This is a genomic window from Citrobacter amalonaticus (genome assembly GCF_037053465.1).
Lineage (GTDB): Bacteria > Pseudomonadota > Gammaproteobacteria > Enterobacterales > Enterobacteriaceae > Citrobacter_A > Citrobacter_A amalonaticus_H.
Genome location: NZ_JBALIF010000002.1, coordinates 498,502 through 556,172, shown reverse-complemented (window position 1 = coordinate 556,172; position 57,671 = coordinate 498,502). Strand labels below are relative to the sequence as shown.

The following is a 57,671-nucleotide window of genomic DNA, read 5'->3' as shown; positions in this document are numbered from 1 at the left end:
TCAAATAATCAGTTTTAGTTAATGGTTTACCGGACATAAAACTTACCTATGATTGTAATAATTTTTAACAAGACAAACTGACAGGATTAGCCCTGGTGGCATTTAGAAAGCAGCGGAACAAACGATTTCCGGATTTCCGCCATTTCTGCAGATCCTGCGCATTAATGCCATAACTGCTGAACAACATAAATGTGTCGTCCAGATATTCATCAATCTGTTCAATCAGCTTATTGTCCTCATTATACTTAATTTTATAATTAAGTGCGAAGGTAGCAATATGCTCTATCAGTTCGTTGAGTTGGAGGTTGATCGCCGAGGTTGGGTCGTTAACCCAGCCATGATTGCTTTCTTCAAGGTTTGCAAGACAGTCATGATAAAGCGTTTCACAGAGAAATTTAAGCTGCGCGATATCATGTCTTTTGGGTGAATATTCATCCATAACGCATCCCCTTCTTCGTGGCTTTAACTAACCGAACACCTTTCGGGATGGGTACAACAAACTGACCTGGAACTTGCCCTCTACTCCTGATGATTTAACTATAATCTACTCTAAAAAAGATTTCATCGCTATATTACGAAAAATTACAATTAACGTAATTGAAGAGAGCGTAACCCGGACGATCATTATAGCATGCTAACAACCCCGGTCGGAATAAGATAATTCCTTCGCTAATGAGCAATTGATCAGGTTATCTCATCTTTTCATCAGGTTAGTTGGCAAGCTTGTCGCTTAGCCGTGGCATCCTCGCCCAGAAATATCTTAATAATGAATTATTAAGTCAAAATAATGAACAGGATAAATTTGTTAAAAAATAGCCTTCACAGCATTGTGGATTATAACACTTATTATCTCTACAAAAAGTAAACAACGTTCAATAAGTGGATTTTATGATTTCAAACAAAAAAGGCCGCTTGCGCGGCCTTTTTGAAGTGAGGCATCAGTGATGCTCTACGGAATGGCTGTGCTCAATGTCTTCACTTTTCCGGCTAAAGCGGCGGCGAACCACCACAAAGAAGACCGGAACAAAGAAGATTGCCAGTATTGTCGCAGTGACCATCCCGCCCATTACGCCTGTCCCTACCGCGTTCTGCGCGCCTGAACCTGCGCCGGAGCTGATAACCAACGGCATTACGCCCAGAATAAACGCCAGAGAGGTCATCAGAATCGGGCGTAAACGCATACGTACAGCTTCAAGCGTTGCCTCAACCAGACCTTTACCCTCTTTATCCATTAAGTCTTTGGCGAACTCGACGATCAATATCGCGTTCTTCGCCGATAGCCCAATGGTTGTGAGCAGGCCCACCTGGAAGTAAACGTCGTTGGTCAATCCACGGAAGGTTGCAGCCAACAGCGCGCCGATAACCCCCAGCGGAACCACCAGCATAACGGAGAATGGAATTGACCAGCTCTCATATAATGCCGCCAGACACAGAAAGACGACGATAAGCGATATCGCATACAGGGCAGGGGCCTGGTTACCGGACAGACGTTCCTGATAGGACATTCCCGTCCAGTCATAGCCGATGCCGGAGGGGAGCTTACTTGCCAGCTCTTCCATCATCGCCATCGCTTCACCGGTACTCTTGCCTGGTGCCGCCTGACCTAAAATTTCCATCGAAGGCAGACCGTTATAGCGTTCCAGACGCGGTGAACCGTACTCCCAGCGTGATGATGAGAAGGCCGAGAATGGCACCATCTGGCCATCGCTGCCGCGCACATACCAGTTACCAATATCATCCGGTAGCATGCGGTATTTCGCTTCTGACATTACGTAAACTTTCTTCACGCGACCACGGTCGATAAAGTCATTCACGTAGCTTCCGCCCCATGCGGCACCCAGCGTGGTATTAATATCGCTGATGGAAACGCCCAGAGCCTGTGCTTTTTCCTGGTCGATATCAATCTTGAACTGCGGGGTATCTTCCAGCCCGTTAGGACGAACGCCAACTAACAGGTCGGGGTGTTTTGCAACCTCGCCGAACAGTTGGTTACGCGCCTGTGTGAGTTTGTCATGACCAAGGTTGGCCTGGTCAATTAACTGGAAGTCAAAACCGGTAGCGGTACCCAGCTCCACAATTGCGGGCAGGTTAAAGGCAAACACCATTGCATCTTTGATCGAGGCAAAGTGCGCGCTTGCGCGTGCCGCAATGGCCGGCACTTTATTTTCCTCGCCAGGACGATCTTCCCAATTTTTGAGGGAAATAAACGCAAGACCGGTGTTTTGACCACGACCCGAGAAGCCAAAGCCGTTTACAGTAAACACAGAATTGACGTTGGCTTTTTCATCCTTCAGGTAATAGTCCGTGACTTCATCAAGGACTTTTTGCGTACGTTCCTGCGTCGCGCCAGCAGGAAGCTGCGCCATGGTCAGGAATACACCCTGGTCTTCATCCGGCAGGAAAGAACTGGGCAGACGAACGAACAGATACGCCATGCCGACCACAATGATCAGATACAGCAGCAGGTAACGACCCGTACTGCGCAGGATGTTACCTACGCTGTCGGTGTAGTGGTGCGTGCTCTTATCGAACATGCGGTTAAACCAGCCGAAGAAGCCTTTTTTGCCTTCGCCATGATCACCTTTGGCCACAGGTTTAAGCATGGTGGCGCAAAGAGCAGGGGTCAGGATCATCGCCACCAGTACAGAAAGCACCATTGCCGAAACGATGGTAATGGAGAACTGGCGATAAATAGCCCCGGTTGATCCCCCAAAGAAAGCCATTGGAATGAATACCGCTGACAACACCATCGCGATACCGACCAGTGCGCCCTGAATCTGGCCCATCGATTTTCGCGTTGCTTCTTTAGGTGGTAATCCCTCTTCAACCATGACGCGTTCGACGTTCTCAACAACCACGATGGCATCATCAACCAGCAGGCCTATCGCGAGAACCATACCAAACATGGTTAACGTGTTTATCGAGAAACCAAATGCGGCAAGTATTGCAAATGTCCCTAACAGAACGACCGGAACGGCGATGGTAGGAATCAGCGTTGCGCGGAAGTTTTGCAGGAACAGGTACATAACAATAAATACCAGTACGATAGCTTCAACCAGAGTCTTAACTACTTCGTTAATCGAGATTTTAACGAAAGGGGTTGTATCGTAAGGGTAAACGACTTTCAAACCGTGCGGGAAGAAAGGCTCCAGTTTTGCAATTGTCGCGCGTACTGCGTTTGCTGTATCCAGCGCGTTTGCGCCTGTTGCCAGTTTGATCCCCAGACCGGATGCGGGCTGCCCATTGAATTTCGCGATGACATCATAGTTCTCGCCACCGAGTTCAATACGGGCGACATCACTCAGGCGAACCCGGGAACCATCCTGATTTACTTTCAGCAAAATTTTGCCGAACTCTTCGGTCGAGGTCAGACGTGTTTGAGCAATGATGGATGCGTTAAGCTGCTGACCTTTTACCGGTGGCGTACCACCGAGCTGACCCGCTGCAACCTGGGCGTTTTGCGCTTTGATTGCCGCAATAACGTCGACCGGCGTTAGCTGGTATTTATTCAGCTCGGTCGGATCCATCCAAATGCGCATAGCATATTGCGCACCGAACAACTGGACATCACCCACGCCGCTGGTACGGCTGACAGGATCTTTAATCGTTGCACCGACATAGTCCGCAATATCTTCCTGCGTCATAGAGCCGTCGGTACTGATCATCCCCATAACCATCAGGAAGCTGCTGGAGGATTTCTCAACACTTACGCCCTGCTGCTGTACTTCTTGCGGAAGTAACGGCATCGCCAGTTGCAGTTTGTTCTGCACCTGGACCTGAGCAATATCTGCATCCGTACCGGAGTCAAAGGTAATCGTAATCTGAACGGTACCTGAAGAGTCACTGGTTGAGGACATATAGAGCAAGTTATCGATACCGTTCATATTTTGTTCGATAACCTGCGTCACGGTATCCTGAACCGTTTTCGCATCAGCACCAGGATAGCTCGCAGAGATCGTGATTGCAGGTGGAGCAATCGTTGGATACTGCGCCACCGGCAATTTGAGGATCGCGAGACCCCCTGCCAGCATGATGATGATGGCGATAACCCATGCAAAGATAGGGCGATCGATAAAAAACTTAGCCATGTCTTAACGGCTCCTGTTTAAGTTAAGACTTTGTTTGCTCTGACTTGCCAGCGTTCGCGGCTTGTTGTTGATTGTCAGAGGTTACTTCCTGCGCTTTGACCTGCACGCCTGGACGTATTTTTTGCAAACCAGAAATAATGACGCGATCACCCGATTTAAGTCCGTCAGTAACGACCCATTTGTCGCCAATGGCCTGACTGGCGACAATCTGGCGGGTTTCCACTTTGTTGTCTGCGCCCACAATCAGCGCTGTCGCATCGCCACGCGGTGTACGGGTGACACCTTGTTGCGGAACCAGCAATGCCGTCGGGTTGGTCCCTTCATCCAGGCGTGCACGGACAAACATCCCCGGCAGCAATGTGTGATCCGGGTTGGGGAAAACAGCGCGTAGCGTAATAGAACCGGTGGTCTGGTCGACCGTCACATCTGAAAACTCAAGCGTACCGGACTGCGGGAACTTGATGCCGTCGCTGGTCACCAGCTCGACTTTCGCCTTGCCGTTTTCCTGTTTCAGCGTGCCGTTAGCCAGTTCTTGCTTCAGACGCAGGAAGTCATTGCTCGATTGCGTGACATCAACATAGATAGGATCGAGTTGCTGAACGGTTGCCAGCGCCGTTGCCTGACCGTTTTGTACCAATGCACCTTCCGTCACGGATGACTTACCAATACGGCCGCTAATCGGAGAAGTGACTTTGGTGTAGGCCAGATTAATGCGCGCCGTTTCAACCGCCGCTTTCGCCGCAGTCACGGCAGCATTGGCTTGTTGCGCATCGGCCAGCGCCTGATCGTAATCTTGTTTACTGATGTATTGAGTGCCCAACAGCTTTTTATAACGGTTAACCGTGACCTGAGCGATGCTGGCGGCAGCCTGGGCTTTCGCCAGGTCACCTTTCGCGCTTTCATAAGATGCTTGATAAGTCGCAGGATCAATCTGATAGAGAGACACACCCGCTTCGATATCGCTGCCTTCCTCGAAATTACGCTTCAGGATGATACCGCTCACCTGAGGGCGAACTTCCGCAATACGGAAAGCACTGGTGCGACCCGGTAGCTCAGTTGTGATCTGCAGAGGTTCGGTTTTGAGCGTCACAACCCCAACTTCTGGCATCTGCTGGCCCCCTTGTTGGGCCTGTTTGTCGTCACATCCTGTAAGCGCTAAGCTGCCTGAGAGCATCAGAACGACCGCCAGAGGCGTAAACCCTCTGTTTTTGTTCATATGTAAACCTCGAGTGTCCGATTTCAAATTGATCAATGGTCAAAAGTCCACAAACCCATTGCTGCGTTTATATTATCGTCGTGCTATGGTACATACATTCACAAATGTATGTAAATCTAACGCCTGTAAATTCACCGACATATGGCACGAAAAACCAAACAACAAGCGCAGGAAACACGTCAACACATCCTGGATGTTGCACTACGTTTGTTCTCGCAACGAGGGGTAGCTTCCACCTCGCTTGCGGAGATTGCACAAGCCGCTGGCGTTACTCGCGGTGCAATCTATTGGCATTTCAAAAACAAGTCGGATTTGTTTAGTGAAATCTGGGAGCTATCAGAATCCAGTATTGGTGAGCTTGAGACTGAGTATCAGGCAAAATTCCCCGACGATCCACTATCAGTATTAAGAGAAATTCTAGTTCATCTTCTTGAAACTACCGTGACTGAAAAACGGCGACGTTTATTGATGGAGATTATATTCCACAAATGTGAATTTGTGGGAGAAATGGTCGTCGTCCAGCAGGCACAACGAAACATTTGTCTTGAGAGCTACGATCGTATCGAACAAACGTTAACACATTGTATTCAGGCAAAAATGCTGCCGGCCAATCTGCTGACCCGTCGTGCGGCGGTGATCATGCGCGCCTACGTATCCGGCATTATGGAGAACTGGCTTTTTGCACCGCAATCCTTTGATCTTAAAAAAGAAGCGCGGGACTATGTTTCGGTGTTGCTGGAAACACTAATGTTGTGTCCCTCACTGCGGGCAAGCGAGCCCTCCTGACGGTCAGTCCAGGAAAATTCCTGGACGATTTCGTTGGCGCTATTCTGTGTGGCGGCGGCGTGATATTCTTGCGCGTTGACTATTTTCGGTCGTCTTTTCGGTTCAGAAACCTTCATTCACATGACTATGTTGCAGCTCTATAAACGTTCACAGCACGTCGTTTTTATCACGGTGGCTGTTTTCATCCTTATGCTCTTTTGCCAGTCATTGGCACTTGCTCGTGCGCCGTCGAACAGCGACCTGCTTTCAAAGGCTGAACTGCAAAGCCAACTGGACACACTCAATAAGCAAAAAGATCTCACGGCGCAGGATAAGTTGGTTCAGCAGGATCTCACTGAGACGATTGCCACGCTTGAAAAAATCGATCGGGTGAAGGACGAGACGACGCAGCTCCGGCAGAAAGTGCTGCAGGCACCAGAAAAAATGCGTCAGGCGACAGAGGACTTAAACGCCCTCGGCGATGTCGATAATGATGATGAAACGCGTAAGGTACTCAACACGCTGTCACTGCGTCAGTTAGAGGTCCGTGTGGCGCAGGTGCTGGATGATTTACAAAACGCGCAAAACGATCTCGCGACCTATAACAGCCAACTGGTGTCGCTGCAAACGCAACCTGAACGCGTACAGAATGCCATGTATAGCGCCTCACAGCAGCTTCAGCAAATTCGTAACCGACTGGATGGCACGAATGTGGGGGAGGCAGAGTTACGCCCTACGCAGCAGGTGTTGTTACAGGCACAACAAACGTTACTGAATGCCCAGATTGATCAACAGCGAAAAAGCCTTGAAGGTAATACGATACTGCAGGATACCCTGCAAAAGCAGCGGGATTACGTCACCGCCAACAGTAACCGGCTTGAGCATCAGTTACAGTTATTGCAGGAAGCGGTCAACAGTAAGCGCCTGACCTTAACCGAAAAAACGGCGCAGGAGGCGATGTCGCCGGATGAAGCCGCCCGCATTCAGGATAACCCGCTGGTGAAACAGGAGCTGGAAATCAACCACCAGCTCAGCCAGCGCCTGATCATGGCGACGGAAAATGGCAACTCATTAATGCAGCAAAACATCAAGGTTAAGAACTGGCTGGACCGGGCGCTGCAATCCGAACGTAATATCAAAGAACAGATCGCGGTGCTGAAAGGCAGTCTGTTGCTGTCGCGTATCCTCTATCAGCAACAGCAAACATTGCCCTCGGCGGATGAACTCTCTGACATGACAAACCGTATCGCGGATCTGCGGCTTGAACAGTTTGAGGTCAACCAGCAGCGTGACGCGTTGTTCCAGAACGATGCATTTGTGGCAAAACTGGAAGAAGGCCACAGCAACGAAGTGAATAGCGAAGTGCACGATGCGCTGTTGCAGGTCGTTGATATGCGCCGAGCGCTGCTGGACCAGCTCAACAAACAGCTCGGTAACCAGTTGATGATGGCTATTAACCTGCAAATTAATCAGCAGCAGTTAATGAGCGTCTCGAAAAACCTTAAAGCGATTCTGACGCAACAAATTTTCTGGGTTAACAGCAACCGTCCAATGGACTGGGACTGGATCAAAGCCTTCCCTAAATCGCTAAAAGATCAGTTCAAATCGATGAAAATCACGGTGAACTGGGAAAAAGCCTGGCCTGCGGTATTTATCGCCTTTCTCGCGGGTCTGCCGCTGTTACTGGTAGCCGGACTGATTCGCTGGCGTCTGAAATGGCTGAAAGAGTATCAACAGAAATTAGCCGCAGCGGTTGGTTCGTTACGTAACGACAGCCAGTTAAACACGCCAAAAGCGATTTTGATCGATCTGATTCGTGCGTTGCCGGTGTGTCTGGTGATACTTGCCGTCGGCCTGATTTTGCTCACCATGCAGTTGAACATCAGTGACCTGCTGTGGGCCTTCAGTAAAAAACTGGCTATCTTCTGGCTGGTCTTTGGTCTGTGCTGGAAAGTGCTCGAAAAAGAGGGCGTGGCGGTTCGCCATTTTGGTATGCCGGCGCATCTGACAAGCCACTGGCGTCGTCAGATTGTCCGCATCAGCCTGGCGCTGCTGCCGCTACACTTTTGGTCGGTGCTTGCAGAACTTTCCCCACTCAATCTGATGGACGATGTGCTGGGGCAGGCGATTATTTTCCTTAACCTGATGCTGATTGCGTTTCTGGTATGGCAGATGTGTCGCGATAGCTGGCGTGACAAAGAGTCACATGGACTGCGGCTGGTGACGATTACTATTTTGTCGATTATCCCGATCGCGCTGATGGTGCTGACGGCAACTGGCTACTTCTACACAACATTGCGTCTGTCGGGCCGCTGGATTGAGACGGTCTATCTGGTCATCATCTGGAACCTGCTCTACCAGACGGTGCTGCGCGGATTAAGCGTTGCGGCGCGGCGGATTGCCTGGCGTCGTGCGCTGGCGCGTCGCCAGAATCTGGTGAAAGAGGGGGCCGAAGGGGCTGAGCCGCAGGAAGAACCCACCATCGCACTGGAACAGGTTAACCAACAGACGCTGCGCATCACGATGCTGCTGATGGTTTCATTTTTCGCAGTGATGTTCTGGGCCATATGGTCAGATTTGATCACCGTGTTCAGCTATCTCGACAGCATCACGCTGTGGCACTATAACACCAGTGAAGCCGGGGCTGCGGTAGTGAAAAGCGTGACAATGGGCAGCTTGCTTTTCGCTATTATCACCTCAATGGTCGCCTGGGCGTTGATCCGCAACCTGCCGGGTCTGCTGGAAGTGCTGGTACTATCGCGACTGAAAATGCGCCAGGGCACGTCGTACGCGATTACCACAATCCTCAACTATATCATTATTGCCGTCGGAGCGATGACGGTCTTTGGTTCGCTGGGTGTCTCATGGGATAAACTGCAATGGCTGGCGGCGGCGTTATCGGTGGGTCTCGGTTTTGGCTTACAGGAGATCTTCGGTAACTTTGTCTCGGGTCTGATTATTCTGTTTGAACGCCCGGTGCGGATTGGCGATACGGTCACGATCGGCACCTTCTCCGGGACGGTCAGTAAGATCCGTATTCGCGCCACTACCATCACCGATTTCGATCGCAAAGAGGTGATCATCCCGAACAAGGCGTTTGTAACCGAGCGCTTGATCAACTGGTCGTTGTCCGATACCACCACGCGCCTGGTGATCCGCCTGGGCGTGGCGTACGGTTCTGATCTGGAGAAAGTGAAGAAAGTCCTGCTTAAGGCGGCGATGGAGCATCCGAAAGTGATGCATGATCCTGAGCCGGCGGTGTTCTTCACCACCTTTGGAGCCAGCACGCTGGATCACGAACTGCGTCTGTATGTCCGTGAACTTCGCGATCGCAGCCATACGGTGGATGAGCTAAACCGGGCCATCGATCGCCTGTGCCGTGAAAACAACATTGATATCGCTTTTAACCAGTTGGAAGTGCATCTGCGTAACGAGAAGGGCGATGAGGTGACGGAAGTCAAACGCGAGATCAAAGGCGACGATCCGACGCCGGCGGTTTAATCAAACCCTCGCATGCCTGATGGCGTTTGCGCGTCATCAGGCATAACTCAATCCGTTGTAGGCCGGATAAGGCGCGTGCGCCACTATCCGGCACAACTCAATCAGACTTGTCAGCCGTTTGAGCCGCTTTTTTTTCATAGTCGCGCTTAACAATCTCCAGCGCTTTCAATACGGTGTCAGGTTCAACCAGGTTTTCTTCCAGCAGGACAATTAAATCGACGGCCAGTTTGACCTCGTCCGGGGCGTTTTCAAGGGACATTAATTACTCCAGTATTATCGGGTTAGACGCGCCAGAACACGTTCAATATTGTCGAGCGCCTTGCGACAGCGCGCCAGACGACCCTCATAGAGCTCCACTTCGCGTTGCAGTGCCTGTTGTTCGTCCAGACGAGATGCCTGGGTAAGTTGTGCCTGCCGTTGCCGGGTCATTTCAACAAGACGGCGCTCAAACTCCTGATGCTGGATGCGTTTGCGCTGCCAGTTCGCCAGGCCCGGTGACGCGCTGTCCCACTCCCGGAGCGACCAGCTTGCTGTCTCGCGCGCAATAGCTTCCAGTTGCGACGCCAGATGTTCCGCCAGCCAGGCGACCTGAGGTACGTTTTGATTTTCAACCGCCTGGCGCAATGCCAGAAGGTGCGTTTCTGCTTCATCCAGACAGGCCTGTAACAGCGTACTGCGCGTGCGAAAAAGATGGCGATCGAAACGGGCGCTGAGGGTTGCATGCTGTGCCACCGGTGCGCAGCGTTGGCGCAGGAGGGTGAGTTGATCTTCCAGCTTTTGCAGCAGCATGGCGGTTTTCACTGTAACACTCCGATGAAAATGATAACTGTTATGCTAAAGTAGCGTTCTGGTTTGCGACATGCCTTTATTATGCAACGAATCCTGTTAATCATCACGGGCTGGCTGGCGGTTGGATTAGGAACGCTGGGCATCGTATTGCCTGTGCTTCCGACGACGCCGTTCATTTTACTTGCCGCCTGGTGTTTTGCCCGCTCATCGCCGCGTTTCCATGAATGGTTACTGTACCGCTCGTGGTTTGGCAGCTATTTGCGCTACTGGCAAAAATATAAGGCCATGCCCCCAGGTGCGAAACCGCGAGCCATTGTCGTTATCCTCATCACCTTCGGTGTATCACTCTGGCTGACGCCGATGTGGTGGGTGCGGATCCTGTTGCTGGTTATTCTGACCTGTTTGCTGATATTTATGTGGCGAATACCCGTGATTGATGAAAAGCAACAAAAGCACTGAAGCTCAATAATCGCGGTTGCAATTACGGGCCGTAGCCAGTAAATTCGACCGTTTTCGAGCACAGGCGCGCGAGGTCAAATTTATGTTGGCCTTCTTTATACACAATATCCTTCAAGGTGCATCGAGGCAGCAAACAAAGAGGCGGCTTGAAGGATGAAGTGTATACTGCGCCGTGAAGTAACACCGTATGAATCAGGCACACACTTATGACCGCAACTGCACAGCAGCTTGAGTTTCTCAAAAATAGCATTAAAAGCATTCAGGACTACCCGAAACCGGGCATTCTTTTCCGTGATGTCACCAGCTTACTGGAAGACCCGAAGGCTTACGCACTCAGCATCGAGTTACTGGTTGAGCGTTATAAAGATGCGGGCATTACCAAAGTTGTCGGCACTGAAGCGCGCGGCTTTCTGTTTGGCGCGCCGGTCGCGCTGGGTCTGGGCGTTGGCTTTGTGCCGGTGCGTAAACCGCGCAAACTGCCGCGTGAAACCATCGCCGAAAGTTATGAACTGGAATATGGCACCGATCAGCTGGAAATCCACGTTGATGCCATTCAGGCAGGCGACAAAGTGCTGGTGGTTGACGATCTGCTGGCAACCGGCGGGACCATCGAAGCGACCGTGAAACTGATTCGTCGTCTGGGTGGTGAAGTGACCGATGCGGCGTTCATCATCAATCTGTTTGACCTCGGCGGCGAACAGCGCCTGGCGCAACAGGGCATCAACTGTTACAGCCTGGTTTCCTTCCCGGGACACTGATCGGTTCAACCGTACCTGACGTATTACCCGAAGACATGACCTCGCTGAATTAGCGAGGTTGTGTTAGCATTCCCCCCTATGAATCCACCTTCCAGCGTTTCAGAGCCAGCCAATGAGTTATCAGGTTTTAGCCCGAAAATGGCGCCCACAAACCTTTGCTGACGTTGTCGGCCAGGAACATGTGCTGACCGCACTGGCGAACGGCTTGTCGCTAGGGCGTATTCACCACGCTTATCTTTTTTCCGGTACCCGCGGTGTCGGTAAAACCTCTATTGCCCGTCTGCTGGCAAAGGGACTGAATTGTGAAACCGGCATTACCGCCACGCCGTGTGGTGTGTGTGACAACTGCCGTGAAATCGAGCAGGGGCGGTTTGTCGATTTAATTGAAATCGATGCCGCGTCACGTACCAAAGTCGAAGATACCCGCGACCTGCTGGATAACGTCCAGTACGCGCCCGCGCGCGGTCGTTTCAAAGTCTATCTGATCGACGAAGTACACATGCTGTCGCGCCACAGTTTTAATGCGCTTCTCAAAACCCTTGAGGAGCCGCCGTCACACGTGAAGTTTTTGCTGGCAACAACCGATCCGCAAAAGTTGCCGGTGACGATTCTCTCCCGCTGTTTGCAGTTCCATCTTAAAGCGCTGGATGTTGACCAGATTCGCCACCAGCTCGAACACATTCTTAATGAAGAACACATCGCCCACGAGCCGCGCGCGCTGCAACTGCTTTCCCGTGCGGCGGATGGCAGTCTACGCGATGCGTTGAGTCTCACCGATCAGGCGATTGCCAGCGGCGACGGACAGGTTTCCACCCAGGCGGTGAGCGCGATGCTCGGTACGCTGGATGACGATCAGGCGCTGTCGCTGGTCGAAGCGGTGATTGCCGCCGACGGCGAACGCGTGATGTCGCTGGTTAACGAGGCCGCTGCGCGCGGTATTGAATGGGAAGCGCTGCTGGTCGAAATGCTGGGCCTGCTGCATCGTATCGCGCTGGTCCAGCTCTCACCGGCTGCGCTCGGCAGCGACATGGCGGCGATTGAAGTGCGCATGCGTGAACTGGCGCGCACCGTGCCGCCGACGGACGTTCAGCTTTACTACCAGACGCTGTTGATTGGCCGTAAGGAACTGCCCTACGCGCCGGACAGACGCATGGGCGTTGAAATGACGTTGCTGCGCGCGCTGGCGTTTCATCCACGTCAGCCGCTGCCGGAACCCGAGGTTCCCCGGCAATCTTTCGCGCCCGTCGCACCGACCGCGGTGACGAGGCCTGAACAGGTGCCGCCGCAGCCCGCGCATCATGCCCCGACAGCACCGCTGCCGGAATCCACCAGCCAGGTGCTGGCAGCGCGTAATCAGTTGCAACGTGCGCAGGGAGCAACCAAAGCAAAAAAGAGTGAACCGGCAGCCGCATCCCGCGCGCGGCCGGTGAATAACGCTGCGCTGGAAAGACTGGCTTCGGTATCAGAACGCGTTCAGGCTCGCCCTGCGCCGTCTGCGCTCGAACAGGCGCCGGCGAAGAAAGAAGCCTATCGCTGGAAGGCGACCACGCCGGTTGCTGAAGTGAAAGAAGTGGTGGCCACGCCGAAAGCGCTGAAGAAAGCGCTGGAGCATGAGAAAACGCCGGAACTGGCGGCGAAGCTTGCGGCAGAAGCGATTGAACGCGACCCGTGGGCGGCGCAGGTCAGCCAACTGTCGTTGCCAAAACTGGTTGAGCAGGTTGCGCTCAACGCCTGGAAAGAAGAGAACGGGAATACGGTGTGTCTGCATTTGCGTTCCAGCCAGCGTCATCTGAATTCCACTGGCGCACAGCAAAAGCTGGCGGAAGCGCTGAGCGGGCTTGCGGGAACAACGGTTGAACTGACCATCGTAGAAGATGATAATCCGGCGGTGCGAACGCCGCTGGAGTGGCGTCAGGCGATTTATGAAGAGAAACTTGCGCAGGCGCGCGAGTCGATAGTTGCGGATAACAACATTCAGACCCTGCGTCGATTCTTCGACGCGGATCTGGATGAAGAGAGTATTCGTCCCATTTGATCGTAAGCGTCGCTTATGATTGTCATCCCTTAACGTGATTGAGAGAGAAGCCTATGTTTGGTAAAGGCGGTCTGGGTAACCTGATGAAACAGGCCCAGCAGATGCAGGAAAAAATGCAGCAGATGCAGGAAGAAATCGCGAAGCTGGAAGTGACCGGTGAATCCGGTGCGGGTCTGGTGAAAGTGACCATTAACGGCGCGCATAACTGCCGTCGCGTGGAGATCGACCCAAGCCTGCTCGAAGATGACAAAGAGATGCTGGAGGATCTGGTCGCTGCCGCGTTTAACGATGCCGCCCGTCGCATTGAAGAGACCCAGAAAGAAAAAATGGCCTCTGTCTCCTCCGGTATGCAACTGCCGCCAGGCTTTAAGATGCCGTTCTGATGCAAACCAGCCCGCTGTTAACTCAGCTTATGGAAGCACTGCGCAGTCTACCGGGCGTTGGCCCGAAGTCGGCGCAGCGCATGGCGTTTACGCTGCTTCAGCGTGACCGCAGCGGCGGGATGCGTCTGGCGCAAGCGCTCACCCGGGCGATGTCAGAAATCGGTCACTGTGCCGATTGCCGCACCTTCACCGAACAGGACGTATGCAACATCTGCTCGAATCCGCGTCGTCAGGAGAACGGTCAGATTTGTGTGGTTGAGAGTCCGGCAGACATCTACGCGATTGAGCAGACCGGGCAGTTTTCCGGGCGTTACTTTGTGCTGATGGGGCATTTATCTCCGCTCGATGGCATCGGGCCGGATGATATTGGGCTCGACAGGCTCGAACAGCGGCTCTCCGCGGAAACGCTCAGCGAAGTGATCCTCGCGACCAATCCGACGGTCGAAGGAGAAGCCACCGCGAACTACATTGCTGAACTCTGCGCGCAATATGACGTTGAGGCCAGCCGTATCGCTCACGGTGTCCCCGTTGGCGGTGAGCTGGAGATGGTTGACGGCACCACGCTGTCGCACTCTCTGGCAGGACGCCACAAGATTAAATTCTGAACAAACGGAGGTCGTACTCGCGACCTCCGCTTGAAATTTTCCCCGCCTGTCCCCATTTCCCCCTCAACGTGTTAATCCCATTGAATATGGCATTATTGAGGGCTTCCTACATGAAAGGACAAGAAACTCGTGGTTTTCAGTCAGAGGTAAAACAGCTTCTGCACCTGATGATCCATTCTCTCTATTCCAACAAAGAAATCTTCCTGCGTGAGCTTATCTCTAACGCCTCAGACGCGGCAGACAAGCTGCGTTTTCGCGCGCTGTCAAACCCGGACCTTTATGAAGGTGACGGTGAACTGCGCGTGCGCGTCTCCTTCGATAAAGATAAGCGTACGTTAACCATTGCCGATAACGGCGTGGGGATGAACCGTGATGATGTCATCGATCATTTGGGGACCATCGCGAAGTCCGGAACCAAATCCTTCCTCGAATCCATGGGATCCGATCAGGCGAAAGACAGCCAGTTGATTGGTCAGTTTGGCGTCGGCTTCTATTCCGCGTTTATCGTTGCGGATAAAGTTACTGTTCGCACCCGCGCGGCCGGTGATAAGCCAGAGAACGGCGTGTTCTGGGAATCTGCGGGCGAAGGCGAATACACCGTTGCCGATATCACGAAAGAGGATCGCGGGACGGAAATCACCCTCCATCTGCGTGAAGGGGAAGATGAGTTCCTGGATGACTGGCGCGTACGTTCCATCATCAGCAAATATTCCGACCATATCGCGCTGCCGGTTGAGATTGAAAAACAGGAAGAGAAAGACGGCGAAACCGTCATTTCCTGGGAAAAAATCAATAAAGCACAGGCGCTGTGGACCCGTAATAAGTCCGAAATTAAAGACGACGAGTACAAGGAATTCTACAAGCACATCGCGCACGACTTTACCGATCCGCTGACCTGGAGCCACAACCGTGTGGAAGGGAAGCAGGAGTACACCAGCCTGCTGTATATCCCGTCCCAGGCGCCGTGGGACATGTGGAACCGCGATCATAAACACGGTCTGAAACTGTACGTTCAGCGTGTGTTTATCATGGATGACGCTGAGCAGTTTATGCCGAACTACCTGCGTTTCGTACGTGGGCTTATCGACTCCAACGATCTGCCGCTGAACGTCTCTCGTGAAATCCTGCAGGACAGCACGGTGACCCGCAATCTGCGTAGCGCATTGACCAAACGTGTTTTGCAGATGCTGGAAAAACTGGCAAAAGACGATGCGGAAAAATACCAGACGTTCTGGCAGCAGTTCGGCCTGGTGCTGAAAGAAGGCCCGGCGGAAGATCACGCCAACCAGGAAACCATCGCCAAACTGATGCGTTTTGCGTCAACCCATACCGACTCTTCAGCGCAGACCGTTTCGCTGGAAGAGTACGTCTCCCGCATGAAAGAAGGGCAGGAGAAGATTTACTACATTACGGCAGACAGCTACGCGGCGGCGAAGAGCAGCCCGCACCTGGAACTGCTGCGTAAGAAAGGCATTGAAGTACTGCTGCTCTCCGATCGCATCGACGAGTGGATGATGAACTACCTGACCGAGTTTGACGGTAAGGTGTTCCAGTCTGTTGCGAAAGCGGATGAATCAATTGATAAGCTGGCAGATGACGTCGACGAAAGCGCAAAAGAAGCGGAAAAAGCGCTGACTCCGTTTGTTGAGCGTGTGAAAACGCTGCTGGGCGACCGGGTTAAAGATGTACGTCTGACGCACCGTCTGACCGACACGCCGGCGATTGTCACCACCGATGCAGACGAAATGAGTACCCAGATGGCAAAACTGTTTGCCGCTGCGGGTCAGGCCGTTCCTGACGTGAAATACATCTTTGAGCTTAATCCGGATCACATGCTGGTGAAACGCACGGCGGATACTCAGGATGACGCCCAGTTCAAAGAGTGGGTGGAACTGCTATTGGATCAGGCGCTGTTAGCCGAGCGTGGCACGCTGGAAGATCCGAACCAGTTTATTCGCCGCATGAATCAGTTGCTGGTGTCCTGATAGCAGCGTTGTAATGCCGGATGGCGCTGACGCTTATCCGGCCAGTGGTTTAAATTTGTTTTTACAGGCCGGATAAGGTGCTTGCACCGCCATCCGGCTTTTTTTCGCGCCTCTTCCCCTCATTAACCGTTTCAGCCTGATCCCGCTTCCTTGAGCCAAGTGCGTGATGGTGGTATCGTTTAGCGCTTTTTTTAAATTCGACAACCTTTAAGGGGATTTTCGTAATGCGTATCATTCTGCTTGGCGCTCCGGGCGCGGGTAAAGGAACTCAGGCTCAGTTCATCATGGAGAAATATGGTATTCCGCAGATCTCCACCGGTGATATGCTGCGTGCCGCCGTGAAATCTGGCTCCGAGCTGGGCAAGAAAGCGAAAGACATCATGGATGCCGGTAAGCTGGTGACGGATGAGCTGGTGATCGCGCTGGTCAAAGAGCGCATTGCGCAGGAAGATTGCCGTAACGGTTTTCTGTTAGATGGCTTCCCACGTACCATTCCGCAGGCTGATGCCATGAAAGACGCGGGTATCGTGGTGGATTATGTTCTCGAATTCGACGTACCGGATGAACTGATCGTTGACCGCATTGTGGGCCGTCGCGTTCACGCCGCTTCTGGCCGCGTTTACCACATCAAATTCAATCCGCCGAAAGTGGAAGGTAAAGACGATGTGACGGGCGAAGAGCTGACCACGCGTAAAGACGATCAGGAAGAAACCGTACGTAAACGTCTGGTGGAATACCATCAGATGACCGCGCCGCTGATTGGTTACTACCAGAAAGAAGCGGCAGCAGGTAACACGAAATACGCGAAAGTTGACGGTACTCAGGCCGTGGCTGAAGTGCGTGCCGCCCTGGAAAAAATCCTCGGTTAATGCCGTTTTGCCGGATGGCGGTGCAAGCACCTTATCCGGCCTACAACTGCTACATTTCTTCGTTGTAGGCCTGATAAGCGTAGCGCCATCAGGCAACTATCTGCACGACCTCTCACAGCAATTAGTTCTTCTTCCTTTCTTTTCCGCTACAATTATCAACAAGTTGAATCGATAAGAGGCGGTAATGCGTCAGACGAAAACCGGTATTCTGCTGGCAAATCTTGGGACTCCTGATGCCCCCACTCCTGCGGCAGTCAAACGCTATCTCAAACAGTTTTTAAGCGACAGGCGCGTTGTTGATACTCCCCGCCTGCTGTGGTGGCCGTTACTGCGCGGTGTAATTTTGCCGCTGCGCGCACCGCGTGTGGCGAAGCTTTACCAGTCTGTCTGGATGGAAGGCGGGTCGCCGTTAATGGTCTACAGCCGTCAACAGCAGCAGGCGCTTGCAGAACGTTTACCAGACACACCGGTTGCGCTGGGCATGAGCTATGGTTCGCCATCGCTTAAAAGCGCTGTAGAGGAACTGCTGGCCCATCACGTTGATCACATCGTCGTACTACCGCTGTACCCGCAATATTCCTGCTCAACGGTTGCTGCGGTTTGGGATGAACTGGCGCGTATTCTTGCGCCTAAACGTCATATTCCGGGGATTTCGTTTATTCGTGACTACGCTGCTGACCGGGCTTATATTGACGCGCTGGCGAACAGCGTGCGGGCGTCATTTGAGACGCACGGCGAGCCGGATTTGCTGCTGCTGTCGTATCACGGTATCCCGCAGCGCTATGCGGATGAAGGCGATGATTATCCGCAACGCTGTCGCGACACCACGCGTGAACTGGTTTCTGTGCTCGGTCTGCCACCAGAGAAAGTTATGATGACCTTCCAGTCACGTTTTGGTCGTGAACCGTGGCTGACGCCCTATACCGACGAAACGCTCAAGATGCTGGGTGAGAAGGGAACCGATCACATTCAGGTGATGTGTCCCGGCTTTGCGGCTGACTGTCTGGAAACGCTGGAAGAAATCGCTGTACAGAATAAAGAGATCTTCCTTGAAGCTGGCGGTAAAAAGTATGAATACATTCCGGCGCTGAACGCCACGCCGGAACATATCGACATGATGTTAAAACTGACGGCGGCGTATCGCTAAAGCCGCGAACGGAAGAATCGCGCGCCGTCCTGCAACGCATCATCGGCTGATTTCATCATTCGCGAGTAGTGAAGAAAGGCATGTAGCGTACCCGGGTACAGTTTGTATTCACAGGGTTGCTGGTGCGCTGCAAGCATCTGGTAAAGCAGGCGACTGTCGTCGATCAGCGGATCGAATTCCGCACCGGCGATAAAGCAGGGCGGAACGTCGCGCGTCAGATCGTTGTTAAACAGACAATAGTACGGCGATTCGCGATCGTCGGCATCGCGCAGGTAAGCCTCCTCGTACATTTGTAGATCCTCACGGCTCAGCCCGTCCCAGTCGCCGCCCAGCAAGCGGCGACTGACTGAATCCTGTAAACCGTACAGGCCGTACCACAGCAGTACGCCCGCGACCTTGCCACAGTCTATCTGTTTATCGCGCAGCCATAACGCGCAGGCAAGCGCCAGCATGGCACCTGCGGAATCACCGGCAAAACCAATGTTGGTCATATTTAACTGATAATCCTCCGCCTGCTGATGAAAAAACTGGCAGACGGCAATAGTCTCTTCGATGGCCTGGGGAAAACGCGCCTCTGGCGAAAGGGAATAATCAATACCCACCACCGTACACTGCGTATAGCTTGCCAGCAGACGCATAATGCGGTCGTGGGTGTCCAGATTGCCGAGAATAAAACCGCCGCCGTGGAGATAGAAGAGGGTCGCCGGTGTTTCAGGCGTGGGACAATAAAGACGCGTTGTGACCTCTCCCCAGGACGTTGGGATCGCGTATTCACGCGTCTCCATGTGCGGTGCGCCCGCGTTCCAGAAGCGTCGTTCCAGAATGTAGTGCTGGCGCATTGCGTTGAAATCGTCTGCGGGCGGCCAGGGGGGCAGATCGTCCTGATGAACATTCAGCACGGCTTGCATCTCGTCTGAAATGCGTTTGAGGACGGGAAGTTTATTTTCCGCTTTCATAAAACGCTCCTTGTGAAAATAAACCATTGTAAAAACTTCCAGCAGGCAAACTGCGATCCGATCGTCTGATATTGAAACTCTGTCGTACCAGGGGGAATGTGCTACCATGCACCGCTCAGTTAGCCACCTTATAAAACAGCCATGAAATTTCCCGGTAAACGTAAATCCAAACACTATTTTCCCGTCAACGCGCGCGACCCGCTGCTGCAACAGTTCCAACCTGAAAACGAAACCAGCGCCGCGTGGGTGGTGGGGATCGATCAGACGCTGGTGGATATCGAAGCGAAAGTGGATGACGCGTTTGTCCAGCGTTACGGGCTGAGCGCCGGGCATTCTTTGGTTATTGAGGATGAGGTTGCGGAAGCGCTGTATCAGGAACTGGTGCGGGAAAACCTGATCACCCATCAGTTTGCTGGCGGCACCATTGGTAACACCATGCACAACTACTCGGTGCTGGCGGATGACCGTTCGGTGTTGCTGGGCGTCATGTGCAGCAATATCGAAATCGGCAGCTACGCCTACCGGTATTTATGCAATACCTCCAGCCGGACTGACCTCAACTACCTGCAAGGCGTTGACGGACCGATTGGTCGTTGTTTTACCCTGATTGGCGAGTCCGGCGAACGGACGTTTGCGATAAGCCCCGGGCATATGAACCAACTGCGTGCGGAAAGCATTCCTGAATCGGTGATTGCCGGGGCGTCGGCGCTGGTCTTGACCTCCTATCTGGTACGCTGCAAGCCGGGTGAACCGATGCCGGAAGCCACGATGAAGGCCATTGAATATGCCAAAAAGCACAATGTTCCGGTGGTACTGACGCTCGGTACGAAATTTGTTATCGCCGATAACCCGCAGTGGTGGCAGGCATTCCTCAAAGAGAACGTCTCTATTCTGGCGATGAATGAAGAAGAAGCCGAAGCCTTAACAGGCGAAAACGATCCACTACTGGCGTCAGACAAAGCGCTGGACTGGGTCGATCTGGTGTTGTGTACCGCCGGACCGGTTGGGTTATATATGGCGGGCTTTACCGAAGATGAAGTCAAACGTAAAACGCAGCATCCGTTACTGCCGGGCGCAATCGCCGAGTTCAACCAGTATGAATTCAGCCGCGCAATGCGCCATAAAGATTGCACTCATCCGCTGCGCGTCTACTCCCATATTGCCCCGTACATGGGCGGTCCGGAAAAGATCATGAACACCAACGGCGCAGGCGATGGCGCACTGGCGGCGCTGCTGCACGATATCACCGCCAACAGCTATCACCGCACCAATGTACCGAACTCCAGCAAGCATAAATTTACCTGGTTGACCTATTCGTCACTGGCGCAGGTGTGCAAGTATGCCAATCGCGTGAGTTATCAGGTGTTGAATCAGCACTCCCCACGTCTGACGCGAGGATTGCCGGAGCGTGAGGATAGTCTTGAAGAGGCTTACTGGGATCGTTAAATCATCATGCCGGATGACGGTGTAAACACCTTATCCGGCCTACCGATTGTCCAGTCATCACGTAGGCCTGATAAGCGAAGCGTCATCAGGCAAAATTACCGGGCTCGTTGAGTCATCATGCCGGATGACGGTGTAAACACCTTATCCGGCCTACCGATTGTCCAGTCATCACGTAGGCCTGATAAGCGAAGCGCCATCAGGCAAAATTACCGGGCTCGTTGAGTCATCATGCCGGATGGCGGTGTAAACACCTTATCCGGCCTACCGATTGTCCAGTCATCACGTAGGCCTGATAAGTGAAGCGCCATCAGGCAAAATTACCGGGCTCGTTGAGCCATCATGCCGGATGACGGTGTAAACACCTTATCCGGCCTACCGATTGTCCAGTCATCACGTAGGCCTGATAAGTGAAGCGCCATCAGGCAAAATTACCGGGCTCGTTGAGTCATCATGCCGGATGGCGGCGTAAACGTCCTATCCGGCCTACCGATTGTCCAGTCATCACGTAGGCCTGATAAGTGAAGCGCCATCAGGCAAAATTACCGGGCTCGTTGAGCCATCATGCCGGATGGCGGCGTAAACACCTTATCCGGCCTACCGTTTGCCCAGTCATCACGTAGGCCTGATAAGTGAAGCGCCATCAGGCAAAATTACCGGGCTCGTTGAGTCATCATGCCGGATGGCGGTGTAAACACCTTATCCGGCCTACCGTTTGCCCAGGCGCGGTAAGCGACGTCACCCCGTTACCACTTCCCCGGCTGGCGGAGTTTCCAGCAGTTCCAGCATAGTGCGGGCGATTTCACGCTCGCCCATTACCACCTGATTCGCCCCACGTTCGGTAATGTACTCCACCTCATCGTCATAATGGGCGCGGGCGATAATCTCAATATTCGGGCATTTCTCTCGCGCAGAAGCAACAATTTCACCCGCCTCATAGCCGTTCGGGATAGTGAGAATCAGCCAGCGGGCACATTCCAGATGCGCCAGGCTCATGATCTCTTCGTTGGCTGCATTGCCCAGCACCGCGCGGATCCCGCGTTCGCGCAGTTCATCCACACGGGTGCGTGAAGTCTCGATCACCACCAGAGGCATTCCCGCCGCCATCAGTTTTTCACCCAGCAGGCTCCCGACGCGGCCAAAGCCGACCAGCAGCGCATGGTTACAGATATCCACCGGGATCTGTTTCTCTTCCTCGATAGCTTCTTCGAGGGTTTGTTCTTCCAGCGTTTCGGTTTTCGACAGGTACTTTTCCAGCAAGGCAAACAGCACCGGGTTGAGCATAATCGACAAAATCGCGCCCGCCAGTACCAGATTTTGCCCTTCCTGCGGCAGCAGGTTCAACGCCATGCCGAGACCGGCGAGAATAAAGGCGAACTCACCAATCTGCGCCAGGCTGGCGGCGATGGTCAGCGCGGTACGCGGCGAGTGACCAAACAGACGAACAAGGAAGAACGCGGCAACGGATTTACCAAAGATGATAATCGCCAGCGTCGCCAGCACCGCCAGCGGCTGTTGGATCAGAATCAGCGGGTCGAACAGCATACCAACAGAGACGAAGAACAGCACGGCGAAGGCGTCACGTAGCGGCAGTGTGTCGTGAGCGGCGCGGTGGCTTAGCTCTGATTCGTTCAGTACCATCCCGGCAAAAAACGCGCCCAGCGCGAAGGAGACGTCGAACAGTTCGACCGCGCCAAAAGCGATGCCCAGCGCCAGCGCCAGTACGGAAAGGGTAAACAGTTCACGCGAACCGGTTGCGGCGCTACGGGCCATAATCCACGGCACGAGACGGCGTCCTACCAGCATCATAATGGCGATAAAGGCGACAACCTTACCGATGGTAATCCCCATATCGACCGCCAGCGTGGCGAAACCAACGTTGCCTTTTTCGACCATTCCCGCGACAGCAGGTAAGAGAACCAGCGTCAGGACCATCACCAGATCTTCAACAATCAGCCAGCCGATGGCTATTTGCCCTCGCTGACTGTCAACGAGCTGTCGTTCCTCAAGCGCGCGCAGTAGCACCACGGTACTGGCGGTTGAAAGACATAAACCAAAAACGATGCCGGTCATCAGCGACCAGCCCATGACGGCGGAGAGGGCCATACCCAGCAGCGTCGCCACGGCTATCTGGGCGATCGCGCCGGGAATGGCAATCGACTTTACCGCCATCAAATCCTTCAGCGAAAAGTGCAAACCCACACCGAACATCAGCAGAATAACGCCGAGCTCGGCAAGCTCCGGCGCCAGTTTCGTATCAGCCACAAAGCCAGGGGTGAATGGACCGGCCAGAACGCCCGCTAACAGATATCCCACCAGAGGAGAAATACGCAGTTTGTTGGCAAGCATGCCGAGTATAAAAGCGAGCACAAGGCCGCCAACAATGGTGGTGATAAGCGGGGTGGCGTGATGCATTCCGTCTCCTTTGGTAGCTGATTTCCACAATTCCAGGTAATAGTTTATGACAATTTTGATTATTATGTTTATGAATAATTGTTGAATTTTAAAGAAAACTGCAATTTGGCAGCAAAAAAGCACGGATCGGAAAACGCGAGGTCAGCAGGGAGGGCAAAGGCTTATGGCCACTGGTAAAACGCGCGGCTAAAGTTTAGCTTTAGCCGCAAAAAACTCAGGCTTTATGCCGGTTATCAGGTAAGAATATGGTCAGTATCCCCAAAAGTGGCAGGAAAGCACAGATTTTATAGACTAAGTCGATGCTGGTGTGGTCGGCAATCAGACCTAACACCGCAGCTCCCAGGCCTCCCATCCCAAAGGCAAAACCGAAAAACAGACCGGAAACCATGCCGATACGACCCGGCAGAAGTTCCTGGGCATACACCAGTATGGCGGAAAAGGCTGATGCGAGGATAAAACCAATTATCACGGTTAAAATCCCGGTCCAGTGCAGGGTTGCGTACGGTAAAATAAGCGTAAATGGCGCAACGCCAAGGATGGAGCCCCAAATGACATATTTTCTGCCAATTTTATCGCCCAAAGGCCCGCCGATCACCGTTCCTGCGGCAACGGCAAACAGGAAGGCAAACAAGTGAATCTGTGCGTTTTGTACCGACAATCCGAATTTTTGCATCAGATAAAAGGTGTAATAGCTGCTGATGCTCGCCATATAGAAGTATTTTGAGAAAATCAGGACCAGCAGAACGCTAACGGCCAGTACCACCTTGTTGTGCGGGAGCGGATTGATAACGGTTGCTTTTGGTTTACCTTTGCTCATGCGGTGCTGCGCGGCATACCAGCGGCTAATCTGCGCCAGAACCACAATCGCCAGCAGGGCGGCAAGAACAAACCACGCCACGTTTCCTTTTCCGTAGGGGGCGATAATCACTGCAGCCAGCAACGGACCGAGCGAGCTGCCGAAGTTCCCCCCTACCTGGAAGATGGACTGCGCGAGGCCGTGACGTCCGCCTGACGCCATGCGCGCCACACGAGAGGATTCCGGGTGGAAGACCGAAGAACCCGTACCGACCAGCGCTGCGGCTAACAGTACGGTGCCAAAACTTCCCGCCAGCGCCAGCAGTACCAGACCGCTCAATGTAAAGCACATGCCGATCGGCAGCGACCAGGGCATCGGGTATTTATCGGTCCAGTAACCGACCACCGGTTGCAGTAGCGAGGAGGCCAACTGGAAAGTCAGGGTAATCATCCCTATCTGCATAAAGGTCAGCGAGAATTCTGATTGCAGTAGCGGGTAGATCGCCAGAATTAACGACTGGATCATATCGTTTAGCAAGTGGGAAAGGCTGATGGCGCCTAAAATACCAAACGACGTACGTGCTTTAGCCACTGACGCAGACGCGCCAGGCGCTGGCTGGGTTTGTTCACTCATTGCCATAGAAAATCACTTCTGTCTGATTTGCGATGTTACGCGCTATCTCTTACTGACGTGCAGCGTAAAAGGTGTTGCGCATAGGGGAATATCGTTATTGTGATTATTACCTGACTAACATACCTGCGGACGCGGTTTGAAGGAAGTCTCAATTCTGAAAACTTATTCGACTATTATTTCAGATAAATGTAATTTCAGCCGTTGAGATTGAGTCAGGGAGAGCAGCATGAAATTTTTGAAACGGAGTGTGGTGCTGGCACTATTCGCCGCATTCACGCTGGCAAGTCAGCCTGTTCAGGCATACGAGAAAGATAAAACCTATAAAATCACTATTCTGCATACCAACGATCATCATGGTCATTTCTGGCGCAATGAATATGGTGAATATGGCCTGTCGGCGCAAAAAACGCTGGTGGACGGGATCCGCAGGGAGGTGGCGGCCGAAGGGGGCAGCGTGCTGCTGTTGTCCGGCGGTGATATCAATACCGGCGTACCTGAATCGGATTTACAGGATGCCGAACCTGATTTTCGCGGGATGAACCTGATTGGCTATGACGCGATGGCGGTCGGTAACCACGAATTTGATAATCCGCTTACCGTTTTGCGCCAACAGGAAACATGGGCGAAGTTCCCGTTTCTCTCTGCCAACATCTACCAGAAAAGCACCGGCGAGCGTCTGTTCAAACCGTGGGCCATTTTTAAGCGCCAGGATCTGAAAATCGCGGTCATCGGGTTAACCACCGATGATACGGCAAAGATCGGCAACCCTGAATTCTTTACCGATATCGAATTCCGCAAGCCAGCGGAAGAGGCGAAGCTGGTGATTCAGGAACTGCAAATGAATGAAAAACCCGATGTCATTATTGCCACCACTCATATGGGACATTATGACAATGGCAATCATGGTTCGAATGCGCCGGGGGATGTTGAAATGGCGCGTAGCCTGCCTGCGGGGGCGCTGGCAATGATTGTGGGTGGTCACTCACAGGACCCGGTGTGCATGGCCTCCGAAAACAAAAAGCAGGTGGATTACGTTCCGGGCACCCCGTGCGCGCCGGACAAACAGAACGGTATCTGGATTGTTCAGGCCCATGAATGGGGAAAATACGTTGGTCGCGCCGACTTTGAGTTCCGCAATGGCGAAATGAAAATGGTCAACTACCAGTTGATTCCCGTAAACCTGAAGAAAAAAGTGACCTGGGAAGACGGGAAAAGTGAGCGCGTACTTTACACCCCGGAAATCGCTGAGAATCCGCAAATGCTCTCGCTGCTGACGCCCTTCCAGAATAAGGGCAAAGCGCAACTGGATGTGAAGATTGGCGCGGTGAATGGTCGTCTGGAAGGGGATCGCAGCAAGGTTCGCTTTGTCCAGACCAATATGGGACACTTGATTCTGGCCGCGCAAATCGCGCGTACCGGCGCAGATTTCGGCGTCATGAGCGGCGGCGGTATTCGCGACTCGATTGAAGGCGGCGATATCACCTATAAAAGTGTGCTCAAGGTTCAGCCGTTCGGCAACGTTGTGGTGTATGCCGATATGACGGGCAAAGAGGTCATTGATTACCTGACGGCGGTGGCGCAAATGAAGCCAGACTCTGGTGCTTATCCGCAGTTTGCTAACGTCAGTTTTGTGGCAAAAGACGGTAAACTCAGCGATCTGAAAATCAAAGGCGAAGCGGTTGATCCGGCCAAAACCTATCGTATGGCGACGCTGAGCTTTAACGCGACCGGCGGCGACGGCTATCCGCGAATTGATAATAAACCGGGCTACGTGAACACTGGCTTCATTGATGCGGAAGTGCTGAAGGCGTTCATCCAGCAGAATTCACCGTTAGATGTGAACGCTTATGAACCGAAGGGGGAAGTGAACTGGCAGTAACAGGCTAGAGTGCCGGATGGCGGTGCTGGCACCTTATCCGGCCTACAGGTCAGCGTGGTTTCCAGGCCTGATAAGCGTAGCGCCATCCGGCACAACTACGCATTTAGTCCCGGCGGGCGATATCGGCAAATTTAGCATCCAGAATGGTCGCTAAATCGCCTGCCGCCAGTTCGATATCCAGTCCGCGTTTGCCGCCTGAGACATAAATGGTGTCAAACGTCCGGGCTGGCGCGTCAATCAACGTCGGCAGGCGCTTTTTCTGTCCCAGCGGGCTAATTCCTCCTACCAGATACCCGGTGGTGCGTTGCGCTACCAGCGGATCGGCCATGTCGACTTTTTTCGCGCCGAGGGCTTTGGCGACTTTCTTCAGATCCAGTTGTCCGGCGACGGGCGTCACGGCAACCGCCAGATGTTTCATATCGCCATTAACCGCAACCAGCAGCGTTTTGTATACCCGATCGGGATTGAGTCCTAACTTGCGTACCACCTCATCGCCGAAGTTGGTTTCGGCCGGATCGTGTTCATAGGTGTGGATCTGAAAGGTAACTTTGTTTTTTTCAAGTAATTTTACGGCGGGTGTCATAGCAATTTTTCCTGGCTAAACCAAATGACGAGTCAAGCGTACCTCTGATGATTGTCTAAAAAATAGTACCATCTTGCGCAATTGTATTGGCAGGATGCAGAGTTTGAGCGACAATCGACATACACCGTCGTATTAAACGACGGCATAATAATAAAGATGAAATTCCTCTTTGACGGGCCAATAGAAATATTGGCCACTTTTTTATCGCAACAGTTCCGGCAAATTTCCTTCTCCATAAAGATGTAGCGCACCGACAGCCACCACATAATGGCCCGCAGGCAGCGCCGACAGCTTATTTTGCCACGCAATGTTTCGTTGATGCATCAGAACGTCGTACAGCGACGGGCTGAAGGTGTTCGGGAGCATCAGATGATTATCCTGCGGCGGCGTGGTCAGCCACCAGCTCATCATTTGTTGCAGCAAACGGGCGTTGGTATGCCAGTGGGTCAAGGTATCTTCCAGCAGCGCCAGGCCGTTATCCGGCAGTTCGCACAGCAACGTTATCTGGCTGGCGGCGCCTTCCAGCTCAATCACCGGTTTTTCTGCCTTTTTCGCGGCCTGCAATAGCTGGTAGTCAATGCCATATTCCGGGCGCAACCCCAGTTGCTGCGCCTGGGTAGCCTGTAGCACCATCGCGATTTGCCACAGCGGTTGTGTAGAAAACAGGGAAGGGGAGATCCCCAGTTCATCGGTCATGTTATGCAAATTGCGCAACAGCTCGTCGCTGATGCGTTCTTCCAGGGCGGCAAACTCAGGCAAATTGGCGAAGGGCGTATCATTGCCGGAGACGTCGGCCTCCACAATTAACGCATCGGCGTGTTTGAGCTTTTTAAGCAATCTTGCAGGCAAAGGAGCCATTTCACGGCTCCCCATATGAATACTGCCAATCAGATGGAAGTGGCGATTGCCGGGTAACGAAACGTCAATGGCGGGCCAGGTATAGTGATTGCTGCGCAGCGCAGCGAAAAACGTTTTTACCCGGTAAAACAGATCCATACGGCCTCCCTAATCAGAAGCCCATGCTAACGCGTGACCCAGGGGTGTGCAATGTGTGAATTGCCGGATGGCAGTGCTTTAGCACCCCCATCCGGTATCGCTTACTCTTTCGGTTTAAAGCGCAGCAGTCGGTTTGCGTTGCTCACCACCGTAATGGACGAGAGCGCCATCGCTGCACCAGCAACCACCGGGTTCAGCAACGTACCGGTGAACGGCCACAGAATCCCGGCGGCAACAGGAATACCGATGCTGTTGTAGATAAACGCGCCAAGCAGGTTTTGCTTCATGTTTCGCAGCGTGGCGCGGGAGATGGACAGCGCATCCGCCACGCCCATCAGACTGTGACGCATTAATGTAATTGCGGCTGTTTCGATGGCCACATCGCTGCCGCCGCCCATTGCGATCCCGACATCCGCTTGCGCCAGTGCGGGCGCATCGTTGATGCCGTCGCCAACCATCGCCACCTGACGCCCCTGGCCTTGCAGCCGTTTGATGGCGTCGGCTTTGCCGTCTGGCAAAACGCCTGCAATCACCTCATCAATGCCAGCCTCTTTAGCAATGGCATTCGCCGTTGTCGGGTTATCGCCAGTCAACATCACCAGTCGATAGCCGGCGCGATGCAGGCGCTGCAACGCTGCCACGCTGTCGCTACGTAGCGGATCGCGTATGGACAGAAGCGCTGCGGCTTTGCCGTCAACCGCCAGCAGCACGGGGGTCGCCCCCTGAGACGCCTGAGCCGACATCTCCGCTTCCAGCTCAGTAGTGTCTACCTGCTGTTCATTAAGCAGGGCCTGGTTGCCCAGCAGTAGCGTATGCCCTTCCGCTTCCCCGCTGACGCCTAATCCGCGCAGGGTACGGAAGCCGTTGACCTGCGGCAAGCCGATATCTCCCGCTTTGTCGAGAATGGCCCGAGCCAGTGGGTGGCTGGAACCTTGTTCCAGCGCCGCCGCCAGGCGTAACGCTTGTGCTTCGTCAACTGTGCCAGTTGTTTTAACCGCGACCACCTGGGGTTTACCTTCGGTCAGCGTCCCGGTTTTGTCGAAGACGACGGTATCCAGCGTACTGGCGCGTTGCAGGGCATCGGCATCCCGAACCAGGACACCAAACTCTGCCGCACGGCCCACGCCGGAAATGATCGACATAGGCGTCGCCAGACCCAGCGCGCAGGGGCAGGCGATAATCAGCACCGTGGTGGCAATCACCAGGGTATAGACAATTTGCGGTGCCGGACCAAAGAAGTACCAGATACCGGCGCTTAGCAGCGCAATTATCACCACGACCGGGACAAAGACGGCGGAAATTTTGTCGGCCATCTGACCGATTTCCGGCTTACTGCTCTGCGCCTGGCGCACCATGCGGATAATGCGTGACAGGGTAGTGTGGCTGCCTACCGCGCTGGCGCGGAACAATACGCTGCCATCCTGCACCACGGTGCCGGCATGAACGCTGTCACCTTCCCCTTTCTGCTGCGGAACGGGTTCACCGGTTAACATCGCTTCATCGAGCCATGCTTCACCCTGCGTGATTTCACCGTCAACCGGGACGCGGTCGCCGGTGGTCTGGCGCAACAGCATCCCCGGTTGTACTTCAGCCAGCGGTACGCTTTTTTCGCCCTCTTCGGTAACGACACGGGCCGTGGGCGGCGTGAGATCGAGTAATTTTTCCAGTGCCTTCGACGAGCGTTGACGCGCCCGGGCTTCCAGCATGTGTCCGAGGTTAATCAGACCAATGATCATCGCGCTGGCTTCGTAATAGAGATGACGCGCCTCCATCGGGAACCATTGCGGCCACAGGTTGACGCTCATCGAATAGAGCCAGGCCACACCGGTGCCGAGCGCGACAAGCGTGTCCATGGTGGCGGTGCCGTTCATCAGGCTCTTCCACGCGCTACGGTAAAAATGTCCGCCCGCAAAGACCATCACGGCCAGGGTTACCAGGCCGATGGTCAGCCACAGGCTGCGGTTATCGGCGGTCACCATCATGTTGTCGCCCATCATTCCCCAGACCATGACAGGAACCCCCACCAGCAGGGCGACAATCGCCTGCCAGCGGAAGCGTTTCATGGTGGCGATGGCGGTTTCCTGCTGGCGTTCACGGCGTTTGATGTCATCTTCGATGGCTTCCGCGCCGTAGCCGGCTTTTTCCACCGCCTGGACTAATTCTGCGGCGGACGCACTGCCCATGACCAGGGCTGTGCGTTCCGCGAGGTTAACCCGTGCCTGCGTCACTCCTGGTACGCTTTGCAGCGCGTTTTGCACCCGGGAGACGCAACTGGCGCAGCTCATGCCGCTTAACAGCAGCTGTTGGCTGTCATCATCATCAGCCGTCGCTGCCGGAAGCTCAGGAGGGACCGCTGTCAGTGCTTCCGACGGGATTGATGACTCCGCCAGCGGTTTAGCCTTTGGGTGGCTTAACTCTGCGCCGTACCCGGCTTGTTTGATGGTGTCGATGAGCTGCTCAGCGCTGGCAGTGCCGATGACGTGCGCTTCGGTCACGGTGACGTCCGCTTGTTCAACGTCCGGGCGCTGCTCAAGGCTTTCTTTTACGCGTTTGACGCAGTGACCACAGGACAGGCCGTCCAGGGTCAGGTCGATAGTTTGCGACATAACAACACTCCTTTATTACAGGTATTAACTGACTGTGATAAAGGTTAAACCTTCCAGCAAGGGGAAGGTCAAGGCGTTTGTTTTTCTTTTTTTAGTGTTCCAGGGCAATAGCACAAACGTGTTCAAGTGTTGAAAGGTTATTGTAGAGTTCCGGCAGGGTCATTTTCTTTCTAATCACGACCTTGAGGTTAACCTCTATTTTTCCCTTTTTCACATCGCGGATGGTAATCGCTTCAATAATGTTTTTTTGCTGATTAATACTTTCCACCAGCGTTTGTAATCCTGCTTTTTCGTCAAGAATAATGCGAATTTTTACTTTTCCCGGTAATTGATTCTTAGTTTGTAAAAAGATCACAAAGTAGCTGAGTTTTATGGCCAGCAGGAACAAACCCGTAGCAAGCAGGGCATGCACATAAAAACCGGCGCCACTGGTAATGCCCACTCCAGCGGAAGCCCAAACGATGGCGGCGGTGGTCAATCCGGATATGGCGTCATCGTGGCGGTGCAGGATGACTCCCGCTCCAAGAAAGCCGACGCCACTGATAATTTGTGCAGCCAGACGCATCGGGTCACTACGTATATTCATTGATATTTCAGCGTAATATTCTGCTGACTGGATGGAGACGATTGTCAGTACACAACTGGCGACAGAAATAATGACGCAAGTTTTAAATCCGACGGGCTTTCCCTTTGATTCTCTTTCAAGGCCGATGATGCCACCCAGGATAAATGCGACGCAAATTTTGCTCAGTGTAATAAAGAGAGATTCTCCTTCACCGAATAAGAGGAAGGATAATGTATTCATATTTCCTCCGGAAAAACTCACCTCAAGCAGCGTAGGTAGGTCTCTTTTTCTGACCCGTAACGCTATGCGCTGTAGGTATGGATATAGTGCTCAATCAGCGAAAGAAGTCGCTGGTTATCGATGCTTTGCAGAATTTTTACCGGCACGCCTTTTGGTTCAGGGATCCCGACATTGAGACGCAACGTGTCATGTCCATAGCGACAGGTCATACCGCGGGTTATACCTTCCAGAGAGACCTCCAGATAATCTTCAGCCGTTGCCGCAAGCGAGGGATCCAGTAACCAGGCAACGGTTAATACATCGTGGATCCAGCACCCGGGCAGATTGCGGGTCTGCATTGAGTAGGTGATCCACGGGCGAAGGGTTTGCACCAGAAAACGGCTAAGCCCATTTTCTTTTTTTGCCAGCCTGTCTAAATCGGCGTGAAGCATTTGAGTTTTCGTTGTCACATCCATCGGGACCAGTGTGACAGGTGCGCCGCAGGTGAGCACCGCATGCGCGGCTTCAGGATCGAGACCAAAATTCGTATCTTTCAGGTAGCCTGGCACATTGAACACGCCACCCATCACCACGATATTTTTAACTGCGTGAACAATCTGCGGGTAAAGCTGCAGGGCGATGGCCACATTGGTGAGTGGACCGGTAGCCACCAGCGTGATCTCGCCGGGGTGGTTGCAGATGAGTTCACCCATTGCCTCTGGAGCATGGGGTTTCACGTTTTGACACATTGCCGGGGCAGGAACATCCGACCAGAGTTGTCGTAAGCCAAACCGATCGACGCTGTGATCCAGTTTTTCACGCCAGGGATGCGGGTCTTCCCGGAGCGCACGCGAAGCACCCTGGTAGACGTCAACGGGAATCTCCAGTTGTGTAATGAGATCTTTTGCGACGGCATATCCCACCTCTACCGGCGTATTTCCGGCAACCGTGGTGATCATCTCCAGCGTTATCTGCGGAGCGGCAATCGCCAGCGCCAGCGCCAGACCGTCATCGATATTAGCGCCGGGAATACCGTTTCCCGGATCGCAATCAATAATGACGCGCACCGGTTCATTATTACTTTGTTTCGGGGTGTACTTCATGTCCCTGACAGCCACATGACTCTCCTGTTCGTAAATAAAACTCAAATTCAACGCGGCGAACCTTTCCATCCCAATTTTTCAGCATGTCAATTGCCGCACGGGCCATCTTATCGACAGGTTGCCGGACAGCGGTGAGAGAGGGGACGTTGTAAGCCGATTCCTGTGTTGCGTTAAAGCAAACCAGAGCAACATCTTCCGGAACGCGCAGCCCGTTTTCTGCCAGTGCGCGTAAACAACCGAGCGCCTGCTGTTCATTTGTTGCGAACAACGCGCGCGGCCGTGGACCCTGCAACATGCGTTTTGTCGCTTCGTAACCGCCTGCGCGGGTATAGTTAGTCGAGAAAATCCATGAGGGATTGACCATTAACGATGACGCTTCCAGCGCCTGCTGCCAACCCCGGATACGATCCTGTGTATTCAGCATTTCACGCGGGCCACAGATGATCCCAATGTCGCGGTATCCGTGATCGATAAGATGCTGCGTGACCTGCTTTGCCGCCAGTTGCTCATCCACCTGGATAACGCTGACGTTAAGTCCCGGATCCACGCGATCGAGCATGACGCAGGGGGTGCCGCTCTCCTGAATCAAATTGATATAAGGATGGCGATCCACACTGGTGTAGATCAGCCCGTCGACCTGGCGGTGCAGCATATTATTAATGAGTTCACGTTCCCGGCAGCTACTGTCGCCGGCATCCCCCAGCAGTAGCACTTTGCCATCAGCAAAGGCCTCGTGTTGCAGGGCATGGGCCATAGAGGCGATAAACGGGTTTGAGATGTCCGGTGCGACAAGCCCATAGGTTTGCGTGCTCCCTGACGCCAGGGCTCGCGCAATCCCATTGGGTCGATAGCCGGTTTTCTTAATGGCCTGGAGCACCCGCTGCCGGGTCGCTTCGGCAACGGGGCGTGGACCATTATTTATAACGTAACTTACGACAGCAACGGACGTTCCCGCTTCTTTTGCCACGTCAGAACGTGTTACGCGTTGTGAATGTGATTGGGTCACGAGGCACCTACCTGATTACGTTCAGAGTGATTTTTTTCAGACAGCATAAGGCGTTATGACCCAAAAATCTTTGGTAAAGAACGCGCATCTCGTTCTCTGGCCTCAAACAGCATCCTCAGGTAAGTTGAGATCCCGCCCGCGGGTTTCTGGCGCGAAGAACGTGGTCACCAGCCCAATCGTCGCCATAAGGGCGAAATAGAGAGCAATTGGCCACCAGTGTCCGTAAAACGAGAGCAGGGCGGAGGCGATAAGTGGTGCCGTCCCGCCAGACATAATGGAACCAAGCTCTTTCGCAAATGCCATTTTGGTATATCGGTTCGTCACACCGAAAAGCTCAACGCCCCAGGCCGCCTGAACACCGAAAATACCCAGTGAAGCGAGTCCCATTCCGGTAATGATTGTCGGGATAACTATCCACGGCTCACGAGAATCCAGCAGTATAAATGCCGGAAATGCATACAGGATCAGCAACAGGCAGAACCAGCGATAGATGATTCGTCTGCCAAAGCGATCAGAAAGCCAACCCGCCAGAGGAATAATGGCAAATCCCAGAACCGAAGCGATAAACACCGCTACGGTTGGTACCGATTTGTCTACCATCAGTACCTTGGCGACATAGCCAATGATAAATCCCTGTGCCAGATAGGAAGGACCATTCTCGCCAATGCGTAGACCGACCATAGTCCAGAACGCCCGGGTCCGTTTCCAGAAGCTACGCGTGTCAAGCTGCTGCTGAGCTTTTCCTTCGAGGAGAACCTTTTCTCGTTCAGCTTGCAGCAGGGCTTTTTGACGCTCAAAGACAGGCGTTTCGCGCATGTGGCGACGAATTAATAACGCGGCAGCGGCAATGAGAATGCTGCAAAGAAAAGGAATACGCCATCCCCAGCTCAGTAAGGCATCTTTGTCCATTTGCAGGACAATGAGCCAGACCAGAGAAGCCAGTAATGTTCCGCTGTTTGACCCCAGGGCGATAATTGAGGAAACCAGCCCACGGCGCTTAACCGGGGCATATTCACCGAGCATCACAGTACCGCCTGACAGCTCAGCTCCCGCGCCCAGTCCCTGGGAAAATCGAAGAATAACAAGACACACCGGTGCCCAGACGCCAATCTGGGCGTAGCTGGGGATCAAACCTATCAGCATGGTCGACAATCCCATCAGGCCAATAGTGATAACCATGACGATTTTCCGACCATGACGATCGCCTATCCAGCCGAACAACAATGCGCCAATAGGGCGGGCAATAAACCCTACGGAGTAGGCAGCAAAGCTGGAAAGCAGAGCCATCACCGGTGTTGCTTCCGGAAAAAAGACATCACCGAAAATAATGCCTGCGGCAAGGCCATACAGGGCAAAATCGGCATATTCCATGGTGGTGCCTAACCAGCAGGAAAATGTGGCTCGCCAAAATTCGCGGCGGCCCTCGGGGGTTTCCAGCCGCTCCTGAGCTGCCTGTTGGTTATCCGTCAGGGGAACAGAGGATGAATGCGTGTTCATAAGAACTCCTTGAAGTTAGCTGTCGACATTGGTCGCAGGTTTGTACCCTTCATGTTCTACTCGCGTAGATATTATCTTTTTACCGCAGATTAATAAATCTACTCGCGTAGAATTGCCAGATGAAAGAGTGAGAATTGAGAAAACGATCACTTATAGCAGGTAATTGTTACAGTAAATCGTTTACCCGCCTCGACGCTCCACGCCGGGAATCGATCCCAGGCGATCCGGGGGATACAGAGTTAAAGAAAACATGTCTAACTGAGGAGATGATTGACCTGATTGAGGGGGACTTACAGGAGGTGGGGTCTCAGGAACAAGTACGTTATAATTAAGCGTTGCTACAGCTCACTCTGTGGAGGATGTGTGAATATCAGTGATGTTGCGAAAAAAACCGGTTTAACCAGTAAAGCAATCCGCTTTTATGAAGAAAAAGGGCTGGTCACGCCGCCTCTGCGCGGTGAAAACGGCTATCGCACCTACAGCCAACAGCACCTGAATGAGCTGACGCTGCTTCGTCAGGCGCGCCAGGTCGGTTTTAATCTTGAAGAGTGTGGTGAACTGGTCAATCTGTTCAACGATCCGGGCCGTCACAGCGCGGATGTTAAAAAGCGCACCCTGGAGAAAGTGGCTGAAATTGAACGTCATATCAGCGAATTACAGTCGATGCGCGTGCAGTTACTGGCGCTGGCGGAATCGTGCCCTGGCGATGACAGTGCGGAATGCCCGATCATTGATAACCTTTCCGGCTGCTGCCATCACAAGGTGAAGGCTTAACGTGTGTTGGGGTTGAGCATAAACACCACCGTGCCGCGATACCACGGGGAGTTTTGTAACAGTGCTTCCGCCTGAATGTCCCGCTTGCCGTTTTGCACCAGCCCGAGTTTAAAGGGGATACGCAGTCGGGAAAGGGCGGGCAAATAGTCCTGATAATTTTCTACCGTATGGCGTCCCTGATAGCTCTGCACCACCAGTTCATCAACCGGTAACGCGTTCAGCGTCGCGACATCGCCGGTTTTCGCCCAGTCCAGCAGTCCGGTCACGCCAAGGGCGAAGTCGGGCGGTAACTGCTGGCGCAACGCCTGTAGAAAACGGGCATAGTCAGCAAGCTGGTGCGTTGCCGCATCAAAATCGACCTGTAATCCTACCACCTGGTTTCCTGCCGCCCGCCAGCGCTGCATCAGCCGCACGATCCGTGCCGGAATGGCGTCCGGTACGTCGAGCGTGGTGAAGCGCACAGTCAACCAGAGGGACGGAAACGTCAGGCGACTGACGGGAAGTCCCAGACGCTGAAACACCACGCCATTGGTTTGTGCTAACACTTCACCCTGATGCAGATAGACAGTCCGGGCGTCTCTCAGTTCATCACTGGCTTTCACTCCGGACCAGAGCCAGAAAGCGGGATGATCGCGGGCGATTACCGTTTCTGCCTGCGCCGGTCCCACCAGCAGCGCCATTACCAGTAGTATTTGAGTTTTTGCGCCCACGGGCTACCCGGATACTGTGTTTTCAACTGCGTGAACCAGCCTTTCCGCTGTAATTTGTCCACCTCTTCGCCGCCACATTCGTTCATACCTGACGGGGCATAACACATGATAGCCCGGTATAACGCGTAGCTTTTGTCTTCGTGTTCCGCTTTCGCGGAAGTGATGACCTGCTGATAGTAACTCTGTCGGTCGAACTGACCGAAGGGGGTTTTCCGGGAGATGGCCTGTTCCAGCACGCCATTGCCTGCTCCGTCCTGCCACAGATCAACATGCGTTTGCGTTGTGCGAAAGAACTCGCCCAGACAGTTCAGCGCATGGGCATCGTCAGGTGTTTTGCTCAGCGTGCTGACGGTGTCATCCAGATTGCGGCACACATAACCGGCTTCGGCGGACTCGCCGTTCCAGTCGAACGTGCTCAGATTCACATCCTCGAAGGCCTTATCAATGACCGGCTGGGTGATGGCGCTGACGAGTTTTCGGTCCTCTAACCAGTCGCCAAAGCGGTTCTCGGTGAGATCGCGCACCAGTAACGTATGAAGTGCGATGGTGCGCTCTTCGTTATTCGGCCCCTTGCGGACCTGCTGGCGCAGCAGCGCTGGCGTTGCCACCGTTTTGAGAACGCGCGAGCGAAAACGCAGGTTGGTGATTGCGCTGTCCGGGGCAAAAACCGCCGCCGCATCGCCGCTGTATACCAGCGTCGCGGTCAGTTTCGCCTGCACATACTGCTGCTGTTCGTTATCCTGGCTGAGTTTCAGCAGCTTCTCCCAGAAATCACGCGCCGCCGGCCACTGTTTTTGCGCCATCAGCGCTTCGCCGTAGAGCACCTGTTCGCTGAACGCGAGGATGTCGTGAGCCGGGAGTTTTTGCGCCGGGGTGACGGCCTGCAAAATGGCGGCATTGTTTTCCGTCGCCCTCCACAAATTGAGCTGCAGATCGCGCCACAGCGCCAGCTTCCCACTTTTTTCAAACATCGGTTTGCTGGCGTCCAGGCTGGCCTGCGTCAGCGAGGGTTTCTGGTCGCTGTTCAGGCGAAGCGCGCGTAGCATCTCCGTATAGCTGACCAGCGGCGCACCGTTGAATGCATTCTGCACCGGGCTATCGTAAAACTGGTTGCCATAAACGTTATCGTATTCAATCACCAGGTTGCGTAGCGCCTTCGCATCGCTGGCCTTCTGGAACGCCTGCTCATACAGTTCGGCCAGGCTTGTCCAGTCCTGGAGGTACCAGTTTATGCGGCGCAACATGCCGTGGGTGGAATCTGCATAGTTGCCGTCAGGCCAGCGCTGTAAATAGGTTTGCGCCTCTTTTAGCGCAAGCTGGGCGTCTTCACGATTGATTTTCTTGATATCAAAATCGCCATATTCTCCGACGCTGTTCTGGCTGCTTTTGTTCAGCGCAGTGCGCATTCGCATATATTGCGCGGTTTCAACCAGCCACGGGCGGTCATTATTGAGCAGTTGTCTGAAGGTCTCATCGGCGTGGGTATAGTCGCCCGCGTAAAAATAGGCCGCTGCGGTCAGATAGGTTTTATACAGCAGAGCGGGGGAATCTGCCGGAAGCGTCGCGAGCGATTGCGCGATTTGCTCTGCACTGGCTCCGGAATAGAGTCCCAGGCGGGCCTGTGCCAGCGCTTGCTTTTGTTCCACCGATAGCGCGGTATCGCTTAGCAGAGCGGCAAAAAACTGACTGACGCTTTCGGCGTTATTAGAGACGAAGCGGTTTTCCAGTTCAGTGTCATGGCCGAATTCGACCGGCCCGATCTGAAGCGAAGTCATTTGTTGCTGAATAAGGCTGCTCTCGTTCTGCGAATCGCCAGGCGGGGGCGTCGGCACATCGACATCATCCCACTGCGGATGATAAGCAAAATAGAACTCGCGCGAGCGGGTGATATCGGTGGGCATGGACTGAACGGGCAGGGCAAACGACTTTGCCTCGCTCAGTAAACGTAACAGGTTGTCACGGGAATCATTGTCGGGCGTCAGAATCGGGTTGCCTTTGAGCAGACAGCTATCGTCGCTCCAGGTGCAGTCCGCCATATCAAAGGAGGCAAATGCCTGCGGGGCGCTCGCCAGTAATGCGCAAAAGCTTAATGCCAGAGGCGTCTTCCTGACCATCATGCGTTTCCTGTTATCGGTTTTTATCAGAGGAGGGGCGGATATACAGCGTAATACCCTCAACGGCAACGACTTCAACATGCGTTCCCGCGGGTAAGTCATCACTGGCATTAACCGGCCACGAACTGTCGCCCACACGCATATGTCCGCGTCCGTTGACCAGATCAGATTCCAGGACGAATCGGCGGCCGACCAGTTGCTGACCACGCTGATTGAGCTGGCTGTCTGCGGGCTTTTGCTCGCGAACGCGCTTCGCCAGCCATTTCCACCACAGCCAGGCCGCCAGCAGCGTTAACACGGCAAACATTACGCCCTGCCATTCCCAGCCAACGGGCAGCAGCCATATCGTTACACCGGTAATGACCGCCGCGACGCCGCTCCACAGCAGATAGCCGTTACCGCCCAGCATTTCAGCGGCCAGAAGCAGGCCGCCAAGACTGAGCCAGAAAATATGTGGATGTGCCACGATTATCTCGATCATTATTTATTCCGTGCGCTGGCGCTGTCCTTGATCAGTTCAGTAATCCCGGCAATGGACCCCATCAGACTGCTGGCATCCAGCGGCATCATGACCACTTTGCTGTTACTGGACGAGCCAATCTGCTGGAGCGCGTCGGTATATTTCTGCGCCACGAAGTAGTTCACTGCCTGAATATCCCCGGACGCGATCGCCTCCGAGACCATTTTAGTTGCGCGTGCTTCCGCTTCGGCAGAACGTTCTCGGGCTTCTGCCTGCAAGAAAGCAGACTGGCGCTCACCTTCCGCTTTCAGGATTTGGGACTGTTTTTCCCCTTCCGCTTTCAGAATTTCTGCCTGACGAACCCCTTCGGCTTCCAGAATATAGGCGCGCTTGGTACGTTCCGCTTTCATCTGAGCATTCATTGAGGAAATAAGTTCTGCGGGCGGTCGCACGTCGCGGATTTCGATACGGGTGACTTTAATGCCCCAGGGATTGGTCGCTTCGTCGACAATGTGCAACAGCCGCGTGTTGATGCTGTCACGCTGGGAGAGCATCTCATCAAGCTCCATAGAACCGAGAACAGTACGGATGTTGGTCATGGTCAGGTTGATGATCGCCAGCTCCAGGTTGCTGACCTCATAGGCCGCACGTGGGGCATCAATGACCTGAATAAAGCAGACGGCATCAATGGTCACGTTGGCGTTATCTTTAGAGATAACTTCCTGGGATGGAATATCCAGAACCTGTTCCATCATGTTGATTTTTCGACCAATACGGTCCATGAACGGTACGACAAGACTTAAACCTGGTTGCAGAGTTTTGGTATAGCGTCCAAATCGCTCCACCGTCCACTGATAGCCCTGGGGGACAATTTTTACGCCTGCGCCGACAATCACCAGCGCGACAAAAATAAGAACAGGGATAAAGATAAGCATCGAAAAAACCTCCTGTTGAACTCTCCATGATGACGGTATTCCCGCATTTACAGGTTAAATTATAAAAGAGAGTTCCCCCCTTGTTAATTACGGGGATACACTATTTTGCGATAAAACGCGGAAATCAGGGATCTACAATGCGTGAAAATAGCCTTTTGCTCCAGTTAAAAAATGTGAGCTACCAGATCGGGGCAACAAAAATTCTGAATGACATCAGTTTTAACTTACGGCCCGGTGAATTTAAATTAATCACCGGACCTTCCGGCTGTGGCAAAAGTACGTTACTGAAAATTGTGGCGTCATTACTGAGTCCGGATGCCGGTGAGATTATCTTTGCCGGGCAGAACATCGCTGCGCTTACCCCGGAAGATTACCGTCAGCAGGTCTCTTATTGCGCCCAGACGCCCGCGCTGTTTGGCGATACCGTCTACGATAATTTGATTTTCCCCTGGCAAATTCGTCATCAACGCCCGGAACCGGAAGCCTTTCTTGCCGATCTGGTACGCTTCCGGTTACCGGAGACGATTCTGGAGAAAAATATTAATGAACTGTCCGGCGGTGAAAAACAGCGAATCTCGTTGATTCGTAATCTACAGTTTTTACCGAAAGTGTTGCTGCTTGATGAAATCACCAGCGCGCTGGATGAAAGCAATAAACGCAATGTGAATGAGATTATTCACCGCTATGTTCGTGATAAACAGGTTGGCGTACTGTGGGTCACGCACGATAAAGACGAAATTAATCATGCGGATGAAATAATCACGCTGATGCCGCATGCCGGAGAAATGCAGGAAGCGCGTAATGAACGAGCATAATATTACCAATGAGTCTCTGGCATTAGCGATGATGCTGGTCGTCGTGGCGATGCTGATAAGCCACAAAGAGAAACTGGCGCTGGAAAAAGATATTCTCTGGAGCGTGGCGCGGGCTGTGGTCCAGCTTATTATTGTCGGCTATGTACTGAAATATATCTTCGGTGTGAATCACGCCATCCTGACGCTACTGATGGTACTGTTTATCTGCTTTAACGCGGCGTATAACGCGCAAAAGCGCAGTAAATATATCGATAAAGCGTTTCTCTCCTCGTTTATTGCCATCACGGTGGGGGCGGGGTTAACGCTGGCGGTTCTGGTGCTATCAGGCTCAATTGAATTCATCCCGATGCAGGTGATTCCGATTTCCGGGATGATCGCAGGTAACGCGATGGTGGCCGTTGGGTTGTGTTACAACAATCTGGGGCAGCGGTTCAGCAGCGAACAGCAGCAGATTCAGGAGAAACTCAGCCTGGGCGCGACGCCGAAAATGGCCTCTGCGGGATTGATTCGCGACAGTATCCGCGCTTCGCTGATCCCGACTATCGACTCCGCGAAAACCGTGGGGCTGGTGAGTTTACCGGGGATGATGTCGGGGCTGATCTTTGCCGGTATCGATCCGGTTAAAGCGATTAAGTATCAGATTATGGTGACGTTTATGCTGCTCTCAACGGCGAGCCTGTCGACCATCATTGCCTGCTATTTAACCTATCGGAAGTTTTATAATTCGCGCCACCAGCTTGTGGTGACGCATTTGAAGAAATCGTAATGGAGAGTGCCGGATACGTTCTGGTTGTAGGCCCGATAAGCGTAGCGCCATCGGGCAAGACGATCAGTACAACAGGGCGTACAACTGACGGCGGTATTTCGAGGCCAGCGCGTCGCCGGTTCCGAGTGCGGCAAGGATTTCCTGGAACATCTTGCGCGCCTGGCCGTCAGCGGCGGCGAGATCTTTCTTCAGATGGCTGAACAGCAGCTCCAGCGCTTCTTCATTGCGCCCCACCTGGTGTAATTGCAGGGCCAGTTGAGATGCCAGCGCCGCATCCTGCGGATTCTCCGCCACTTGCTGCTGAAGTTGTTGAATTTCAGGCGTATCCGCCGCCTGTTTCAGCAGTTCAATTTGTGCCACCAGACCCTGATAACGAGTGTCCTGATCCTGCAACGGAATCGTCTTCAGCACCGCTTCTGCGTCCTCAGAACGGTTAAGGGCAATTTGCGTTTCCGCCAGCAGCAGGCCGATTTCACTGTTCTGGTTAGAGAGTTGCCAGGCGTCTTTAAGCAACGGCAGAGCCTCAATGTAATTGCCTTCCTGCATCAGTTGCATGGCCTGTTGCGCTTTCAGCTCTTCTTCACGCGGCAGCACTTTGTCGAGCAGGGTGCGAATCGCTTCTTCTGGCTGCGGACCCTGAAAACCGTCAACCGGCTGACCGTTCTGGAATAAATAGACGGTCGGAATGGCGCGCAGGCCAAACTGAGAGGCGATCATCTGCTCGGCATCGCAGTCGAGTTTCGCCAGAATAAACTGACCGTTGTATTGTGCGGCGAGGCTTTCCAGCACCGGGGTTAGCTGTAAACAATGCTGGCTGCGTTCAGACCAGAAGTAGAACAAAACCGGTGTGGTCATCGATTGTTCTAAGGTCTGCTGCAGGTTTGATTCGTTAATGTTGACAATATTCTGTGTGGACATGGAGTAACTCTCTTTTGTCGATTTCTTTTTACATGGGGGCTTAAGCGTGCGCTTCAACTCATCCGTGCAAAATTTTGTCCATCAGGCGTCCAGGCAGCAGGCGTTTAAGCAGCATGACGGCCCAGGTCACCAGCGTAACCGGATAGCGAATTTTGGGTTTATCGCTGACGAAAGCATGGCGCACTTTGGCGACTACCGCGTCAGGATCAAGCGTAAAACGCGCCGCAATACCGGGGTTTTCGACCGGTTTATCGGTTTGTGTTTGATTGACGTTTTCAGTAAAACGCGTGCGAATGGGACCCGGTTCGATCAGGCTGACTTTAATGCCACTGTGACGCAGCTCCATACGCAGGGCATCAGACCAGGCTTCCAGCGCATATTTACTGGCCGCATACGCGCCGCGTCCCGGGGTTGAGATCAGCCCCATCACCGAGGAGGTCATCACGATCCGGCCTTGGCCGTGCGCTAACATGGCGGGTAACAGGCGCATCGTAAGCTGGTGTGCGCCAAAGAAATTGGCGGAAAACTGCTGCTCCATCTGTTCGCGACTGATGGTTGTTAGCGGACCATAGACGCCGTATCCGGCGTTGTTAAAGATCCCATATAAACAGTTATCGGTCAGAGCGATCACCTCGTCAGCGGCCCGATCCACACTTTCCGGGGAATCGAGATCGATCAGTACGCCGGTGAACCCCATGCCGTTCATGCGTGCGACATCGTCAGGTTTACGGCAGCCTGCGAGGATCTGAAAACCCTGGCGCTTTAGTTCAAGCGCGCTTTCCAGACCAATGCCGCTGGAACATCCTGTTATTAAGACCGATTTTTGCATAACTTTACCTGTCAGGATCTCCGTTGATTTACGAGTCGTGGTTTACTAAAGGCGTTAACTGCTTTGCCATCCAGTCGGCGATAAACGGCTGGGCATCGCGGTTAGGATGAATACCATCATCCTGCATCCATTGCGGTTTGAGATAGACCTCCTCCATAAAAAAGGGTAACAGAGGTATAGCAAACTCACTGGCGAGCTTTGGATAGATAGCGCTAAAGGTTTCATTATACCGACGACCGTAGTTAGCGGGCAGACGAATTTGCATCAGCAGGGGTTGGGCATTCGCCGCTTTGACGTCCTGCACAATGGTACGCAGCGTCTGTTCGGTCTGTTGCGGCGCGAAACCGCGCAGGCCGTCGTTACCGCCCAGCTCAACCAGCACCCAACGGGGCTGATGCTGTTTGAGTAGCGCAGGCAGACGCGCCAGCGCTTGCGAAGAGGTATCGCCGCTGATGCTGGCATTCACCACGGTGGTTTTGCTCTGCCACTTCTCGTTCAGCAGCGCAGGCCAGGCGGCGCTGGCGGACATTCGATATCCGGCGCTCAGGCTGTCACCGAGGATGAGTAACGTGTCAGCCGCAGCAGCCCGACAGATAAACAGTATCAGAAACAGGAAAGGCAAATGCCAGCGGAAAACATTGTTGAAGTTCATCATCTTAAGAAGTCCGTCGGTCAGGGGGAGCATGAGCTTTCCATCCTTACCGGAGTTGAACTGGTTGTCAAACGCGCCGAGACGATTGCGCTGATTGGCGAGTCGGGCTCGGGCAAATCCACGCTGCTGGCGATCCTCGCCGGGCTGGATGACGGCACTGGCGGGGAAGTGAAGCTGGTCGGTAAGCCTTTGGACCAGATGGATGAAGAGGCGCGCGCCCAACTGCGCGCTCAGCATGTCGGCTTTGTCTTTCAGTCATTTATGTTGATTCCCACGCTCAATGCGCTGGAGAATGTCGAACTTCCGGCACTGCTGCGCGGTGAAAACAGCGGGCAAAGCAAAGCGGGCGCGAAAGCTCTGCTTGAGCAACTGGGGCTGGGCAAACGACTCGATCATCTGCCGGCACAGCTTTCAGGCGGAGAACAGCAGCGTGTGGCGTTGGCGCGTGCGTTTAACGGTCGCCCGGACGTTCTGTTTGCCGATGAACCGACCGGCAATCTTGATCGGCAGACCGGCGATAAAATTGCCGATCTGCTCTTTTCCCTGAACCGTGAGCATGGCACGACGTTGATTCTGGTGACTCACGATCCGCAACTGGCGGCGCGCTGTGACCGGCGTCTGCGTCTGGTTAACGGACAGTTGCAGGAGGAGGCATGATCGCACGCTGGTTCTGGCGCGAGTGGCGCTCGCCCTCGCTATTGATTGTCTGGCTGGCGTTGAGTCTGGCGGTGGCCTGCGTGCTGGCGCTGGGCAATATCAGCGACCGGATGGAAAAAGGCTTAAGTCAGCAAAGCCGCGAATTTATGGCGGGCGACCGGGCACTGCGCAGTTCTCGCGAAGTCCCACAGGCGTGGATTGACGAAGCGCGTCAGCGCGGCCTGAAAGTCGGAGAACAGTTAACCTTCGCCACCATGACCTTTGCCGGTGACACGCCACAGTTGGCGAATGTTAAAGCGGTCGATGATATCTACCCGATGTACGGCGAGCTGGAAACCAACCCGCCAGGGCTCAAGCCGCAGCCCGGAACGGTACTGCTGGCGCCGCGACTGATGGCGTTGCTGAACCTGAAAATCGGCGACACGCTGGAGGTGGGCGACGCCACGCTGCGTATTGCCGGTGAAGTGATCCAGGAGCCTGATTCCGGCTTTAACCCCTTCCAGATGGCGCCGCGTCTGTTAATGAATACGGCGGATGTCGCAAAAACGGGGGCCGTGCAGCCCGGCAGTCGCGTGACGTGGCGCTATAAATTTGGCGGTACGTCGCAACAGCTTGACGGCTATGAAAAGTGGCTTTTACCGCGACTCAAACCTGAACATCGCTGGTACGGTCTTGAACAGGACGAAGGCGCGCTGGGCAAATCTCTCGAACGGTCACAACAGTTTTTACTCCTTTCTGCACTGTTAACGTTGCTGCTGGCGGTGGCGGCGGTGGCCGTGGCAATGAACCACTATTGCCGCAGTCGCTATGACCTGGTGGCGATCCTGAAGACACTTGGGGCGGGCAGGGCGCAACTGCGCAAACTGATTATCGGACAGTGGCTGATGGTGCTGGGGCTGTCTGCGGTGACGGGTGGCATTATCGGGGTGGTGTTTGAAAAGGCGCTGATGGTACTGCTTAAACCGGTGCTGCCTGCCGCGCTGCCGCCTGCCAGCCTCTGGCCGTGGCTTTGGGCACTGGGGACCATGACGGTGATTTCACTGCTGGTTGGTTTACGTCCCTATCGCTTGTTATTAGCTACTCAGCCGCTGCGCGTATTGCGTGGTGACGTGGTGGCTAACGTCTGGCCGCTGAAATTCTATTTGCCGATCGTGACCGTGGTGGTTGTGCTGTTACTGGCGGGTTTAATGGGCGGAAGTCCGTTGCTGTGGGCGGTGCTGGCGGGCGCTGTGGTACTGGCGCTGTTGTGCGGCGTACTGGGATGGATGCTGCTGTACGTGTTGCGCGGTATGACGCTGACGGCGCTGCCGTTGCGCCTTGCCGTTAGCCGTCTGCTACGTCAGCCGTGGTCGACGCTAAGCCAACTGTCGGCTTTTTCGCTGTCATTCATGCTGCTGGCGTTACTGTTAGTGTTGCGTGGCGATCTGCTGGATCGCTGGCAGCAGCAGCTTCCGCCAGAAAGTCCCAACTATTTTCTGATCAATATCGCATCCGAACAGGTGCCGCAGGTGAAGGCGTTTCTGTCAGAGCATCAGGTGATTCCTGAGGCGTTTTACCCGATCGTGCGGGCGCGTCTGACTGCAATAAATGGCGCATCGACGGAAGGGGGCCAGGATGAGTCTCTGAACCGTGAGCTAAACCTCACCTGGCAGGACGCCCGCCCCAGCCACAACCCGATCACCGCCGGTAACTGGCCACCGAAACAAGGCGAGGTGTCGATGGAGGAAGGGCTGGCAAAACGGCTGAACGTCTCTCTCGGCGACAGTGTGACCTTCATGGGCGATACCCAGGAGTTCAGTGCAAAGGTAACCAGTCTGCGCCGGGTTGACTGGGAGAGTCTGCGCCCCAACTTTTTCTTTATCTTTCCCTCCGGCGCACTGGATGGACAGCCCCAGAGCTGGCTGACCAGCTTCCGTTGGGAAAACGGCAACGACATGTTGACGCAGCTTAACCGCGAGTTTCCGACAATCAGCCTGTTAGATATTGGCGCGATCCTTAAACAGGTGGGGCAGGTTCTGGAGCAGGTCAGCCGGGCGCTGGAGGTGATGGTGGTGCTGGTGACCGCCTGCGGTATATTGTTGTTGCTGGCGCAGGTACAGGTCGGTATGCGTCAGCGCCATCAGGAACTGGTGGTCTGGCGTACTCTGGGAGCAGGAAAGAAATTGTTGCGCGCCACGCTCTGGTGCGAGTTCGCCATGCTGGGGCTGGTCTCCGGGCTTGTGGCGGCGATCGGCGCGGAAACGGCGCTGGCGGTGTTGCAAACCCGGGTATTTGATTTTCCCTGGGAGCCAGACTGGCGGCTGTGGATCATCCTGCCGTTCAGCGGCGCGCTCTTACTGTCTGTCTTTGGCGGCGGGCTGGGTATCCGTTTGTTAAAGGGCAAAGCTCTGTTCCGCCAGTTCAATAATTAAACTCCGTGATAGTTACGCGCCGGTTTTTATACTGGCGCGGATTTTCTTAGCCGCATGAATTGTTAACCTCGCGTTATTTAACAGCACAAATCATTTAAAACCCGCCAACACGTCAGTGTTAATACCAGTTAATATTCAATCGCTGAATAATTAGCAGGAAATCTATCAAGGAAAAAGAATGACTATAAAAACAACAGCGCTGGCGGCATCGATCGGCGCAGCAGTGGCATTGACGTCTTTCGCCTCTCTGGCGGAAATCACCGTTCTGAAACAAGATCCACAGGCGGGCAATCCGCTGAGCCGTCTCAACTTTACCGTTGGTGGGAGTATTCGCCCTCAGTTCCAGAATATGACGGGCGATGACGGCGCCAATGGCTATAAACGTAATGGCTTCGACGGCGGTACCCGTTTCCGTTTCGCTACCGACTACTATCTGTTTGATGACATCAGTTGGATCAGCTTCTACGAGCTGGGCGTTAACATTCCGGCGCAATTCAACTGGGACAACCACTATGCTGAAGGCGCGCATGACACCACGCGTCGTATGCTCTACACCGGTCTGAAGAGTGATACCTGGGGGACGCTGACCTTCGGTCAGCAGAACAGTATTTACTACGATGTGGTGGGTGCGAAAACGGATATCTGGGACTATGACATGATTGGTCAGGCTCCGGGTAACGGGATCAACGGCGACTACGATGGTTCTTACCGTTCTCGTAAGATGCTGAAATATAAGAAAACCGTGGGCGATGTCGATCTCTATGCATCTTATCTGTTCAGCGATGACTACAACCCGAACAACGGTCTGAACTACAAACGTAAAGGCGGCGGCTCACTGGGCGCGGATTACCATATTACTGACGATCTGAGCTGGGGGACGGCGTGGAACTACACCCGTGCGGAAATGCGCGGTAACGGCAGCAAAACTTACGACCAGAACATCGTGGGTACAGCGCTGAGCTGGACGCCGGACAACTGGACATTCTCTATGGGTGGCGGCTGGTATCAGAACTTCATGACCACCAAAAAAGTGTCTGCACATGACTACTTTGCTGGTGACGCATGGGGTCTGGAATACTTTGCCGGTTATACATTCCCTATCAATCAGTATGCGTTAAAATCCATTCAGCCGTACTTTATGGGCGACCGTATTGAATATGTGAATGGTCGCAACTACCTGCGTACCGATAACGGTGTGGGTATCAGCTTCCAACTGGATTATGGTTTCCGTGTTGATTACGAACACGTCTTTACCTCCAGCACTGACAATCTGGGTGATATGAACCTGGTTCGTCTGCGTTACGACTTCTGAGTCTGATGCTGTGCCCGGTGGCGCTGACGCTTATCCGGCCTACAGGGTTGTGGCGGTTTGTTTGCCGGATGGCGCTGACGCTTATCCGGGCCTGGAGGGTTGCGGCGGTTTGTTTGCCGGATGGCGCTGACGCTTATCCGGGCCTGGAGGGTTGTGGTGGTTTGTAGGCCGGATAAGACGCGTTGGCGTCGTCATCCGGCATTGTTTAGTGGCTCAGCCACTGAGCAACCTCTTCATATGTCCCGCGAAAAACAATCTTTCCGGCTTTCTTTTCCAACTGATAGCGGTACATCGGATCGTAATACTCTTCCAGCAGTGGCACTAACCAGTTGAAATGGACTTCGGTACTGCCGGTCCGACGCTGCGCATCCAGCGCGACGTCCAGCTTCGCCGTCAGCTCATTAAACCGTTGCAGCCCCAGACGACGCTGAATCGCCGAAAGCCCGTGATGCAGATAATCGCTGTATTCCTGCCAGCCACGTTCTTCACCATACGCAAGGGTAAAATCGTGATGCATCCGCACGAAATACTCCTCGCGCAGGCGCTCAAGACGCCGCTCAAACGGATCCTCAATCACGGCGAGGGTAGCCTGCGTCATGCGTTCGCGCAGGCATTCCGGCAAATGGTTTGAACCGATCATTCGCCCTTCATCTTCTAACACCCAGCGTGAGGACTGTTTTTTCAGCAGCGTCACCGCCAGCAGGTTTTCAAAACTGGCCTGACTGAGTTGGGGTTCCAGGGTGCGACCAAACGAGGAGCCGCGATGATGGGCAAGCCCCTCGAGATCGACTCCGTCCACCTGCTGGCGCACCAGTTGTGTTTTGCCATTGCCGGTACAACCGCCAATCAGCACGATCGGTTTTTGCACCTGCTCCTGCGTTGCGGCAATGGCGGCCTGGCGCAGTGCTTTATACCCGCCTGTGACCAGCGGGTACTCCACGCCGGAGTCGCGTAACCATTGCTGGACGATGTGCGAGCGCTGTCCGCCACGGGCGCAGCAGATATAGCCGTGAGGGTATTGCTGACAGGCTGCGCGCCAGGCGTCCAGACGCTGCTGGCGAATCTCGCCGCTGACAAGTTGATGGCCGAGTTCAAGGGCAGCTTCCGGCCCCTGGCGTTTGTAGCAGGTGCCGACGGCAGTGCGCTCGTCATCATTCATTAAGGGTAAATTTATCGCGCCCGGCATGGCTCCCTGTTGAAACTCAACCGGCGCGCGGACATCGATTAAGGGCGTATCGGCGCTAAGGATCGCGCGATAGTCCGTTCCATCGTTCATGTGTAATCCTGAGAAGACTAAACTGCAATGGACGGGATTTTACGCGCGGAAGGAGAGGACGGGGAAGTATAAGTTAAACTTCCCCGCATTTTACGTGTGTTGAAGGCTTATTTGAGCTGGGTTTGCGCCCAGAGAATACCGCTGGCGTATTCCGGTGGAAGCAGAGGCACGAGAGCTTCAAGCGTCGCACTCAGGCGCGCAGTATCGCTATCGGTCAGATTCAGGTGACCCACTTTACGGCCGGGACGCACCTCTTTGTCATACCAGTGCAGATGGACAAGCGGCAGTTTCAGCCAGTCGTAATTCAGGTCGCTGCCAATCAGATTGACCATCACTGACGGGCTATTCACCACCGGCGTGGGCAGCGGCAAACCGGTAATGGCACGCAGATGCAGCTCAAACTGACTGATGCTGGCGCCATTTTGCGTCCAGTGTCCGCTGTTATGCACACGCGGAGCCAGTTCGTTGATCAACAGTCCTTCCGGCGTGACAAAACACTCCATCGCCATTACGCCGACGTAACCCAGTTCCTGCATGATGGCAGAAAGCATTGATTCGGCCTGCGCCTGTTGTTTTGCACTGGCCTGCGGGAAAGCGACGCTGGTTCGCAGGATCCCGTCCTGATGTAGGTTACGCGTTAGCGGGTAGAATACAGTACTGCCGTCATGCGCACGGGCGCCAACAAGGGAGACTTCGCCAGAGAAGTTGATACCTTGTTCGACAATGCACTCGCCGTAGTTATCCTCCGGGAGCTGATCGGTTTCACCGGTACGTAAACGCCACTGACCGCGTCCGTCGTAACCGCCGACGCGACGCTTAACAATCGCCAGCTCGCCTAAACGTTCGAAGATGGCAGGCCATTGGCTTTTCTCTGCCAGCAGTTGCCATGGCGCGGTCGCCAGACCGAGCTTATCGAAAAGCTGTTTTTGCGTCAGGCGATCGGCGATGATCGGGAACACGTCACGGTTCACAAACCCAGGATGACGCGCCAGTTCGCGGGTTAATGCGGTTTCCGGCCAGCGCTCAATTTCTGCGGTAATCACGCTTTGCGAAAAAGGCACGGCAGCCGGTTCTGCATCCAGTCCAACCGGCCAGACGGCGATGCCTAAAGGCTCACCGGCCTGACGCAGCATCCGTCCTAACTGACCGTTGCCCAGCACGCAAACCTGTTTCATGCCGCACCCCGCGGATCCGGGTTCTCAAGCACCTCATCCGTTTGCGCGTTGCGCCAGTCCTTCAGACGTTGATGCAGAGCGTTGTCATGGGTAGCCAGAATCTGTGCCGCCAGCAGCGCCGCGTTAGCCGCGCCCGCTTTGCCAATCGCCAGCGTACCGACCGGAATACCACGCGGCATCTGTACGATAGAGTAGAGGCTATCGACGCCGCTCAGCGCCGCGCTTTGTACCGGAACACCCAGTACTGGCACCAGCGTTTTTGCCGCAATCATTCCTGGAAGATGGGCCGCGCCACCCGCGCCAGCAATAATCACCTGATAGCCATTCTCTTCGGCGCTTTCGGCAAAGCTGAACAGCTTATCGGGCGTGCGGTGGGCTGAGACCACTTCAACGTGGTGCGGGACTTCCAGGATTTCAAAGATTTCGGCGGCGAACTGCATGGTAGCCCAGTCACTTTTGGACCCCATCACGATGGCGACACGCGCCGGATTATTGCGGGAAGACATGCGTCTGAAAACTCCTGTGGTGCGGGACATTCGACTTTTGAGGCCACAGAGAATAGCACGGAAATAAACCAAGGAAAACGGTTGCGTGGCTGGATTTTAAGGCTTCTGGCGTTGTCAAAATAGCTGTTGCTGAAAACGTACCGGTTCTAACATAAGAGGGTCAACGCCCTCTGTTCCACCTAACAAAAAGGGACTTGTGGGATCGTGTTTTTTGAAATTGCTGTTGGCCTGATGCTGATTGTAGGTTGCATAGCAATATTGACATCCATGCAGACAGGTGTTGTAGGTACCGATGTCAATGCTCTTCACACAGCCACAGGCCTCACGTTGACCAGAATCTTTACTGTTGGGCATTGATAAGCCAAATATGTTATTAATGAGCACCTCATCAATACACTTACCGTGCTGAATACCTTGTCCGGTAAGGTTGATCTCTTCAGCACAAGAGTAGATATCCAGTCCGTGCTGCCGGGTAATTTCTGATAATCTCTGCGCCAGTGTTAAACAGAGTTCATGGTTTTGCGTAATATCGCTGTAAATGAGGGATTCAATAGCCCTAAGGTTTTTTTCCGTTTTTTGATAAAAATCAGCAAAGCTAATTACGACACGTTGGGTATGACCTGCTAATTCGGTGGCGATTTTACTGAACAGGCGGATGTGTTCGTCAAACGGAAGTAGATTTGAAAACAAAATGGGGTCATAGCGCCAGATGACTTTCTCAGCACCAATTTTTTCTGACAGTCGTTTGAATATTTCCAGTGCTTTATGCGGATTTAAGGTTTTAGACTCTACCAACCGCGGGTACCCGGTGAGGGTGAACTGGAAGTAAAAACGATGCCCGATCCCGGAAAGTTCATCAAGGTAAGGGAGCAGTTTTGTGGGGTTGCGTGTCCAGAATACGATTGCATCAACATCCTCAGGAAGCAATGACACCCGAGAGACCTGGTGATAATTAAAGGGATTTCGTGTCAGCAAAAAACCTGCGCGAATGCGGTTCATTAACCATTCACTGTAGAATGCAGGTATATCGGTGCGACGGCTGGCACTAATGATCATCGCGAATATTCCAGTAAATAATGAGAGGGCTTTTTTCTTAAAACGGGAAAGCAATCAGTTCCACATCGTCCGGGGTGACTTTAACCATCGAACCTTCGGTATGCCAGGCGCCTAATACAACGCGGAAAGCAGGTTCGCCATTGGCGATAAATTGATGCACATCCGGACGGTGCGTATGGCCGTGGATCAGCCACTGGACGTGATGTTTTTCCATCTCAGCGACAACCGCATGTTTATTGACGTCCATGATTTCCAGCGATTTAGTGCTGTTGGCGGCTTTGCTGTCGGCACGCATTCGGGCGGCCACGCGTTTGCGAATAAACAGCGGCAGGGTGAGGAACAGCGTTTGCAGCCAGCGCTGATGAACTTTCGCGCGAAACGCCTGGTAACCTGCATCATCAGTACAAAGCGTATCACCATGCATGATGAGCACCCGACGACCGTACAGGTCGAGTACGTTTTCCTGAGGGAGCAACGTCATACCGCTTTCCCGCGCAAAGCGTTTGCCAATCAGAAAGTCACGGTTACCGTGAATGAAGAAACAGGGCACGCCGGAATCCACCACCGCTTTAATGGCAGCGGCCATTTCGTGATGAAGCGGATTAGGATCGTCATCGCCGATCCAGGCTTCGAACAGGTCGCCCAAAATATACAATGCGTCGGCCTGACGCGCATCGCCCGCTAAAAAACGCAGAAAACCGGCGGTGATCGCCGGTTCTTCTGTGCAGAGATGAAGATCTGCAATAAACAGTGTCGCCACGATTACTCGCTGACGGTCACGTTTTCGATAATGACGTCTTCTTTCGGTACGTCCTGATGCATGCCGCTGCGGCCGGTGGAAACACCTTTGATTTTGTCCACAACGTCCATACCTTCAACCACTTCAGCGAATACGCAGTAGCCCCAGCCCTGCATACTTTCAGCAGAGAAGTTCAGGAAGTCGTTGTCGACCACGTTGATAAAGAACTGGGCAGTTGCGGAGTGCGGAGCCTGAGTACGCGCCATTGCCAGCGTACCACGAGTATTTTTCAGACCGTTGTTGGCTTCGTTTTTGATCGCTTCTTTGGTGGCTTTCTGTTTCATGCCCGGTTCAAAACCGCCGCCCTGAATCATAAAACCGTTGATCACACGGTGGAAAATGGTGTTGTTGTAAAAACCTTCGCGGCAGTAGTCCAGGAAGTTTTTAACTGTTTCAGGCGCTTTATCATCAAATGTTTTGATTACGATATCGCCGTGATTAGTGTGGAAAGTAACCATTTTTGCATCCTGTTCCGATAGAGTAGTGCTTTAACCCAATTAAAGGTCAGAGTTAGGGGGGTGTTATAGCATAACCGCACGCTGCGATCACCTTGCAAAGTGTGCTGACCCTGGTCTGAATTATGGGTATTATATGGACTTTACGATCCACACACGTCTACACGGAATCTTCAATGTTAAAAATTTTTAATACACTGACGCGCCAAAAAGAGGAATTCAAACCTATTCATGCCGGGGAAGTCGGCATGTACGTGTGTGGCATTACCGTTTACGATCTCTGTCATATTGGTCACGGGCGCACGTTTGTCGCGTTTGACGTGGTGGCGCGTTATCTGCGTTTTCTCGGCTACAAACTGAAGTACGTGCGTAACATTACTGATATCGATGATAAAATCATCAAGCGCGCTAATGAAAATGGCGAAAGCTTTGTGGCTCTGGTGGATCGCATGATCGCCGAGATGCATAAAGATTTCGACGCGCTGAATATTCTGCGCCCCGATGTGGAGCCGCGTGCTACCCACCATATCGCCGAAATTATTGAAATTACCCAACAGCTTATCGCCAAAGGTCACGCCTATGTGGCGGAAAACGGCGATGTCATGTTTGATGTGCCGACGGACCCGAACTACGGTCAATTGTCACGCCAGGATCTGGAACAGTTACAGGCCGGAGCGCGTGTGGATGTCGTTGACGTCAAACACAACCCGATGGACTTCGTGCTGTGGAAAATGTCGAAAGAGGGTGAGCCAAGCTGGTCGTCACCGTGGGGTGATGGTCGCCCTGGCTGGCACATTGAATGTTCCGCGATGAACTGCAAACAACTGGGTAATCACTTTGATATCCACGGTGGCGGTTCGGATCTGATGTTCCCTCATCACGAAAACGAAATCGCTCAGTCTACCTGTGCGCATGACGGCGAATACGTAAACTACTGGATGCACTCCGGCATGGTGATGGTTGACCGCGAGAAGATGTCGAAATCGCTGGGTAACTTTTTTACCGTGCGCGACGTGCTGAAATATTACGACGCGGAAACCGTGCGCTACTTCCTGATGTCCGGCCACTATCGTAGCCAGTTGAACTACAGTGAAGAGAACCTGAAGCAGGCGCGTTCTGCGCTCGAACGTCTGTATACGGCGCTGCGCGGGACGGTTAAAACCCAATTCCTTCCTGATGATGCAATGGATTTTCCTAAAGGGGAAGATTACGAAAAACGCTTCAGAGACGCGATGGATGATGATTTTAATACCCCGGTGGCCTACTCGGTGCTCTTCGATTTAGCGAAAGAACTGAATAACTTCAAACAGAACGCAGACTGGACTCGGGCCAATGCCGCCGCTGCTTATTTGCGTAAACTGGCAAGCGTGCTGGGGCTGCTGGAACAGGAACCGGAGGTTTTCCTGCAAAGCGGCGCTCAGGCGGAAGACGGTGAAGTGGCGGAAATTGAAGCCCTGATTCAACAGCGTCTGGATGCCCGTAAAGCGAAAGACTGGGCGGCAGCGGATGCGGCGCGTGACCGCCTGAATGAGATGGGCATCGTGCTGGAAGATGGTCCACAAGGGACCACCTGGCGTCGTAAGTAATGTTCTTGCCGGATGGCGGCTAACGCCTTATCCGGCCTACCAATACCAGAGCCTTGTCGCGTCATCCGGCAACGAGCTCTGGCATATCAATGTTTTCGATACCACCACAGCACGCTCATCAGCAACGCCCCCGGCAGCCATACCCACAGTAATTCAGAAATAATAACCTGTTGCCCGTATGGGGTGGTGTAGCGCGAAAGGGCAAATGGCGCGACCTTAATCACCTGCCACGGCGCGAAGAAACGCTCGTCCGACCACGGCCAGAGCCAGCCGACGCCTTTCCCACCTGTTGTAATGGAATCCAGCAAACTGTGCGAGAGCAGAGAAACGGTCAGAAACAGCCAGCAGCGTAGTAACCCGGTTTTAAACCATCGTCGGCCAATCATGATGCAGAGCAGTGGAACCACAAAAGCAAAGAGTAGCGAGTGGGTAAATCCGCGATGCCCGAACACGTTTCCATAGGCCACACCCAATTTAAAGGACAGCACGTCCGCGTCCGGCAGCATGGCGAGAACCACACCGGCAAACAGTAAACGCGGAGGAATTACGCGAGATCCAAGCCCCAGACCCAGGCTCAATGGCACGATGGCATGGGTGATAATAGTCGGCACGAGCACTTTCCTTGCAAAAATGGAGAGTGTAGCAAGCAACCTGACAGAATGTTACAGAGTTGATTCTGAATTTCTGTCATACGAAAGAAAATAATGCTTCCCTGTTAGCGGACCCGAATCTGTATGCCTTTTATATGGACAGGTTAAAACAAAGGAGAAGTAGCGTGCGGTTGTCCCTTGTTTAGAACGATATAACGCTGGAATATATTTTTATTGGTTATTGATTTTATTTATTTATTTATATTATCAATTATTAATATTGGATCCATTAAAGATTGTTTTCTTGATGTTTTTAGCGGCATAATGTCGCGCTTGCGAAAGTAGAGCGGGAATATTCCTATAGCGTTATTTTAAAGAGGCATGTTTTTACAAGGCTTATATTATGGATAATATAGAAAACTTCTTATATATAAAAAGAACCCTTTTCGCTCCGACTTTGTTAGCGGTTGTCCTACTGATTACGGGGTGTCAGCAAAGTGAGATGAATCAAAAAGCCAGCGTCAATCCCTCAGTACCGACGTCAGGTAAATCGTCTTCTGGGTTATCGAATTCGGCAGAGCCGCAGAGTGAATCCACTGAAGATCAGGGGGCAGTCATCACCTGTCAGCGCGAACTTGTCGCATTGTCCAAAATTAACCAACCGCTTTACATGCAAAAGAAAAGCGTATTTGATGAGCTCCTGGCCAGCGCGTCGGCTTACGCCTCCGTTCGCGGGGAGATCAGTGTCCAGACAAAGGATACGCTGGATGCTTTATACAAATATAAAACGCAGAAAATATGTAACGATATAGAACAGAGTATTCGTCAGGCATTGATTAGCCGCGGAGAAAATTTTAAATGAAAATAGTTAACCCCAGGCCTCTTTTTTTTTTCTGCCGCTGACCGCTTTCTTCGCAATCTCTGCGGCACAGGCCCAAAATACTGATCAACCCCTTCAGTCGCTGGATGCAATTACGTCGCAATCCAGCGAAATACCCGCTATTTTAACGGTTAAACCTCTTCCACTCCCCGAACCTGTTAAGACAGAACCGACAACATCTCATACTAAGAAATATAAAAAGCGAGCAGTTCAGCAATGTGATAGCCGCTCCGAGCCTTTAACTTCCGGGGCTGACAGCGCAAAATATATGCAACTGGAAAAGCAACTGACGGCTGAGAAACAGTCAAAAGCGCATGATACTGGTGTTTTGCAGCAGTCGCTTGAAGAGAGCCAGCAACGACAAACCGATTTGCAGAAGCAACTGCAGGCTGCTCAGCAACAGTTGAAATCACAATCTACTGTCAAAGAGGGTGACAACAATACTGTTGACCAGCTAAGACAGGCGCTGAGTCGTAGCCAAAGTCAGGCGGCCGATCTGGCCAACCGACTGGCGGTGTTAAGTACCGTTGAAGCTAAAAACGAGCAACAGATAGCGGACCTGACGGCCACACAGACGGCGAATGCGAAAGCGCTGGCGGCAAAAGATGAACAGCTGAAAACGCTGAGCGGTGCGAAAGAGGGTGACGGCAAGGCGCTGGCGCAACTGAAGCAGTCGCTCGGCGACAGCCAGCAGCAGG

Annotated in this window: 51 protein-coding genes and 1 other annotated feature (1 of these 52 running past the window's edge); of the genes, 21 read left to right on the top strand and 30 right to left on the bottom strand. The window is 53.3% G+C overall.

Going from position 1 to position 57,671, the window contains the following annotated elements:
* The 4 genes from WB371_RS05445 to acrA form a co-directional block, all read right to left on the bottom strand.
* Positions 1–37: the 5' end (the start) of an HHA domain-containing protein gene (locus WB371_RS05445; RefSeq protein WP_336219071.1), read on the bottom strand. The gene continues 182 nt to the left of window position 1, outside the view; only the first 37 of its 219 coding nucleotides appear in the window; it begins with the start codon at positions 35–37; its stop codon lies beyond the left edge, outside the window.
* Between the two features lie 27 nt (positions 38–64).
* Positions 65–439: an Hha toxicity modulator TomB gene (tomB, locus tag WB371_RS05440; RefSeq protein ID WP_336219070.1), complete on the bottom strand. Its 375-nt coding sequence runs from the start codon at positions 437–439 to the stop codon at positions 65–67.
* A 499-nt stretch (positions 440–938) separates the two neighbouring features.
* Positions 939–4,088 carry a multidrug efflux RND transporter permease subunit AcrB gene (gene acrB, locus WB371_RS05435; protein WP_336219069.1) on the bottom strand — a complete coding sequence of 1,050 codons (3,150 nt, stop codon included), beginning with the start codon at positions 4,086–4,088 and terminating at the stop codon, positions 939–941.
* A gap of 22 nt (positions 4,089–4,110) precedes the next feature.
* Positions 4,111–5,304, bottom strand: coding sequence for a multidrug efflux RND transporter periplasmic adaptor subunit AcrA (gene acrA / locus WB371_RS05430; protein WP_336219068.1), 1,194 nt, complete (start codon positions 5,302–5,304; stop codon positions 4,111–4,113).
* Between the two features lie 141 nt (positions 5,305–5,445).
* Between acrA and acrR the strand changes: the two genes are divergently transcribed.
* Both acrR and mscK read left to right on the top strand, forming a co-directional pair.
* Positions 5,446–6,090, top strand: a complete 645-nt coding sequence (gene acrR / locus WB371_RS05425) for a multidrug efflux transporter transcriptional repressor AcrR (RefSeq protein ID WP_336219067.1) — start codon at positions 5,446–5,448, stop codon at positions 6,088–6,090.
* 120 nt (positions 6,091–6,210) lie between these two features.
* On the top strand, positions 6,211–9,570 hold the full coding sequence (mscK, locus tag WB371_RS05420) for a mechanosensitive channel MscK (protein ID WP_336219065.1): 3,360 nt from the start codon (positions 6,211–6,213) through the stop codon (positions 9,568–9,570).
* A gap of 97 nt (positions 9,571–9,667) precedes the next feature.
* On the opposite strand, the gene rsmS is transcribed toward mscK, so the two are convergent.
* The gene (gene rsmS / locus WB371_RS05415) at positions 9,668–9,829 is read right to left on the bottom strand and encodes a pleiotropic regulatory protein RsmS (protein ID WP_336219064.1); all 162 of its coding nucleotides are present in this window, start codon (positions 9,827–9,829) and stop codon (positions 9,668–9,670) included.
* 14 nt (positions 9,830–9,843) lie between these two features.
* A complete protein-coding gene (priC, locus tag WB371_RS05410; RefSeq protein WP_336219063.1) occupies positions 9,844–10,371 on the bottom strand; it encodes a primosomal replication protein N'' in 528 nt (175 codons plus the stop codon).
* A gap of 69 nt (positions 10,372–10,440) precedes the next feature.
* Between priC and WB371_RS05405 the strand changes: the two genes are divergently transcribed.
* From WB371_RS05405 to hemH, 8 genes are all read left to right on the top strand, one after another.
* On the top strand, positions 10,441–10,818 hold the full coding sequence (locus WB371_RS05405; RefSeq protein ID WP_336219062.1) for a DUF454 family protein: 378 nt from the start codon (positions 10,441–10,443) through the stop codon (positions 10,816–10,818).
* 206 nt (positions 10,819–11,024) lie between these two features.
* Complete coding sequence (gene apt, locus WB371_RS05400) at positions 11,025–11,576, top strand: adenine phosphoribosyltransferase (protein WP_336219061.1); 552 nt, start codon at positions 11,025–11,027, stop codon at positions 11,574–11,576.
* Positions 11,577–11,688: 112 nt separating this feature from the next.
* A complete protein-coding gene (gene dnaX / locus WB371_RS05395) occupies positions 11,689–13,611 on the top strand; it encodes a DNA polymerase III subunit gamma/tau (RefSeq protein WP_336219060.1) in 1,923 nt (640 codons plus the stop codon).
* Positions 12,944–13,008, top strand: a sequence feature (DnaX frameshifting element). Its footprint overlaps the gene before it by 65 nt.
* A 53-nt stretch (positions 13,612–13,664) precedes the next feature.
* Positions 13,665–13,994 (top strand): YbaB/EbfC family nucleoid-associated protein, encoded by a 330-nt coding sequence (locus WB371_RS05390; protein ID WP_001515903.1) that lies wholly within the window; start codon positions 13,665–13,667, stop codon positions 13,992–13,994.
* Positions 13,994–14,599: a recombination mediator RecR gene (recR, locus tag WB371_RS05385; protein ID WP_336219059.1), complete on the top strand. Its 606-nt coding sequence runs from the start codon at positions 13,994–13,996 to the stop codon at positions 14,597–14,599. Before WB371_RS05390 ends, recR begins: the two co-directional genes overlap by 1 nt.
* A gap of 110 nt (positions 14,600–14,709) precedes the next feature.
* Positions 14,710–16,584, top strand: a complete 1,875-nt coding sequence (gene htpG / locus WB371_RS05380) for a molecular chaperone HtpG (RefSeq protein WP_336219058.1) — start codon at positions 14,710–14,712, stop codon at positions 16,582–16,584.
* Positions 16,585–16,808: 224 nt separating this feature from the next.
* Positions 16,809–17,453 (top strand): adenylate kinase, encoded by a 645-nt coding sequence (gene adk / locus WB371_RS05375; RefSeq protein WP_336219057.1) that lies wholly within the window; start codon positions 16,809–16,811, stop codon positions 17,451–17,453.
* A gap of 184 nt (positions 17,454–17,637) precedes the next feature.
* The gene (gene hemH, locus WB371_RS05370; RefSeq protein ID WP_336219056.1) at positions 17,638–18,600 is read left to right on the top strand and encodes a ferrochelatase; all 963 of its coding nucleotides are present in this window, start codon (positions 17,638–17,640) and stop codon (positions 18,598–18,600) included.
* Here hemH and aes read toward each other — a convergent pair.
* Complete coding sequence (gene aes / locus WB371_RS05365) at positions 18,597–19,556, bottom strand: acetyl esterase (RefSeq protein ID WP_336219055.1); 960 nt, start codon at positions 19,554–19,556, stop codon at positions 18,597–18,599. The genes hemH and aes overlap by 4 nt on opposite strands.
* A gap of 141 nt (positions 19,557–19,697) precedes the next feature.
* On the opposite strand from aes, the gene gsk reads away from it, so the two are divergent.
* Positions 19,698–21,002, top strand: a complete 1,305-nt coding sequence (gene gsk, locus WB371_RS05360) for an inosine/guanosine kinase (protein WP_336219054.1) — start codon at positions 19,698–19,700, stop codon at positions 21,000–21,002.
* 735 nt (positions 21,003–21,737) lie between these two features.
* On the opposite strand, the gene ybaL is transcribed toward gsk, so the two are convergent.
* Positions 21,738–23,414 carry a YbaL family putative K(+) efflux transporter gene (gene ybaL / locus WB371_RS05355; protein ID WP_336219053.1) on the bottom strand — a complete coding sequence of 559 codons (1,677 nt, stop codon included), beginning with the start codon at positions 23,412–23,414 and terminating at the stop codon, positions 21,738–21,740.
* Positions 23,415–23,628: 214 nt separating this feature from the next.
* Positions 23,629–24,849, bottom strand: coding sequence for a fosmidomycin MFS transporter (fsr, locus tag WB371_RS05350; protein ID WP_336219052.1), 1,221 nt, complete (start codon positions 24,847–24,849; stop codon positions 23,629–23,631).
* 220 nt (positions 24,850–25,069) lie between these two features.
* Between fsr and ushA the strand changes: the two genes are divergently transcribed.
* Complete coding sequence (gene ushA, locus WB371_RS05345; RefSeq protein WP_336219051.1) at positions 25,070–26,722, top strand: bifunctional UDP-sugar hydrolase/5'-nucleotidase UshA; 1,653 nt, start codon at positions 25,070–25,072, stop codon at positions 26,720–26,722.
* Positions 26,723–26,825: 103 nt separating this feature from the next.
* Here ushA and ybaK read toward each other — a convergent pair whose 3' ends face one another.
* From ybaK to WB371_RS05310, 7 genes are all read right to left on the bottom strand, one after another.
* Complete coding sequence (gene ybaK, locus WB371_RS05340) at positions 26,826–27,305, bottom strand: Cys-tRNA(Pro)/Cys-tRNA(Cys) deacylase YbaK (RefSeq protein ID WP_336219050.1); 480 nt, start codon at positions 27,303–27,305, stop codon at positions 26,826–26,828.
* 201 nt (positions 27,306–27,506) lie between these two features.
* Positions 27,507–28,301 carry a TraB/GumN family protein gene (locus tag WB371_RS05335; protein WP_336219049.1) on the bottom strand — a complete coding sequence of 265 codons (795 nt, stop codon included), beginning with the start codon at positions 28,299–28,301 and terminating at the stop codon, positions 27,507–27,509.
* A 101-nt stretch (positions 28,302–28,402) separates the two neighbouring features.
* On the bottom strand, positions 28,403–30,907 hold the full coding sequence (copA, locus tag WB371_RS05330; RefSeq protein ID WP_336219048.1) for a copper-exporting P-type ATPase CopA: 2,505 nt from the start codon (positions 30,905–30,907) through the stop codon (positions 28,403–28,405).
* A 91-nt stretch (positions 30,908–30,998) separates the two neighbouring features.
* A complete protein-coding gene (locus tag WB371_RS05325) occupies positions 30,999–31,712 on the bottom strand; it encodes an MgtC/SapB family protein (RefSeq protein WP_336219047.1) in 714 nt (237 codons plus the stop codon).
* A 62-nt stretch (positions 31,713–31,774) separates the two neighbouring features.
* Positions 31,775–32,794, bottom strand: coding sequence for a nucleoside hydrolase (locus WB371_RS05320; RefSeq protein ID WP_336219101.1), 1,020 nt, complete (start codon positions 32,792–32,794; stop codon positions 31,775–31,777).
* Positions 32,769–33,800, bottom strand: coding sequence for a LacI family DNA-binding transcriptional regulator (locus tag WB371_RS05315; protein ID WP_336219046.1), 1,032 nt, complete (start codon positions 33,798–33,800; stop codon positions 32,769–32,771). The genes WB371_RS05320 and WB371_RS05315 overlap by 26 nt, the downstream gene beginning before the upstream one ends.
* 102 nt (positions 33,801–33,902) lie before the next feature.
* Positions 33,903–35,297, bottom strand: a complete 1,395-nt coding sequence (locus tag WB371_RS05310) for an MFS transporter (protein WP_336219045.1) — start codon at positions 35,295–35,297, stop codon at positions 33,903–33,905.
* 363 nt (positions 35,298–35,660) lie between these two features.
* On the opposite strand from WB371_RS05310, the gene cueR reads away from it, so the two are divergent.
* Complete coding sequence (cueR, locus tag WB371_RS05305) at positions 35,661–36,071, top strand: Cu(I)-responsive transcriptional regulator (RefSeq protein WP_336219044.1); 411 nt, start codon at positions 35,661–35,663, stop codon at positions 36,069–36,071.
* Here the strand turns inward: cueR and WB371_RS05300 are convergent.
* From WB371_RS05300 to WB371_RS05285, 4 genes are read right to left on the bottom strand one after another with little or no spacing between them, the layout of a single operon-like run.
* On the bottom strand, positions 36,068–36,781 hold the full coding sequence (locus WB371_RS05300) for a DUF3142 domain-containing protein (protein ID WP_336219043.1): 714 nt from the start codon (positions 36,779–36,781) through the stop codon (positions 36,068–36,070). The genes cueR and WB371_RS05300 overlap by 4 nt on opposite strands.
* Positions 36,751–38,895, bottom strand: a complete 2,145-nt coding sequence (locus tag WB371_RS05295) for a hypothetical protein (protein WP_336219100.1) — start codon at positions 38,893–38,895, stop codon at positions 36,751–36,753. Before WB371_RS05295 ends, WB371_RS05300 begins: the two co-directional genes overlap by 31 nt.
* 13 nt (positions 38,896–38,908) lie before the next feature.
* Positions 38,909–39,376, bottom strand: coding sequence for an NfeD family protein (locus tag WB371_RS05290; protein WP_336219042.1), 468 nt, complete (start codon positions 39,374–39,376; stop codon positions 38,909–38,911).
* Positions 39,376–40,290, bottom strand: coding sequence for an SPFH domain-containing protein (locus tag WB371_RS05285; protein WP_336219041.1), 915 nt, complete (start codon positions 40,288–40,290; stop codon positions 39,376–39,378). Before WB371_RS05285 ends, WB371_RS05290 begins: the two co-directional genes overlap by 1 nt.
* 137 nt (positions 40,291–40,427) lie before the next feature.
* Between WB371_RS05285 and fetA the strand changes: the two genes are divergently transcribed.
* Both fetA and fetB read left to right on the top strand, forming a co-directional pair.
* Positions 40,428–41,105, top strand: coding sequence for an iron efflux ABC transporter ATP-binding subunit FetA (gene fetA, locus WB371_RS05280; protein WP_336219040.1), 678 nt, complete (start codon positions 40,428–40,430; stop codon positions 41,103–41,105).
* Positions 41,092–41,871, top strand: a complete 780-nt coding sequence (gene fetB, locus WB371_RS05275) for an iron efflux ABC transporter permease subunit FetB (protein WP_336219039.1) — start codon at positions 41,092–41,094, stop codon at positions 41,869–41,871. The genes fetA and fetB overlap by 14 nt, the downstream gene beginning before the upstream one ends.
* Positions 41,872–41,934: 63 nt before the next feature.
* Here the strand turns inward: fetB and WB371_RS05270 are convergent, their stop codons facing one another.
* Genes WB371_RS05270 through tesA form a run of 3 tightly spaced genes read right to left on the bottom strand, consistent with a single transcriptional unit; the run spans position 41,935 to position 44,273 of the window.
* Positions 41,935–42,789, bottom strand: a complete 855-nt coding sequence (locus tag WB371_RS05270) for a co-chaperone YbbN (RefSeq protein ID WP_336219038.1) — start codon at positions 42,787–42,789, stop codon at positions 41,935–41,937.
* A gap of 58 nt (positions 42,790–42,847) precedes the next feature.
* A complete protein-coding gene (locus WB371_RS05265) occupies positions 42,848–43,618 on the bottom strand; it encodes an SDR family oxidoreductase (RefSeq protein ID WP_336219037.1) in 771 nt (256 codons plus the stop codon).
* Between the two features lie 28 nt (positions 43,619–43,646).
* Complete coding sequence (tesA, locus tag WB371_RS05260) at positions 43,647–44,273, bottom strand: multifunctional acyl-CoA thioesterase I/protease I/lysophospholipase L1 (protein ID WP_336219036.1); 627 nt, start codon at positions 44,271–44,273, stop codon at positions 43,647–43,649.
* Between tesA and ybbA the strand changes: the two genes are divergently transcribed.
* From ybbA to WB371_RS05245, 3 genes are all read left to right on the top strand, one after another.
* Entirely contained in the window at positions 44,241–44,927 is a 687-nt protein-coding gene (ybbA, locus tag WB371_RS05255; RefSeq protein ID WP_336219035.1) for a putative ABC transporter ATP-binding protein YbbA, read from the top strand. The two genes, tesA and ybbA, sit on opposite strands and share 33 nt — an antisense overlap.
* Positions 44,924–47,338 carry a putative ABC transporter permease subunit YbbP gene (ybbP, locus tag WB371_RS05250; RefSeq protein WP_336219033.1) on the top strand — a complete coding sequence of 805 codons (2,415 nt, stop codon included), beginning with the start codon at positions 44,924–44,926 and terminating at the stop codon, positions 47,336–47,338. The genes ybbA and ybbP overlap by 4 nt, the downstream gene beginning before the upstream one ends.
* Before the next feature lie 178 nt (positions 47,339–47,516).
* Positions 47,517–48,650: a porin gene (locus WB371_RS05245; RefSeq protein ID WP_336219032.1), complete on the top strand. Its 1,134-nt coding sequence runs from the start codon at positions 47,517–47,519 to the stop codon at positions 48,648–48,650.
* Between the two features lie 205 nt (positions 48,651–48,855).
* Here the strand turns inward: WB371_RS05245 and mnmH are convergent, their stop codons facing one another.
* The 6 genes from mnmH to ppiB all read right to left on the bottom strand — a co-directional run bounded on the left by mnmH (position 48,856) and on the right by ppiB (position 53,920).
* Positions 48,856–49,926 carry a tRNA 2-selenouridine(34) synthase MnmH gene (gene mnmH / locus WB371_RS05240; protein WP_336219031.1) on the bottom strand — a complete coding sequence of 357 codons (1,071 nt, stop codon included), beginning with the start codon at positions 49,924–49,926 and terminating at the stop codon, positions 48,856–48,858.
* A gap of 107 nt (positions 49,927–50,033) precedes the next feature.
* The gene (gene purK, locus WB371_RS05235; protein ID WP_336219030.1) at positions 50,034–51,101 is read right to left on the bottom strand and encodes a 5-(carboxyamino)imidazole ribonucleotide synthase; all 1,068 of its coding nucleotides are present in this window, start codon (positions 51,099–51,101) and stop codon (positions 50,034–50,036) included.
* Entirely contained in the window at positions 51,098–51,607 is a 510-nt protein-coding gene (gene purE / locus WB371_RS05230; RefSeq protein WP_336219029.1) for a 5-(carboxyamino)imidazole ribonucleotide mutase, read from the bottom strand. Before purE ends, purK begins: the two co-directional genes overlap by 4 nt.
* A 114-nt stretch (positions 51,608–51,721) precedes the next feature.
* Positions 51,722–52,663, bottom strand: coding sequence for a DUF1848 domain-containing protein (locus WB371_RS05225; RefSeq protein ID WP_336219028.1), 942 nt, complete (start codon positions 52,661–52,663; stop codon positions 51,722–51,724).
* Positions 52,664–52,700: 37 nt separating this feature from the next.
* Entirely contained in the window at positions 52,701–53,423 is a 723-nt protein-coding gene (lpxH, locus tag WB371_RS05220; protein ID WP_336219027.1) for a UDP-2,3-diacylglucosamine diphosphatase, read from the bottom strand.
* A 2-nt stretch (positions 53,424–53,425) separates the two neighbouring features.
* Positions 53,426–53,920 carry a peptidylprolyl isomerase B gene (gene ppiB, locus WB371_RS05215; protein ID WP_336219026.1) on the bottom strand — a complete coding sequence of 165 codons (495 nt, stop codon included), beginning with the start codon at positions 53,918–53,920 and terminating at the stop codon, positions 53,426–53,428.
* 173 nt (positions 53,921–54,093) lie between these two features.
* On the opposite strand from ppiB, the gene cysS reads away from it, so the two are divergent.
* Complete coding sequence (gene cysS / locus WB371_RS05210) at positions 54,094–55,503, top strand: cysteine--tRNA ligase (protein ID WP_336219025.1); 1,410 nt, start codon at positions 54,094–54,096, stop codon at positions 55,501–55,503.
* A gap of 86 nt (positions 55,504–55,589) precedes the next feature.
* Here the strand turns inward: cysS and WB371_RS05205 are convergent, their stop codons facing one another.
* Positions 55,590–56,114, bottom strand: a complete 525-nt coding sequence (locus WB371_RS05205) for a metal-dependent hydrolase (RefSeq protein ID WP_336219024.1) — start codon at positions 56,112–56,114, stop codon at positions 55,590–55,592.
* 382 nt (positions 56,115–56,496) lie between these two features.
* Between WB371_RS05205 and WB371_RS05200 the strand changes: the two genes are divergently transcribed.
* Together WB371_RS05200 and WB371_RS05195 are read left to right on the top strand one after the other, a co-directional pair.
* Positions 56,497–56,955 carry a hypothetical protein gene (locus tag WB371_RS05200; protein WP_336219023.1) on the top strand — a complete coding sequence of 153 codons (459 nt, stop codon included), beginning with the start codon at positions 56,497–56,499 and terminating at the stop codon, positions 56,953–56,955.
* Between the two features lie 286 nt (positions 56,956–57,241).
* Positions 57,242–57,671: hypothetical protein (locus WB371_RS05195; protein ID WP_336219022.1), on the top strand; the 430-nt coding region annotated here is incomplete at its 3' end.

Bases quoted from the DNA above. Each gene is read 5' to 3' on its own strand.
- fetA (WP_336219040.1), top strand. From the start codon at position 40,428: ATGCGTGAAAATAGCCTTTTGCTCCAGTTAAAAAATGTGAGCTACCAG.
- mnmH (WP_336219031.1), bottom strand. From the start codon at position 49,926: ATGAACGATGGAACGGACTATCGCGCGATCCTTAGCGCCGATACGCCC.
- ybbA (WP_336219035.1), top strand. From the start codon at position 44,241: ATGCCAGCGGAAAACATTGTTGAAGTTCATCATCTTAAGAAGTCCGTC.
- WB371_RS05290 (WP_336219042.1), bottom strand. From the start codon at position 39,376: ATGATCGAGATAATCGTGGCACATCCACATATTTTCTGGCTCAGTCTT.
- WB371_RS05310 (WP_336219045.1), bottom strand. From the start codon at position 35,297: ATGAACACGCATTCATCCTCTGTTCCCCTGACGGATAACCAACAGGCA.
- hemH (WP_336219056.1), top strand. From the start codon at position 17,638: ATGCGTCAGACGAAAACCGGTATTCTGCTGGCAAATCTTGGGACTCCT.
- acrA (WP_336219068.1), bottom strand. From the start codon at position 5,304: ATGAACAAAAACAGAGGGTTTACGCCTCTGGCGGTCGTTCTGATGCTC.
- purE (WP_336219029.1), bottom strand. From the start codon at position 51,607: ATGTCTTCCCGCAATAATCCGGCGCGTGTCGCCATCGTGATGGGGTCC.
- WB371_RS05270 (WP_336219038.1), bottom strand. From the start codon at position 42,789: ATGTCCACACAGAATATTGTCAACATTAACGAATCAAACCTGCAGCAG.
- tomB (WP_336219070.1), bottom strand. From the start codon at position 439: ATGGATGAATATTCACCCAAAAGACATGATATCGCGCAGCTTAAATTT.
- WB371_RS05390 (WP_001515903.1), top strand. From the start codon at position 13,665: ATGTTTGGTAAAGGCGGTCTGGGTAACCTGATGAAACAGGCCCAGCAG.
- purK (WP_336219030.1), bottom strand. From the start codon at position 51,101: ATGAAACAGGTTTGCGTGCTGGGCAACGGTCAGTTAGGACGGATGCTG.
- gsk (WP_336219054.1), top strand. From the start codon at position 19,698: ATGAAATTTCCCGGTAAACGTAAATCCAAACACTATTTTCCCGTCAAC.
- dnaX (WP_336219060.1), top strand. From the start codon at position 11,689: ATGAGTTATCAGGTTTTAGCCCGAAAATGGCGCCCACAAACCTTTGCT.
- WB371_RS05225 (WP_336219028.1), bottom strand. From the start codon at position 52,663: ATGATCATTAGTGCCAGCCGTCGCACCGATATACCTGCATTCTACAGT.
- WB371_RS05265 (WP_336219037.1), bottom strand. From the start codon at position 43,618: ATGCAAAAATCGGTCTTAATAACAGGATGTTCCAGCGGCATTGGTCTG.
- acrB (WP_336219069.1), bottom strand. From the start codon at position 4,088: ATGGCTAAGTTTTTTATCGATCGCCCTATCTTTGCATGGGTTATCGCC.
- apt (WP_336219061.1), top strand. From the start codon at position 11,025: ATGACCGCAACTGCACAGCAGCTTGAGTTTCTCAAAAATAGCATTAAA.
- ybaL (WP_336219053.1), bottom strand. From the start codon at position 23,414: ATGCATCACGCCACCCCGCTTATCACCACCATTGTTGGCGGCCTTGTG.
- ushA (WP_336219051.1), top strand. From the start codon at position 25,070: ATGAAATTTTTGAAACGGAGTGTGGTGCTGGCACTATTCGCCGCATTC.
- WB371_RS05245 (WP_336219032.1), top strand. From the start codon at position 47,517: ATGACTATAAAAACAACAGCGCTGGCGGCATCGATCGGCGCAGCAGTG.
- adk (WP_336219057.1), top strand. From the start codon at position 16,809: ATGCGTATCATTCTGCTTGGCGCTCCGGGCGCGGGTAAAGGAACTCAG.
- fetB (WP_336219039.1), top strand. From the start codon at position 41,092: ATGAACGAGCATAATATTACCAATGAGTCTCTGGCATTAGCGATGATG.
- WB371_RS05285 (WP_336219041.1), bottom strand. From the start codon at position 40,290: ATGCTTATCTTTATCCCTGTTCTTATTTTTGTCGCGCTGGTGATTGTC.
- copA (WP_336219048.1), bottom strand. From the start codon at position 30,907: ATGTCGCAAACTATCGACCTGACCCTGGACGGCCTGTCCTGTGGTCAC.
- htpG (WP_336219058.1), top strand. From the start codon at position 14,710: ATGAAAGGACAAGAAACTCGTGGTTTTCAGTCAGAGGTAAAACAGCTT.
- ppiB (WP_336219026.1), bottom strand. From the start codon at position 53,920: ATGGTTACTTTCCACACTAATCACGGCGATATCGTAATCAAAACATTT.
- WB371_RS05405 (WP_336219062.1), top strand. From the start codon at position 10,441: ATGCAACGAATCCTGTTAATCATCACGGGCTGGCTGGCGGTTGGATTA.
- WB371_RS05335 (WP_336219049.1), bottom strand. From the start codon at position 28,301: ATGGATCTGTTTTACCGGGTAAAAACGTTTTTCGCTGCGCTGCGCAGC.
- recR (WP_336219059.1), top strand. From the start codon at position 13,994: ATGCAAACCAGCCCGCTGTTAACTCAGCTTATGGAAGCACTGCGCAGT.
- tesA (WP_336219036.1), bottom strand. From the start codon at position 44,273: ATGATGAACTTCAACAATGTTTTCCGCTGGCATTTGCCTTTCCTGTTT.
- WB371_RS05200 (WP_336219023.1), top strand. From the start codon at position 56,497: ATGGATAATATAGAAAACTTCTTATATATAAAAAGAACCCTTTTCGCT.
- ybbP (WP_336219033.1), top strand. From the start codon at position 44,924: ATGATCGCACGCTGGTTCTGGCGCGAGTGGCGCTCGCCCTCGCTATTG.
- ybaK (WP_336219050.1), bottom strand. From the start codon at position 27,305: ATGACACCCGCCGTAAAATTACTTGAAAAAAACAAAGTTACCTTTCAG.
- fsr (WP_336219052.1), bottom strand. From the start codon at position 24,849: ATGGCAATGAGTGAACAAACCCAGCCAGCGCCTGGCGCGTCTGCGTCA.
- mscK (WP_336219065.1), top strand. From the start codon at position 6,211: ATGACTATGTTGCAGCTCTATAAACGTTCACAGCACGTCGTTTTTATC.
- rsmS (WP_336219064.1), bottom strand. From the start codon at position 9,829: ATGTCCCTTGAAAACGCCCCGGACGAGGTCAAACTGGCCGTCGATTTA.
- WB371_RS05325 (WP_336219047.1), bottom strand. From the start codon at position 31,712: ATGAATACATTATCCTTCCTCTTATTCGGTGAAGGAGAATCTCTCTTT.
- aes (WP_336219055.1), bottom strand. From the start codon at position 19,556: ATGAAAGCGGAAAATAAACTTCCCGTCCTCAAACGCATTTCAGACGAG.
- WB371_RS05320 (WP_336219101.1), bottom strand. From the start codon at position 32,794: ATGAAGTACACCCCGAAACAAAGTAATAATGAACCGGTGCGCGTCATT.
- WB371_RS05295 (WP_336219100.1), bottom strand. From the start codon at position 38,895: ATGGTCAGGAAGACGCCTCTGGCATTAAGCTTTTGCGCATTACTGGCG.
- cysS (WP_336219025.1), top strand. From the start codon at position 54,094: ATGTTAAAAATTTTTAATACACTGACGCGCCAAAAAGAGGAATTCAAA.
- acrR (WP_336219067.1), top strand. From the start codon at position 5,446: ATGGCACGAAAAACCAAACAACAAGCGCAGGAAACACGTCAACACATC.